Origin of the sequence: Halomonas sp. 3F2F (genome assembly GCF_014897805.1) — a bacterium.
Classification (GTDB): Bacteria; Pseudomonadota; Gammaproteobacteria; order Pseudomonadales; family Halomonadaceae; genus Vreelandella.
This window is the reverse complement of record NZ_JABUZE010000024.1, coordinates 1-44,858: the sequence shown is the minus strand read 5'-3', so window position 1 is coordinate 44,858 and position 44,858 is coordinate 1. Positions and strand designations below refer to the sequence as shown.

Here is a 44,858-nt window from a genome sequence, read left to right as displayed (position 1 = left end):
TGGTGTGAGAGGACAGGGGAGGCGACTCCCCTTCCTACTCGATCCAATGGCTTAATTGCTTCCGATAGGCAATTTGCGCTTGGCTGGCACTGACAGGGCTCAAACGCACCTCGGTTCCCGGTACGCATTGAGCAAGCAGCGCACAGGCCATCGGGGTAAGCGCACCAAGGCGAGGATAGCCACCAATGGTTTGGCGGTCATTCATTAACACAATCGGCTGGCCGTCGGGTGGGATTTGCACGGCGCCAAGGGGAATTCCTTCAGAAATAATGCCACCGAGCGTGCAATGCAGAGGCTGGCCGGTGAGACGAATACCCATGCGATCAGCGCGGTTATCTACTGTCCAAGGCTGGTTAAAAGCGTTGTACAGGCTGCGTCCGGCGAAACGTGAAGCCTGCGAGCCAAGCACCATGCTGAGTTGGCAGCTTTTTTCCGGCATGGCAGGGGCTGTTCCTTCAGGCAAGCTGCGCTCACCGGGTGAGCTACCTTGCCAGGTGAGCTGGTCGCCGGTTTGTAGCGGTCTGCCGTCGTCATGGAGCCCGCCAATTTGTTCGCGGGCAGTGCAGGCACGGCTGCCCAGAATCGTTGGTGCGTTTAATCCGCCAGGAAACGCGAGATAGGCCCGTAGGCCACGCCGGGGCTGGCTGAAAATGAGTGTTTGACCGGAACGCAGCAGAAAGCTGGTGTTGGTGGCTAATGGCTGTCCATCGATGGTAGCGCCAAGGTCGGCCCCAGTGAGTGCTAAGCGCACCTCGGCATTGGCAACCAAGCTGAGGTTGCCACCCATAACAATCTCCAGTGCCGCGCTATCAGGTGCGTTACCGAGGAGCCAGTTTGCCCAGCGAAATGAAATCCAGTCGGCGGCACCGCTCTGGGTGACTCCCAAATGACCCACGCCGAACCGCCCTAAGTCTTGAATCAGAGCCAGTGGTCCGGCCTGCTTAACCGTTAGCATTGCCTGGCTCATGGCCGCTCCTCCATTGGCGTTGTATCGCCGCCTGATGCTTCAAACTCTGCTTTGCCAATCGCTTTAAAGCGCACCTTATCGCCAGGGCGCAGCAGGGGCTCGCCCCGCTTAGCGTATTCAAATAGCGGTACGGCGGTGCGACCTAAAATATTCCATCCCCCTGGAGAAAGGAGCGGGTAGATAGCCGTTTGTCGATCGGCAATGCCCACACTGCCTGCCGCGACTTTGCGGCGGGGTGTTTTCAAGCGAGGCGTGGCGATGCCTTCGTCTACCAACCCCATAAAACCGTAGCCGGGGGCAAAGCCCAGCGCGAAAACGCAGTAATCATGGTCGCAGTGACGCTCGATCAGAGAGTCAACGCTGAGCCCTGCGCGTTTTGCCACCAGCGGAAGCTCAGGGCCAACGCTTTCGTCATACCACACGGGGATCTCATGCAACTGACCGTTCTGCGATTCGGCAGGCGTTAAGTGGCGCAACGCACTGCGAATCAGCGTAGCGACTTGGCCAAAGGTTAGTTGCTGGCTGTCGTAGTGCACCAGCAGCGTGGTATAGGAGGGAATCAGGTCAATGAGTGCCTCGCCCAGCGCATCGCGTAGGGTTTGATCGGCAGCTATGATCCACGCCATATTGGCTTCATCGATAGTGTCAAACAGTCGTACCGTTACGGCGTCCATGGCCGCCGTTTCTAAACGCAGTTTCACGCAGACTCCAGCGCCGTAAAGGCATCACGAATCGCGCGCACGGCAGCCACCGACTCAGGATTGTCGCCGTGCACGCACAGGGTGTCGCAGGGTAGATGCAGCGCGCTACCGTCGCGGGCGGTCAGCGCCTCGCCTTTGGCGAGCGCAACAGCTTGCGCAACGATAGTGGCTTGGTCGTGGTGGACAGCGCCTGCCAGGCGGCGAGAGGCGAGATGGCCGGTTGCTTCATAAGCGCGGTCAGCGAACGTTTCAAACCACAGGGTAACGCCCATTTGTTTCGCCAACTGACGATGAGGTTCTGGATCGGCAGTTGCCATGACCATTAGCGGAAGGTTGGCATCATAAGCACGTACCGCACGCATGGCGCCTTCCAATAACTCAAGATTCGCCGCCATGTCGTTATACATCGCTCCATGGGGCTTTATGTAGCTCAGCGTCACGCCTTCTGCTTGGCAAATTCCGGCCAGCGCACCGACCTGGTACAGCACCATATCCTCTACTTCTGCGGGCGAGCAGGCCATAGAGCGACGACCAAACCCCATTAAGTCAGGGTAGCCGGGGTGGGCGCCAATACGCACGCCATGCTGACTGGCCAAGGCGACCGTGCGGCGCATGACATGGGGGTCTGAGGCATGATAGCCACAGGCGATATTGGCACAATCGACGTAAGGCATTACGTCGGCATCTAAGCCAATCGACCAATTACCGAAGCTTTCGCCCATGTCGCAGTTGAGCAGTGGGAGTTTATTATCGATCATTGTGCACTCTCTTTATGAGTGAGCAGCTCAACCCTGCGTGCAAGGGAGCATCATAGACTGATAGCTGCGATAGGCGCTCATTACGGTCTCGTACTGCACTTGGTGCGCTATAATGAAGTCGTCATCGTAAATCGTCTCGTCTGGATACTCAGTAATCAGCTGTAGCGGGGTCAGCTGTTGGTCGTCAGGCGTTAGCAAGTAGGGGATATGGTGGCGCGTCAAGAACTCCAAGCTACCGGCATGAGCCTCGAAAACCTCGATTTGGCGTTGGTTATACTCAACCAATCCCGGTACGGTTGATAGGTGATCGGTAACCCCTTCTAGTAACGCTTGGGCCTGCGTTTCCCACTCTTGATGATAGCGGATGACGAGAAAGAAGCCCTTGGGGATTGACCATAGCTCAAAGTTACGTGGTATGTAGCCGGTTAAGGGGCGAGTCCATTCATGCGCAGGGTAGCCATGCAAATTGATATGCAGATTGGCGCCGCTTAACGCCTTGGCCCGTTCACGGATGGCAAGCTCGAACTCACCATTGGCCGCTTGTGCCTGTAAGTCGTTGCCAAAGGCCGTATAACGCGCCGCATGATGCATATGGGTTGGCTGCTCAGCGACTAGTCGTTGCTGTAGACGGTAGCCATCGGGGTTTTCTAAAGGTGAAAGCACAAAGTGTGTGCCCGCTTGCAGCGCTAGATCACGCCCAGCACGAAGGGCGCCAACGATGCCTGAAGGCTCATTAGCATGCTGCGCAGCGCTAATCATTACTGCACGGTCGCTTCCTTGACGATAACGTGCAGACAGTAAGCGCCCGCAGCGACTCTTGGCGTTGATAATGTCGCCGCCGAGAGCTTCCAACTGCTTGGTGATTTGTGGAACGCTGGGAGGATGCGGAGCCGTATCAAGCGCAATATCGCCTTGAGTAGGGGCTATAGATTTACATAGCGGCCGTAGACTGATCATCAGTGACATTGGCTTTTCAGGACAGTTACGAATTTCCGGCACAATCTGCCCAGGCTGAATCGAACGATCTCCTAGTGGTAAACCAGCATGGCACTGATAATACTCCAGTAGCGAAAAGTAGAGTTCCTCATGCATACCTTCGGTGAGGCTGATGTGCTCTCTACCAAAAGGTAGTGATGTGTCTTGGATCGGCAGGTTAACGCTGATATTCAGTTCTTCGAAAAAGGGCTGCTTGGTTGACCAGGGCGTTTGGATGATCGTCTCCATTGCCACTTCAAACAGACGCTCGTAATCGCAAGTGTAATACGTACTATCTCCCTCGCCATTCGCGGTGCGCCAAGCAATCCAGCCGCAAGGAGAGAGCTGCCAAGCATTTACATGGTCGAGGTGGCGCCGGTTGGGAGCAGCGACGCTGATTTGTTCGTGCTGGCCAGCGTCGTTGGTCAGCGTCAGTTCATAGTGATAGAGCGCAGTCTGGGTTGCGCAAGGCACTGCTTCCCAGGTCAGCGCCACCTGCTTATCGAGTAGCCCGGCCAGAGGATAAGCTTCCAGCAGAAAACGTTGGGGGGACTCTTCGGGCGCAGGATAGCGGATATGTATTGCGCGCAGTGGGCAATCGCCGAGAGTTTCGTTAATGCTTTCAATAAAGTAGTGAATTAGCGGCTTATAGGCGCTGTAAAAGCGTGCCTTGATACCGTGCTGAGCAAGTAACTGTTCGGCGTGTTGTCGAGTGGGTTGGTCATCGAAAACCCAGGCAGTCAGCTCATCACCGGGTGATAGCTGGCGCTGATACTGTGCCACGAGCGCATCGACGCTGCGCTCAAATGTGGTGTCTAGCAGTAATGTCATTGTGACGTCCGCCCCGTTGGATCTAAGGTATCGCGTAGCCAGTCGCCAAGCAGGTTAAGACCCAGTACGGTGAGCAGGATCGCTACACCAGGAAATACGCTGATCCACCAGGCAGTTTGGAGATAGGTACGGCCTTCAGCCAGCATGCCGCCCCAACTGGGGATCACTGGGTCGACGCCAAGTCCAAGGAAGGTGAGACTGCTTTCCAGTAGAATATTGTTCGCCACATTGAGCGTCATTAGCACAATCACCGGGCCAAGCAGGTTGGGAAGCAGGTGCTGGAAGAGAATACGCCAGTCGCGCACGCCAATCGCCTGGGCAGAAAGAATAAATTCGCGATCTTTAAGTGACAGTACCGACCCTCTGACTAGACGAGCGTACTGCACCCATTGAGAGACGATCAGCAGAATAATCATATTGGTCAGTCCGCCCCCGATGACCGCGATAAACGTGATGGCGAGCAGAATGAAAGGGAGCGCGAGCTGCACGTCGGCAAAACGCATGACGATCATATCAACAATACCGCCGTAGTAGCCCGAAAGCAGTCCCATGACGATACCCAGCACTACCGCTCCCAAAGCAGAGTAGAACCCCACCTTTAGTGAAATTTCACCACCGATAATGACCCGAGCGAGAATGTCGCGGCCCAGTGGGTCCGTACCGAGCGGGAAGCTGCCATCGGCGAGTGGCGGGGTTAACCGCATGGCGAGATTAACGTCGCTTCCGCCGCCTGGAAATAGCCAGCCTGAAAATAGCACTGCAAAGGTAATACCGCCGACTAGCAGGGCACCCATGATGAACTCGAAGCTTTTGAAACGCTCCAAATCAAGAGAATTTACCGACATAATGGCACCTAGCTCTTACGCACGCGCGGATCGACAAAGCCGTAAGCGATATCGACCAGCAGATTGATGGAGATAATCATCAGCGAGAGGATTGTGATAACGCCTTGTAGCACTGGATAGTCACGGGCGGCCACGGCATCGAAGGCCAATGTGCCAAGTCCTGGCCAATTGAACACTCGTTCAACCACGACGATACCGCCGAGTAACCCGCCGAACTGCAAGCCAAAATAGGTGATTAGGGGAATCGAGCAGTTGCGCAGAGCGTGCTTATAAAGCACGACGGAGTTGGAAAGGCCCTTAGCTCTTGCCACCATGATGTACTGTGAGCGGAGCGTTTCCAGCATCGTGGTTCTTACCAAACGCACGTTGGTTGCTGTCAAAATAATGCCCATCGTCGCTGCTGGCATGATAAAGCTTTGCCACCCTTCCATGCCGCTAGGAGGAAGCAAGTTAAAGGTAATCGAAAGCAGCAGCACCAGCATGATGGCGAGCCAGAAGTTCGGAAAAGAAAGCCCTACAAGCGATAGAATACGAATCAACTGATCGGGCCATTTGCCGCGCGAAACAGCAGCTTTAATACCCAGCGGAATCGAAACAACAATAGACACCACAAGTGATGCGAAGGCGAGAGCCAGCGTGGCAGGCAGAGCTCGGCCGACCAGCTCACTTACCGGCGTACCGCCCATAAAACTGCGCCCCAGGTCACCGGTAAACAACCCTTTAAGGAACTCTAGATACTGGACCAAAAACGGTTGATTCAGGCCCAGGGCTTCGCGAATGCGTTCTAGGTCCGCCTCGGTGATACTTCCAGCGCCTTGTGCCAGCATCACCGCCGGATCGCCTGTAAGGCGAATCGCAAACGAAACGATCAGCGTTACGGCTACTAGCACAAACAGTGCTTGTAGCAATCGGTAGAAAAGAAACTTGGCCACGTGGCCTCCCTCTCGATAAACAAATGGCCGCCGCCGTTCATGGCGGCGGCGAATTGGACTTATTCAGAGACGTCGACGTTGGTCAGGCGTATCCGGTTATCGGGCGCCGGTTCAAAATTTTCTACCCGCTCTCCCACGCCGTACAGAGCGTTCAAACTATAAAGTGGCATTTCAAGTGCGCGCTCCTGGGTATAGCGAGCGATATCCTGCAGTAGCGTTTCGCGCGCATCGCGGTCCAAAATACCGCGCTGTGCGTTGAGCATCTCGTCTAGTTGTTCATCGCTGTCGTAAGGGTTCCAGCGTTCGCCTGTGTGATACATCAGGTAAGCAGTGTTGTCGTAGTCAAACGTCCAGCCGCCCCACTTCTGCTGAAACATTGCACCGGTGCGTCCTGCTGGAATGATGTCATTGAGTAGCACATTGGTTTCATAAGGCTGAATGGAAGCATTGAGTCCTACACTTTGCAGATAGGCGGCAACCACCTGAGCAACTTCGGCAAAGGTTGAGTCATTGCCACGCACATCAATCTGGAGCGTAGCCCCTGGTTCTACGCCTGCTTCCCTGAGCAGCTCTTGGGCGCGCTGAGGGTCATAAGGATAAGGCTCTAGTTCCGAATCGAATCCAAACGATTGGCTGCCTTGGAAACTGGCGATAACGTTTCCTTCGCCAGCCAGAATGGAATCAACAATCGCCTGGCGATCCACTGCCATGATAATGGCTTGGCGCACACGCTCGTCAGCGGTGATACCAGACTGGGTATCAAAGCGGAGCGCTTCTACCGTCGGTGATGCGACGCTGACTACCTTAGTATTGGGATGATCGTTGATCGCGCCAATCATGCCGATAGGGATAGTTGGTGGAAGCACAATGTCGATTCGTCCTGCCTGCAGCTCGGCGACGGCCGTAGATGGCTCAGAGATGAAGCGATAGGTGACGCTATTGAGCTTGGGCGTGCCGCCCCAGTGATCGGTAAATGCTTCCAGTTGCACATCAGAACGTGGCGTGTAGTCGACTACTTTAAAGGGACCAGTGCCTACAGGGTGGGTATTAAAATAATCGTCGCCATGCTCCTCAATGTAACCGGGAGGCACGATCATGGCTCCGTAGCCAGCTAACTTCGTGAGCAATACGGGGTCGGGTTCATTTAAATAGAAGTCAACGGTGTAGTCATCAACAATATCGACACGTTCGATAGCGGTGTAGTTCGAGCGCTGTGGACCGCGTGCGCCCTCTTCGCCAAGTAGCCGATCAAAGGTGAACTTGACTGACTCGGCGTTGAACGGTTCTCCGTTATGAAAAACAACGCCTTCGCGTAGCGTGAAACGTAGGCGCGTACCGTTGTCCAGCTCTTCCCATGCTGTGGCTAGCCCAGGAACCAGCTCAAGATCAGGGCCACGGTAGGTTAGTCCATCAAAGATATTGGTGGCTACCGAGGCCCAGTTAACCAAAAAGGTGTCAATAGGATCCCAACTGCCTGGGTCTTGTGGCGAGGCTATCGTCAGCGAGCCTGCGTGGCTGGCAGTTGCTGTCGCCATGGCGGCCGCCAATGTGCAGGCTTGGAACAGTGTTGTCTTTTTCATTTTACAGTTCTCCAAAAGCTTATTGTTGATGTTTACTGCGGATGACTACAGGCAGTGCGAAGCGCCGCCACGTGAGACGAAATGACCAGCTTCTATTTCGTCTAAGGAGAACACCGTTGGCTCATCCCCTACCTTACGAATAGGACTTGGGATATCTCCCTCCAGCAGTAGGTGTTCGCGACGGTAGTGAGGGTCAGCCACTGGTACGGCAGAAAGTAGTTTCTGAGTGTAGGTGTGCTGAGGGGAGTCAAATACTCGCTGGCGTGGTCCCATCTCAACAATCTGTCCCAGATGCAGCACCGCGACGCGATGACTCATTTTTTCAACCACAGCCATGTCATGGCTGATGAAGAGGTACGCGAGTCCCTCTTCGCGCTGTAACTGCATCATCAGATGAATAATTTGCGCCTGAATCGAGACATCCAGTGCTGAAAGCGCTTCATCGGCAATAATCAACTTGGGTTTCGAGGCCAGAGCCCGAGCGATACAAACACGCTGCCGCTGGCCACCTGAAAACTCATGCGGGTAGCGATTAGCATGTTCTGGTTGAAGACCAACACGCTCTAACAGCTCGTTAACTCGCAGTTGGATGCGTTTTCGATCGCTCATCAATCGGTGGGTATGAATAGGCTCAGCAATAGAAAAACCTACGGTCTTACGCGGGTCTAGTGAAGCAAAGGGATCTTGGAAAATGTACTGCACCTGTTGGCGTAGCATCATTTTCTCGCTGCGTGACATTTCCGTAACAGCTTTGCCGGAAAAGACGATGTCGCCGCTGGTGCTCTCCTGCAACTGCTGAATGGTGCGGCCAATGGTAGATTTTCCGGAACCTGACTCTCCGACCAATGCCAGCGTTTCGCCAGGGAAAATATCAAAGCTCACGCTCTCTACTGCGTGGACGCGGTGGCTGACGCCGCCAAAAAAACCTTTGTTGATATCGAAACGCGTTACCAAGTTCTTGACGCTTACCACCGGCGTTTCCTGAGTGCGAACGGTATCCTGTACCGTCGGCTCGCCTTGAGTGATGATTTTATTGCCGTCAAAAATAACCAGTGGCTCGGCACGTGGCAGCGTTTGACCTTGCATGCTGCCCAATGTTGGAACAGCAGCCAGCAGTGCTTGAGTATAAGGAGCCTGGGGGGACGCAAAGAGGGTGCTGACGTCCGCTTCTTCGACCTTCTCACCATTACGCATCACGACAACGTGGTCGGCCACCTCTGCGACTACGCCCATATCATGGGTGATAAAGATAACCGCCATCCCCAGCTCCTTTTGGAGGTCGCGGATGATAGCCAGGATTTGAGCCTGGATGGTGACATCCAGCGCAGTGGTGGGTTCGTCAGCAACCAGTACCTTGGGCTTACAGGCAAGTGCCATCGCGATCATTACCCGCTGACGCATACCGCCGGAGAGTTGGTGAGGGTAGCGCTTGAGTAGGGACTCTGCATCAGCTAAACGCACAATGCGTAGCAGCCTTAATGCCTCTTCTCTGGCGGTGGCTCGGGTGTAATCGCCATGCAGCAGCAGTACCTCGGTGATTTGATCGCCAATGGTGTAGACCGGGTTCAGCGACGTCATCGGCTCCTGAAAGATCATTGAGATCTCTTTGCCACGAATTTTACGCATTTCCTTATCAGAAAGTTGCGTTAAATCAATCGGTTTACTGTCTGGGCTACGGCGAAACAGGATATTGCCCTTGGCGATGGTGGCATTCAAATAGTGAACTAAGCCCATCGTGGCCAGCGAGGTCATGGATTTTCCTGATCCCGACTCGCCTACAATTGCCAGCGTCTGGCCAGCGTATAGGTCAAACGAAAGGTCTTTGACGACACGGTTGGAACCAAAGGCAATATCCAGCGATTGAACGGACAGTAGGGGAGGATGATCATGATGAGGCACAGTAATATACCTATATTTTTTATATGATTTATCTGTAAATTATCTGCATAGTGTTCACGTGTCAATTGTACGATTTACCCTCTTTTCTTAATGGTAGAAGAACCTTTGATATCGAAAACGAGTTGCTAGCCGCCCCTAAAACCGCGGACTATGGTTCAATTAGCGGGCGTCCGCTCTGCTAATATGGATTAACAATGCAAAATAAATAGGTAGGTATTAATGATAGATGTAGACCAAATGGTAGCGGGTGGGCGTGGGCCGATTGTTTCGTCGGAGCACTTATCACACAAGGCGAAAGAGTTGTCTGAACTTGAATTCGGTTTGATCATCTCGAGCCATGCCTTCAATCGCTGGATGGTGCGTTGTATGACCGCTACTGGCTATCCAGAATTGGGGACGTTGGATGTGCTGGTTCTGCATAGTGTCAGCCATCGTGAACGTGCAAAGCGTCAAGCTGATATATGCCTCGTGCTAAATGTAGAAGACACTCATACTGTTACGTATGCGCTGAGAAAGTTAGTTAAACTCAATCTCGTTAAAGGTGAAAAACAAGGTAAGGAAACTTACTTTTGTACTACTGAACAAGGACGAAATGCCTGTAGCCGTTATGCCGAAATCCGTGAAGCCTGTCTAATTGATTCGCTTACATCGATGGGTATAGAACGTGCAGAAATCAGTAAAGTGGCGGGGATTTTACGTGCAATGTCTGGCCTGTATGACCAGGCAGCACGGGCAGCCGCTTCTCTTTAAAAAGTGTCAGCTTTGATGCAACGAGCGGCGCGTTAGCCTGTAAAAAGGATGCAGTGACTAAACGATTAAGGAGCCTATGCAATTCGAAGATCTCTAAGTTGTTTTGCAAGTTCTAATGTACAGCTTTAATTAGCACGATTTTTCAGTGACGTGATGCTTGAAACAAAAAAGCGGCTTCTATCTGCCTTGAACGCATATGAGCTATGTTGTGATGTGGCTTATAGAAAATATAGAAGTAATGCGCCATTACTTCTGCTAAATCTAAGTGAGCCTCCACGAATATTACAAATAAGAGGAATGCTCCTATGCGTAACTGCATCTTTACTCCCCTTGCCCTAGCCACTATCTGTAGCTTGGCTGCCACGGCCCATGCGGCTGAATGGACTATGGCAACGCCTTATGGTGATGCAAGCTTCCATACCCAGAACAATAAACAGTTTGCAGAGGATGTGGCTGAGGCCACAAACGGTGACTTAACCATTACGGTGCACAGCGGTGGTTCGCTGGTCTCACATGGTGAAATTAAGCCGTCGGTGCGCCGTGGCACGATTGATGCTGGCGAAGTGTTCCTCTCTGTTCTTTCCAATGATGACCCTATTTTCGAAGTTGATACGCTGCCGGGGGTAGCCGGTAGCTATGAAGATGCCTATGCCTTGTGGGAAGCCACTAAGCCGATGATTACTGAGCTGTTTGCCTATGAAGGAATGGTGCCTTTGTATGCTGTCGCTTGGCCAGCGCAGGGCATTTACACCTCTGCGCCGTTAACCGATCCCGATCAGTTCGATGGCTTGCGGGTGCGTGCGCCAAATATTAATACTCAGCGTTTCGTTGATAATTTAGGTGGCAGCCCGACGGAAACCGAAGAGTCTGATATTCCTACCGCGTTTAGCACCGGTCGTGTGGATGCCATGATTACGTCCAGTTCTACCGGTAACTCCATGGCAGCCTGGGACTATGTGACCGACTACACCGATGCCAACTTGTGGCTGCCTAAGAATATTGTGTTTATGAGTCAGCGCAGCTTTGATCGTTTAGATGAAGCTACCCAAGACGCGCTGATGGAAGCGGCTGCTAGGGCTGAAGAGCGTGGCTGGCAAATGAGCCGCGAGAACAATGAAACTAGCTTGGAGGCGCTGAAGGAAAATGGCATCTCAGTTTCTCAGCCTAACGAGACGGTGTCTGCTGCTCTGCAAGCGGCGGGCGATGAGCTGTTTGCCGACTGGGAATCCCGCGCTGACGATGACGCAAAACAAGCCTTAGAGAGCTATCGCGAACAACGCGGTAACTGAGTCTTAACAACTAATGTTGGCTTTAAGGGCGGCTGTTTGTGCCGCCCTTACCACCCACGCGCTCAATGAGACTGCGAACATGATGTTTAAATTCGACAAACTCTACCGCCTCGGTGCTTGGGGTGCAGCCGCGTGTATGGTGGCTATTTGTGCACTTATCGCACTGCAGGTCACGTTTCGGTTAGTAGATGCGTTGCTTGTTTTGGTTGGCCTTAGCCGGCTCGGCGTGAGCATCACCGGCGTTTCTGAGATGGCGTCTTATCTGTTAGTTGGGGCAACGTTTCTTGGGCTTGCCTACACCTTTGTTCACCATGCGCATATTCGGGTGACGCTGCTTATCTCGCGACTACCCTCAGCCATACGCGTCTGGTTTGAGGTGTTTGGGTTACTCATTGCGGTAGTGATCAGCCTGTTGCTGGCTTATGGCTTGATTGGGCTAGCAAGAGAGAGCCTTCAATATAACGATGTATCGTCGGGCTTTTTATCGATTCCCTTGTGGATACCGCAATCGGTATTAGTCGTTGGGGTAGGGCTCTTGGCATTGGCACTTCTGGAAGCCTTGTGGATAGCGCTGCGTATCGCTATCCACGACCCTGCGAGCTTCCGTGAAGCAACCGCCATCGACGACAACGAAGCGCATTAAGACGCTACCCAGGAGACACCCTCGTGCTATTACTTAGTTTGGCTACCATCTTTACCCTTGTGGTGCTGTTAGGCAGTGGCGTCTGGATTGCCTTTGCTCTGATTGGCACTGCTTGGATTGCGCTTCAGTTTTTTAGTCCCTTCGACCCCGGCCCTATTCTTGCCTCGGATTTTTGGGGAGCAAGCTATGGCTGGGATTTAACGGCGTTGCCGATGTTTATCTGGATGGGGGAGATTCTGTTTCGCTCAGGTCTTGCCGACAATATGTTTCGTGGCTTGTCGCCCTGGTTAAATCGCCTGCCAGGACGTTTACTTCACACCAATATCATTGGCAGCGGCATGTTTGCCGCCGTATGTGGCTCTTCAGCGGCGACCTGTGCAACGGTGGGGAAAATGACCCTGCCGGAACTCGAGCGCCGCGGCTATGACAGCAACATGGCGATTGGTACATTGGCCAGCGCTTCAACGCTAGGCTTGCTGATTCCGCCTTCTATCGTGCTGATTGTTTATGGCGTAGTGACTGAGCAGTCCATTACTCGGCTATTCATGGCAGGCATTGGGCCGGGGCTGATGATCTTAGCCATGTTTATGACTTATCTGGTGCTGTGGGCTCTATTGAAAGGTAACCGGAACGGCTTAACCGGTGCTGATGAGTCGGGCATGAGCTTTGTTGAGAAGCTACGCAATACCTGGTCGCTGGTGCCAATTCTGCTGCTGATTGGCGGTATTATCGTATCGATTTATGGCGGCCTAGCATCACCAACAGAAGCTGCCGCGGTAGGCGTTGTGCTGTCGATGGTCATTGCGCATTTTAATGGCCACTTTAATCGAGATATTTTTACCAGCTCGTTATTTGCCGCAGTACGTACCGCGTGCATGATCGCTTTTATTATTGCTGGCGCGTCATTTTTGACCTCTGCGATGGGCTTTACTCAGGTACCAATGCAGTTAGCTCGCACGATCGGTGAAATGGGGCTATCCCCCACGATGCTGCTAGTGGCCTTAACGGTGCTGCTGTTGATCATGGGCTGTTTTTTGGATGGTATTTCACTGATTCTGCTAGTCACGGCCATTATTATGCCCGTGGTTAGCGCCGCTGGATTTGATCTGATCTGGTTTGGTATCTATCTGGTGATTGTGGTTGAGATGTCGCAAATTACACCGCCAGTGGGTTTTAACCTATTTGTCATTCAAGGGCTCACCGGTAAAGATATTGTCACCATCACGAAAGCCACACTGCCATTCTTTTTGCTGATGCTGCTGGCGATTGCTTTTATGCATCTCTTCCCTGAAATCGCCTTGTACCTGCCCCAGGCACTGAACAGATAGTAGACGACTAACGGTTAATCTTGGCCATGAATGGAGATGCCCCGGCGGCCAGAGCGTTTGATGAAATACATGCTCTGGTCGGCGGCATCTATCAGCTCCCGCTCATTACTGAAGTTGCCATCGCTTAAACACGCAATACCCATAGAGGCAGTGATATACAGTGCTTCTTGGTCAATTTCCAACATCGGTTGCTCATTTAAATGCAGCGCAATGCGTTCGGCTAACTGTCTCGCAGTTTGAGCGGTCTCATCGGGCAATATAATTAAAAACTCTTCACCGCCATAGCGCCCAGCCAAGTCGCCTGAGCGAGTTAATGACGCGAGCGTTTTACCAAAACGTTCCAGAATTAAGTCGCCTGCCTGGTGGCCATATTGGTCGTTAAGCACTTTGAAATGATCTAAATCGATAAACACCACTGACATTGTGCGGCCTTGCTCATTGCAAAGCGCAAAACGTTCCTGGAGTTGCTGCTCTAACCACGCACGGTTAGCCAATTGAGTGAGTGGGTCAATACGGCTGCGCTCTTCTAATGCAGAATTATGTAGCTGTAGTGTATCCAACTGCTGTTGCTGAGCATCTAATCGTGCGGTGAGCGTCAAAGAGTGTTGATAGAGCAACTGTTGTGCGTCCGCCAGCAGTGTTTGGCTATCCACAGGCGCGGGTACGGTGAGATCCAAAATATCTGTTAATAAATCAATTTGTTCTGACAAGCGATGGAAAAGCGCTTCAATGACATTCGTAGGCAGTGTTTCTGTGACCGCTAACTGCCTAAGCAACATTGCTAAGGTGGTGCTTGGTTCAGGGCTGAGCCATGCATCGGCGATTGGGCCGGATAAGCGCAGGCAGAGTGTTGCCATGTCATCGGTTAAAAAACCGTCATGGCTTTGGTCAATAGCATGCACGATCGAGGACGGTAGCCCCCACTTGGCGGCTAACCAAGCACCAATCAGTGTATGGTCACTGCCAAAGTGGCGGCGTTCAGCGTTGACCAACTGTGCGTGAGACATTCTGCGTTCAGCGTATAGTGCCTCGGCCTCGTCTGGGTAGGTGGAGAGGATCGCCAAAATGCCTATATCTTGCAGTAGGGCAAGCGTGAATGCGCTGCCAACCTGTGCGGGGCAGAGTTGGTGAGCCAGCTTGCTTGCTACCACGGCGGCAACAATGGCGCGTCGCCATGTTTGCAGAGCCGCGTTCTCTGTAGGTGGCCAGGGAAACAGAGTGAAGCTCAATACGGTGGCGAGCGTTGCGTCTAATCCCAGTCGCTGGGTGGCTTCCAAACTGGTTTGTGCAGGATGAGCTGAACGCAGGTAGTGCACGCTATTCGCGGCCGCAATAAGGCGCGCCGTTAACCCTGGGTCGCGTTCAATAACGCGCGCATAGTCACTCAGAGAAGCTCGGGGGGAGCGTGCGATATCAAGCACTTGCATGGCGATAGCAGGAAGCGAAGGTAGGCTAGCCGAGCGTAATAAGGCATTACCAAGAAAACTGGGAAGCTCGCTAGTGAGCGAAGTATAAAGTGTTTCGTCTTCCGCTAAACGGCTCGTCATATTATCCCTCAACGTGCTGTCCAGCATAGCGAGCAGCCACTAAGTTATGTGCTAAATAATCAATTATAGCGTCTGCGTGTGTTAGCAGAGTCATAGATAGGCATGGTAAATCAGTAAAATAACTGTTTATGCTGTAGCCCGCTGCATTTTATTGCAACAGCTTATTATAACAGTGCTCTGTGGGCAGCTGCTCTACGATGACAAAAGTGAGTGCGCCAATGCACACCAGAAACGAAGCGTCGGAGATTTTCCGTCAGTTGGCGGAAGGTTTAGGACGTAGCGGAAGACCTGACTTTTATACGACGCTTGTCGAGCAACTTGCCCAACTGCTTGGGATTGATCATGCGTTGATCGCTGTGGTCACCGAGGCGCATATGGCTACAACATTGGCCGTTTGGTCAAATAACGATCATCAGGAAAATATCGCTTATCCTCTTATGGGAACGCCTTGTGAAACGGTTGTAGGTAGAGAACCTTGCTTGTATGCCTGCGATGTTCAGGCGCGCTTTCCTAAAGACGAGCTGCTCAGCCAACTGGGTGCAGAGAGTTACATGGGACTGCCTCTGTTTTCATCCGATGGCTCGGCCATTGGCATCTTGGCGGTGTTAAGCAATAAACCGATGCAGCTCGATGGGCTTGAAAACGAAATCTTGCGCATTGTGGCCGCTCAAGCGGGGGCAGAGCTTGGCCGCTGCCAAGCCGAGCAAGCGCTTCGTCAAAGTGAAGAATTGGCCCGAGAGAGTGAGCGGCGTTTAAACACATTGCTGAATCACCTTCCTGGCATGGCCTACCGTTGCCTAAATGATCAACACTGGACGATGCAGTTGGTCAGCCAAGGGGCTGAGGCGCTCACGGGCTATCATCCGGACGAATTACAAGATAATCGACTCATCAGTTTTGCCTCCCTCATACACGAAGCCGATCAAGACCGCGTTCATCTAGCAGCACAACAGGCAATCCAGCAGCGTCAGCCATATCGTGTGGTGTACCGATTGCGCCATCGGGATGGCAGTTACCGTTGGATGTGGGAGCAAGGGCAAGCTGTTATCGATGATGATGGCCATGTGGCCTATCTCGAGGGCTTTATCTCAGATGTGACCGACCAGCACGAATCACAACGCGTGCAGGATGCGGTGGTACAAGTAGCCTCTACAGTTACCTCACGCGTAGGAGACGATTACTTCCACCAGTTGATCATCACGTTAGCCACGTTATTAGAAGCAGATGCTGGGTTTATTGCGTTACTGGATCAACCTGTTCCACGGTCTTTGGGGACATCTAATAAGATAAACACGCTGCGGCCCGCAACAGCAGCCCAGACCGTTAGTTTAGTCGCGAATGGCCAGTTAATAGATAACCAAACGTTTATGCTGCAGGGAACGCCTGCTGAACGAGTCGTGTTTGAAGGCGAGAGCGTTGTTCAAAGTGGCCATGCGTTTACGCTGCCGGGAACCTCGTTAAGTACCCAGGCGTGGATAGGCCGCCGCTTGGATAATGCTAAGGGCGATGCCATTGGTGTGATGATGGTGTTTTATCAAACACCACTGACGACCAATGCGTTTGCAACTTCCGTGTTGAAAATTCTCTCTACGGGTGCTGCCGGTGAGCTAGAACGTCGCCGTGATCATCGTCACATGCAACGTCTTGCCTATACAGACAGCACAACAGGATTGCCTAATCGTGCGCGCTTTATGGAGCTATTGGCCAGTATGGGAAAAGAGGCATCTAGTCAGGGTGACTCTCTTTCGCTGCTGCTGCTGGATATCCGGCGCTTTAAAGAGGTGAATGATTTACATGGCCACGAGGTAGGAGATCAGTTACTCGCAACCGTGGCCGAGCGCTTACGGCAAGCTAGCCTATCTAAAAGCGCTGTCGCACGACTTTCCAGTGATGAATTTACCGTACTGTTGCCCAGCATTGAGGATGTTCGCCTTCAAGAAGTGGTGTTTCAGTTATGCGAACTTATCAAACTCCCTATCCAGCTGGGGCATCGTATTTTTAACCTCGATGTCAGTATCGGGATTGCTAGCTATCCAAGCGATGTAGCGGAGGCCGGTGAGCTGTTTAACGCAGCCAGTATCGCACTCCATCACGCAAAACGCCGTGATAATAGCGTATGCCCCTATACACAAGTGATGCGTCAGACGCTGGAGCGCCGCCAATGGATGACCGAGCGCCTGCATCAAGCCATTACTGAGCGGCGCTTACAGCTTTATTTTCAACCGCAGTTCAGTCTTACGAGCAAAACATTGACGGGGGCTGAAGCGCTGTGCCGCTGGTTTGACCCTGAGTGGGGATGGGTAAGCCCTAGCGAGTTTATTGCTTTGGCGGAAGAGCGTGGCTTGATCCGCATGCTGGGAGACTGGGTGCTAGAAGAAGCGGCACGTCAGTTAAGTGTTTGGCAGGCCGGTAATACGCCACTGCCAGGTAGGCTCTCAATCAATATTTCAGCGCAACAATTTGCCGACCCTCAGCTAACCGCACATGTGGCTAAGCTAACCGCCTGTGTACCTCCAGACACCATTGCGCTTGAACTCACTGAAAGTGATTTTATGCGTGATCCCGATCAGGCGGTCACAATTACTCAGGCTATGCGTCAGGCTGGCTACGCGCTGTTTATTGATGACTTCGGTACAGGCTACTCATCGCTCTCGTATTTACGGCGCTTTGCTGCGGACGCGTTAAAAATAGACATTTCGTTTGTGCGTGACATGCTCGATAACCACCATGATCGGGCGATTGTGCAAACCATTATCGCTATGGCTGACACGCTTGATATGAAAACCCTTGCAGAAGGCGTTGAAAGCCCTTCCCAGGCCGATTTGCTCGCACAAATGGGCTGCAGCGAAGCTCAGGGGTACTGGTTTGGTCGTCCGCTACCCGCCGATGAGTTTGCCTCAATGTGGTTAACCCCTTAAGCCATTTTATTGGCAGGTAGGGCGAGCAATTTCCATTCTCATCAATGGCGTCATCGTCCTGTCATCATCGTTGGCATACCCTACGCGCCGCCGAACTCGCGAAAAAAGGAGTGCCACATGCGCCTCGCTCTGTTTGATCTTGATGACACCCTCCTGGATGGAGACTGCAGCGACCGCTGGAATTTATGGATGATTGAGCAGGGGTGGATCAGTGATGCCGAGACCTTTATAGCCCGTGCCGAACAGATGCAGCAGGCTTATCACGCCGGTAAGTTAAAGCTAGAGGAGTACTTGGCAATGACCTTGGCGCCATTGCGGGGCCGCCGAGTAATCGATGTACAAAAAGAAGTTGAGCGCTTTGTCGCTACCCATTTGCAGCCCCGTATTTTTGATCAAGCCTGGCGCTGCCTGGACGCGCACCGTCAGTCAGGCGATATCCTCGTCCTTATTTCTGCGTCATCGCATCACCTGGTCGCGCCGATTGCGACGATGTTAGGGATTGAGCATGTGCTGGCGGTAGAGCTTAGTGTCGAACAAGCGGCAAGCGGGGCAAGCTACACCGGCCATAGCAAAGGCGTGCTCTCTTACCGTGGGGGGAAAGTAGTGCGTTTTCAGCAGTGGTTAATCGAGCAAAAAATTGCCCCCAGCCATACAACGTTCTACTCAGATTCCCGCAACGATATCCCGCTGCTGCAGTATGTCGACTGCCCAGTGGCGGTTAACCCTGATCCCGTGCTGGCGGAGGTGGCTAGTGTAGAAGGGTGGCAGCGCTTAGACTGGCGGATGGCAGCGTCGACAGACGCTTCATCGGCCAACGATCTATCAGGAAAATCGGCGCATGCCTGATGCCTACTATTTACAGTTAACGGAACAGCTTCGTTATTTAATTACCCAGCATGCCACGCAGTGGGAAGGCAAATTGCCCGCTGAGCGAGTGTTGGCGGAGCGCTTCTCTACGACCCGCGTTACGTTGCGCCAAGCCTTAGCGCAACTGGAGGGGGAAGGGCTCATTCACCGCAGCAATCGGCGTGGCTGGTTTATTTCACCGGCTAGGCTGGTGTATGACCCCACCCGGGACGCAGGCTTTAACGACTATGTGGGGGCTCAGGGGCGGCAACCACGAACGGCGGTTCTAAAGCTGGAAACCCGCTCACATCTGGTGGCTGCCCGTGCCTTGGGGCTGCCCGATGACCAGCCGTTTCACCATATTCGCCGTCGCCGTTATGTGGATGATCGTGCTGTGCTGGTGGAGTCGCTTTGGGTGGTGCCAGAGCGTGCGCCAGAGTTGCTAGACATCTACAGCGGACAATCACTCTGGGGGTTGTTAAGAGGGCGGTGGGGGCATCACTTGGCCAATCGCTCGATACGCATGGTGTCCGAAGCGCTGTCGCCATTAGATGCAGAAGAGTTACTCGTTGCCCCAGGCGCGGCCGGGCTAAACATTTGCCGTGCCATTTTTGATGATCAACAGCGTCCTATCGAATATGACGAAGAGCACTGGTTGCACGATTCGTTATGCATCAGTGTTGAGCTGTCGGGTCAGAAGTAACAGGGTTACGGAGACAAGGCGCTCATGAGGACCCTCACAAGATCCCATCCATACGCATACATAACAACTTAAAAAATCAGTCAAACAAGCGTCATCGCACTGTCATCTAGCGACGGCAAACTTCTGGTCTATACCAAAACGCTGGGAGCCTACCATGTCGAAACTTCGCCGTTTGTTCCAACCTACTCAGATTGCAACTGCTCTGCTCGCAACGACTGCCGTTGCCTTCACTTCGGCGGCTAGCGCCACTGAGCTAACGGTGTACACCGCCGTTGAGTCAGATGACCTGCAAAAATACGCCGAACGCTTCAATGCCGCTCACCCCGATATCACTATTAACTGGGTGCGAGATTCTACGGGCGTGATTACTGCGCGCTTGCTGGCGGAAAAAGATAATCCCCAGGCAGACGTCATCTGGGGCTTAGCCGCCACCAGTCTGCTGGTGCTTGAAGAAGAGGACATGCTGGAGCGCTATGCGCCCGCAGGCGTTGAAAACCTTGATCAAAAATTTATTGATGCTGCTTACCGTAACGGTGAAGACCCTGCGTGGGTAGGCATGGACGCCTGGGTAGCGGCCATTTGCTACAACACTATTGAAGGCGAGCGTCAGGGCGTGCCGATGCCGACCTCCTGGGAAGACCTGACCCAGCCTGAGTTTGAAGGGCATGTGATTATGCCTAACCCCAACTCCTCGGGTACCGGTTATCTGGATGTAGCCAGCTGGATGCAGCTATGGGGCGAAGAGCAGGGCTGGGATTACATGGACCGCCTGCATAACAATATTTCCCGTTACACCCACTCCGGCTCTGCTCCTTGCAGCCTGGCGGCCACCGGTGAAGCAGCAGTCGGTGTGTCGTTTGCCTTCCGTGGTGCACGGTTAAAATCCCAAGGCGCACCGATTGAAGTGATCTTCCCGGAAGAGGGGCTTGGCTGGGATATGGAAGCTGCCGCCATCGTTGCGGGCACCGCCAAACAGGAAGCTGCACAAACGCTGATGGATTGGGCCGTTTCCCGCGAGGCTAACGAACTCTATAACGAAGGCTACGCCGTGGTGGCCTATCCCGGTGTGGCACAGCCGATTGAAAACTATCCCACTGACATTGCCGATCGCATGATTGATGCCGACTTCCAGTGGGCCGCGGTTAACCGCGAACGCGTGCTGGCAGAGTGGCAGCGCCGCTACGACGGTAAAACCGAACTGTAAGCACGAACAGCTGCCCCGGCCAAGGCCGGGGCTTGGAGATGTTATGCAGACCACACTGACATCGCCGCTGACGGCCCACTCGGCGGCGAAACCCCTCTCACCCTCTGCGCACCTAAGCATAGATGGTGTCACCAAGCGTTTCGGTAGCTTTACCGCGCTGGACAACATTGCGCTACAGATTCAGGAAGGCGAGTTTGTATGCTTTTTAGGGCCTTCTGGCTGTGGCAAAACAACCCTGTTGCGCACTATTGCAGGCCTAGCTCAACAAACAGCAGGTAGCTTAATTCAGCGCGGCAAGGATATTTCCACGCTGCCCCCGCAGGCGCGGGATTTTGGCATCGTGTTCCAATCTTATGCGCTGTTTCCCAATCTGACGGTGTTCGACAACGTTGCCTACGGGTTACGCAACCGTCGCAGTAATCGAGCGACGATTGATGCCCGCGTGGCGGAGTTACTTGCGCTGGTTGATCTTAGTGGCAGCGAACATAAATATCCTGCCGCGCTTTCTGGTGGGCAACAGCAGCGGGTTGCGTTGGCACGAGCGCTGGCTACTGAGCCCGGCCTGTTACTGCTTGATGAACCGCTCTCAGCGCTGGATGCGAGGGTGCGCGGCCATTTGCGACATCAGATCAAAGCGCTACAGGCGCGCCTTGGCGTGACCACCATTATGGTGACCCACGATCAAGAAGAAGCACTCACCATGGCTGATCGTATCGTAGTGATGAACCACGGGGTGATCGAACAAGTGGGTACGCCTGCCGAGATCTACCACCAGCCCGCTAGCGCTTTTGTGGCGTCATTTATCGGCACCATGAACTTTTTAGAGGTGACCGCACAGGCGAATAACCACGCGTTGCTAGGCACTATTTCCTGCCCTTGTTTGCCGCACGCCTACCCGCAAGGCCAAGCAGCTCAACTGGCCATTCGCCCCGAAGCAGTCGCGCTTAGTGCCAGCACCACTGGGCTGAGCGGTGATGTTATGGGCATTGAGTTTTTAGGTGCGTTTCAGCGGGTATCGCTGCGTCTTAACAATACCGAACAATGGTTGCTAGCTGATGTTCCCAGCCGTGATAGCGCCACACTAGGATTACGGCTAGGGCAAACCTTGGGTGTCCATTTGCCTGCCGATGCTGCCCGCTTATATCCGGCAGGGAGCAACCAGTCATGAGGGCGAGTATATTTTCAGCGCCTGCAGCAACGCCTTCGCTGGAAGCATTGATACGCCTGATCGTGCTGCTAGCGGCTGTGGCGCTGTTAGTGTTCGGCCTGCTGTTTCCGCTATTTGCAATGTTGGTGAAAAGCCTGCAAGACCGCAGCGGCGACTTTATTGGGCTAGCTAACTTTGTGCAGTATTTTCAAACGCCAGCACTGGTCAATTCGATCGCCAATTCATTGCGCGTTGCGTTCACTACGACGGTGGTTGTCGCAGGGCTCGCCTTTTTATGCGCCTACGGCATTACCCGTACCTGCATGCCGGGCAAACGGCTGTTTCGAATGTTGGCGATTTTGCCCATTTTGGCCCCTTCGTTGCTACCCGCAATTAGCTTGGTTTATCTGTTTGGTAACCAGGGGTTTTTGAGCGACGTGCTGGCAGGTCATTCGATTTATGGGCCGATTGGCATTGTGATGGGCATGAGTTTCTGGATTTTTCCCCATGCGCTAATGCTGCTAACCACTGCGCTGACCAATAGCGATGCACGCCTCTATGAAGCAGCAGAAGCATTGGGCACGCCAAAGTGGCGTACGTTTTTGACGATTACGCTGCCCGGGGTGCGTTACGGGCTGATTTCATGCCTGTTCGTTGTCTTTACGCTGGCCATTACCGACTTTGGTGTGCCGAAAATTATTGGCGGCCAATTCAGCGTGCTCGCCACCGATGTGTATCGCCAAGTGGTGGGGCAGCAGAACTTCCAAATGGGCGCGGTGGTTAGCGTTATTCTACTGATGCCAGCAGTGCTATCGTTCATCGTCGACCGCTGGATACAGAAACGCCAAGTGGCTCAGCTTTCGGCTCGGGCAGTACCGTGGCAGCCAACGCCTAGCCCGCTGCGAGACTGGACGTTTGCGCTGCTGTGTTATTCGGTCGCGGGCATTATTCTGCTGGTCATTGGTACCGCGGTGTATGCGTCGCTCATACAGTTTTGGCCCTATAACCTGTCGTTTACGCTGCAGCATTACACCTTTCAAGGCTTAGCCGGCGGTGGCTGGGGGGCGTGGTTTAACTCCCTCAAACTGGCCTTTAGCGTCGCGTTAGTGGGTACACTGGTGATTTTCTTTAATGCGTGGCTGATTGAAAAGAGCGAAGGCTATCGCCCGCTGCGCCAGGGCCTGCATTTTATGGCCATGCTACCCATGGCGGTGCCGGGTATGGTGCTGGGCCTGGCTTATATCTTCTTTTTCAACCAGGCAGGGAATCCCCTTAACTGGCTGTACAGCACCATGGCGATTCTGGTGCTCAACACGCTAGTGCACTTCTATACGGTGTGTCACCTCACCTCTGTCACCGCGCTGAAACAGCTCGATCCGGAGTTTGAAGCCGTGGGAGCCTCGTTAAAAGTACCGTTCTGGACCACGTTTAGCCGCGTGACATTGCCGGTATCGCTGCCTGCCGTGCTGGATATTTCTGTCTACCTGTTCGTCAATGCGATGACGACAGTGTCTGCGGTAGTGTTCCTCTATAACAGCGATACGCGGCTTGCTTCAGTGGCGGTACTGCATCTGGACGAAGCGGGCTATTTTGCTAGCGCCGCGGCCATGGCTGTGCTGATTTTCCTTACCTCGCTGGTGGTTAAACTGCTCCACACTGCGCTTACCCACGTTCTCTTAAACAACGCTCAGCGTTGGCGTCAGGCGGGCTAAACAGCCCACTACGACAGCGGCTAATATGTGCTTATAATCTGGTATAGACCAAAATGATGAGTCATTCACAAGCGCCTTACCTCTTAACCCCAGGGCCACTAACCACCTCCCAGGCGACCAAAGCAGCCATGTTGCGTGACTGGGGCTCCTGGGATGATGACTTTAACCGTGTGACTGCCGATGTGCGTGCGCAACTGCTTGCCATGGCCGAGGCGACAAGCGACGTCTATGCCTGCGTGCCGATGCAAGGCAGCGGCACGTTCGCCGTTGAAAGTGCGCTGGCCTGCGCAATCAACCCCAACGGCAAGGTGTTGGTATTAATGAACGGCGCTTACGGCAAGCGGGCTGCTCAACTGCTCGATATGATGGGCCGCCGTTATGTGACGCTGGACAAAGGTGACTACCTACCACCGCAACCCGACGAAGTGGCGGCACTGCTACAGCAAGATGCTGACATTACAGCAGTGTTTCTAGTTCACTGCGAAACCAGCTCCGGCATTTTGAACCCGCTGGAAGCCATCGCTGAGGTGGTACGCGCCCACGGAAAAACGCTGATCGTTGACGCCATGAGCTCGTTTGGAGGCGTACCGATCAGTCTGACAACAACCCCTATTGATGTGCTGATTTCCTCAGCCAATAAGTGCATCGAAGGCGTACCGGGCTTTGGTTTTGTGATCATTCGCCAGACGCTACTTGCTGCTGGTCAGGGGCAAGCCCACTCGCTGAGTCTGGATTTACACGCCCAGTGGGATTACATGGAACGCACTGGCCAGTGGCGCTTTACTCCGCCCACGCATACGGTGGTGGCCTTTCAAGCGGCGCTTGCCCAGCACCGGGAAGAGGGCGGCGTGATGGGGCGCTGCACACGTTATACCCATAACCGTAATGTGCTGGTAAAAGGCATGCGAGCGTTAGGCTTCAGCACGCTTTTAGAAGATGAGTGGCTATCGCCGATTATCACCACTTTTTTGAGCCCTACCGACCCTGCGTTTGAATTTAAGACGTTCTATGCAGCGTTGAAGGCGCGTGGCTTTTTGATCTACCCGGGCAAGTTAACTGACGTCGAAAGTTTTCGCATCGGCTGCATTGGCCAATTGGATGCGGCGGTGATTGAACAGTTACTCAGCGTTATTCAAGACGCCCTAACGAATATGGGTGTTTCTCTCTTCACTGAATCAAGGAGTGCCTGATGCACTATCAATCTCCTCAATGTCTGCAGGCGGTGATTTGTGACTGGGCGGGTACGCTGGTCGATTTTGGCTCCTTCGCCCCGACCCAGATATTTGTCGAAGCCTTTGCCGAACTGGGTGTGGCGATCAGCCTAGAAGAAGCACGCGGCCCGATGGGCATGGGCAAATGGGATCATATCCACACGCTGTGCAATCAGCCTGAGATAGCCGAGCGCTTTCTCCAGGCAGTCGGCCACCTGCCGACTGATACCGATGTGACGGCGCTTTATGAACGCTTTATGCCGCTGCAGATCGCCAAAATTGCCGATCACTCGGCGGTGATTCCTGGGGCGCTTGATACGCTAACTTGGTTGCGAGGGCAGGGGCTGAAAATAGGTTCGTGCTCTGGCTATCCGGCCGTGGTGATGGAAAAGGTGGTGGCGCTAGCCGCCGGTAATGGCCTGAAGGTGGATCATGTGGTGGCCACCGATGAGGTGCCCAACGGTCGCCCACACCCCGCCCAGGCGCTGGCCAATGTCATTGCGTTAGGCATCAGTGATGTTGCTGCCTGTATCAAGGTGGACGATACCGCCCCCGGCATCCTTGAAGGGCGCCATGCAGGAATGTGGGCGGTCGCACTCACTTGTTCAGGCAACGCCTTGGGGCTGAGTTATGGCCAGTATCAAGCGCTAAGCGATAGCGAACGCCGTGCAGCCCATGAGCGCGTGGCCGCTCAATTTGCTCCATCAAAACCGCACTACAGCATTGCCACTATCGCCGAGCTGCCAAGCGTTGTAGATGCCATTAATGCCCGTTTACAGCGAGGAGAGCGGCCTTGAGTCCAGCCGCACTGGCGTTAGTGCTGTTTTCGGTGTGTATGCATGCTGGGTGGAACGTGTTGGGTAAGCGCAATGCACCATCGCTGGCTTTTTTTGCCTTGGCTTACGGGGCAGGCGGTGCATTGTTGCTGCCGCTAGTGTGGCTTGGGCCATCGTTGGCGGCGCTACCCAACGCATTTTGGGGATGGCTGGCGCTTTCAGGGCTATGCCAAATGCTCTATATGGCTGGCTTAGCCTGGGCCTATGCACGTGGGGAAGTCAGTGTGCTTTATCCCATCGCTCGGGCGCTGCCAGTGGTGCTTGTGCCGCTCGTATCCATTGCGCTGCTCGGCAACCGCACGCTGGATGTGGCGGATGGCATTGGCATGGCATTGGTGGTGGCGGGGGCGCTGTGCCTGCCACTAAGCCACCCAGAGGCGCGCAGGCTATCGACCTATTTAACACCAGCCATGGGGTTTGCACTGTTGGCAGCCGCCGGCACGGTGGGCTATTCGCTGATAGATAAACAGGCACTGGCGTTGATGCAGCTAGCAGGCCATAGCAGTTTAACCGCCGGCGCGGTGTTTATGGTGTTACAAGCAGTGATGACCTTAACCTGGGCGATTCCGCTGCTGATGCTGCTACCCACGGAGCGTCGCCGGTTGCCCGCCATCCGCCAGCAAGGGCTAGTGATGCTGGTCGTCACAGGGCTGATGATGACCTGCACTTATGGCCTGGTACTCATGGCCCTGGCACTAACCGACGAAGTGAGTTACGTCGTGGCGCTGCGCCAGCTCTCCATTCCGGTGGGGGTATTAATGGGCGTGCTGTGGCTAAAAGAGCCTGCATCGATGGCAAAAGCCGCTGGTACATTGGTAATGCTTTTGGGGCTGGTGCTTGTAGCGCTGTAAAGCCATGTCTTGAAACGCTGCGAAATGCTAGTGGAGCGGCAGGGGGGCGAAGGTCCGCCCCCAAGAATTATGGCGCGGGGCAGGGAGCGCCGACATGAAACGCGGCGGCAGACATGTTTGGGATGTTTAGCGTGAGCTGTCCGTCTTCAACGGCAACACATTGATCATCACCCACGATATTTTGGTAGTGGCCATCGGCCATGTCGGTGTCGAACGTGCGTGTTAAATCGTTGTGTTCACGGTTAATGGCAAGAAAGCCTTGAGTGTCTCGGCTAAACGCTATTTGGTTATTACCGTTATCCCACCAGTGGGTAACGCCTGCGCCTTCAGTGTGTTGGCGGAACGTGACCATGTTGGCAATTTCGGGCCAGCGGTGCTCGCATACCCAGGCTTCTCCACACTGAACCTCTCCTTGCTGGTATACCGCCGTTTGCGGTGGGCCTTGGTCGCTGTCAGTAAATGTGTAGCTCGACATGATTTTGGGATAGCCATAAGGCCAAGCAAGCATAAACATATTGGCTAGGCGGTAAAGGCTACCGTCTTGGTGTGTCAAAATATTATCGCCGCCGGCACCATGACCACGTTGATTGTCGTGATTATCGGTAAACACAACGGCCATTTCACTGGGTAAAAAGTCACTCTCTTCGCCTAACCGATGAAGGTTGGCCAGTGGCTGATGATTAAAAATATCGCCTAGGTGCGTGCTATAGCGAAACTCGGTAATGTCGGCAATGCCCTGGTACTCGGCGGCGCTGATTGCTTCGCCTCCTAGGTCAATAACTTCCTGAAAGGCATAAAGCGAGGATTCTAGCCGTTCTAGAATGTGCGCAATGTCATTAGGTTCCATGTGCTTAGCGGCATCAATTCGAATGCCCTTAACGCCTAGTTCGGCTAGCCTATCCAGGTATTCGGCAATGCTGTTTTGCACGGCAGGGTTGCCGGTTTTGAGGTCGGGAAGGCCAACCAACTGGCAACGGCGAACACGCTCTGCGTTATGGGCATAGTCGTCTTGTTCGATCCCGCAAGGTTCGTGAAAATCTTGAGGCTGATAATGAGGGTAACTCAGGGTCTCGTGGTCATAGTGGGACCCTGCGGTGCCTTGGCCCTTGCCATGGGCTAGGTGATTAATCACGGCGTCGACGTACACATCGACTCCCGCCGCTTCACAGCGTTGGACCATGTGGGTAAACGCTGTACTGGAGCCGCTTCGACTTTCCAATTGGTAGCTAACAGGCTGATAGCGCGTCCACCAAGCATCGCCCTGGATATGCTCTTGCGGTGGTGATACTTGCACAGCCTTATAACCTTTGGGGCCTAACCAGTTCTCGCACTCTTGCGCGATATCGTCCCATTGCCACTCAAATAAATGCACAAACGTGTTGGCGTTAGCCGATTGGGCGGTTAGCCCTATTCCCAATGATGCGCTTGCGGCAAGAATGAAAGCATATTTGGAAAACATAAGTACCACCTGTGTTGTCATTGTTAATAACAACATGACGATATCGAGGGTGATCCAAACCCTCCTTATGAAGGAGTAAAGGGGCGTAGATGAGGGGAGGAGAGCTAAGTTTTGTGCCCCGATAATTGAGGTACTGTAAATTTACGCTAGCCTACCGCTTGCCAGACTAGGTTGATTCCCACCAGGAACATGGCCAGGATCACGAGGCGGTAAAATAGTGCTTCGTTGACGCGGCTTTGTAGCCACAGCCCGTTGCGCACGCCGATCCAAGCGACGGGTACCAACAGCAACGATGCCCAGGCGCTGGTGACATTGATTTCACCCAGCCACATATACGGCGCTAGCTTGATCGCGTTGACTACGGCAAAGGTCACCGCACAAGTGGCAATAAAGCTCTCTTTCGATAGTTTGCGCGGCAGGAGATAAACGTTTAACGGCGGCGCGCCCGCATGGGCCATAAAGCTAGTAAAGCCGCAGACGCTTGCCGCTGGCAATGCCCAACGAGTGGAGATTGGTTTTTTAGAAACGGGCTTGAGCAGCATATAGGCGGCGAACAGCAAGGTGATAACGCCGAGGGTCAGGCGTAAGCCCTGTTCGCTTAAGCTGCCAAACAGCAGCGTCCCCACCGTCACGCCGATAAACAGCCCCGGCACAAAGCGCCAGACCTCAGTAGCATCCTGCTTGCCCCACCATGCCTTCACCGCAAATACATCCATCACCAGCAGTAGCGGTAGCAGCAGGCCTGCCGCTTGGGTGGGGCTGATCGCCAGTGCCATTAGCGGCACCGAGAGCGTGCCGAAACCGCCCGCGAAACCACCTTTTGAAACGCCAGTCAGGTAAACAGAAAATACAATCAACACCCAAGCGATGGTGGAGTAATCGGGAAGCATGGCAAGTCCTTGGGAACCAGTCGTTGAAAAGCCTAAGAAACCTCTGATTAACTATTACGCTTGGCCATACTGCGTTAAAAATCGCCTCAAAATGCTCATTTACAACCCGTAAACTCCGCTTTTTCGTTAATTTTTGCCTTGTCTGGCCTGCGCTCATTACATTAATCAGAGGCTCCCTAGCGCGAAAAACCCCGCATTAGCGGGGCTATACAGCATAGCATTGGATAAATGTTAGCAGGCAAATTGTGCCGCCCGTTAGGCTTTCATTAACCACTCATGGTCGGGGTCGTTGTGAAATTTCCACGCCCGCTTGGGCCCCGCCATGACATTTAAGTAGTAGAGCGAGTAGCCATGGGAAGCGCCTACAGGGTGGTAGCCCTTGGGTACAAGCACGCAGCAACCGTTCTCTACCGCCATGGTTTCATCAAGGCTGCGGTCATCGGTGTAAACGCGCTGAAAGGCGAACCCTTGTTCAGGGTTAATACGGTGGTAGTAGGTCTCTTCCAGGTATGATTCGTGGGGTAAGTTATCCACATCGTGTTTATGTGGCGGGTAGCTAGACCAGTTGCCCGCAGGTGTGAATACTTCAACCACCAGTAGGCTATCGGCGGGCTCGGTTTCCGGCAGAATATCGTGTACGTGGCGGGTATTAGTGCCCTGGCCACGGGTGCTCTGCTTGATGTTGTCGGGGGAAATCAGCCTTGGGGCGTGATTGCCATCCCCAGGGGCAGCGCACACCGCAAGCTCTAAGTCCGTGGTCGCTTCCACCGCGTAGCTAACATGGTCAGGCAGATAAACCGCGTAGGGAGGGATCTGCTCAAAGATATCCATGCGCTTGCCGATGTCTTCAAAGCGGTGCTCGCCGCAGGTCACTGTGGCCCGCCCGGTGAGCAGCACCAGACAGACTTCCTGGTCATCGCTGCTGGCCTCCAGGCGCTGGCCCTTGGCGAGTTTATGCACCCGAAAGCCAACGTGCGTCCAGCCAGCCGATTCAGGGGTAACGTCAATCACGGTGCCTTGGGCATCTGGGGCGGTGGGGCGTACCAGTAGTGAAGCCATATATCGCTCCTTCTGATGGCTAGCTGCTCGGTTGGCAGCTAGTCGTTGTCGATATGAAGGGTCTCCACAGACCCGTCTGCGTCGGTTTAAACCGGGGCGTCGAGCAGTATTTTGCGACCTTCACGCAATGAAAGCTCCGCTGCATCGGCTAAGCGCAACGCCTCTAGGCCATCTTGGGCACCGGCGAGTGGCGCACGCTTCTCTTGCCAGGCGGCGACAAAGTCGCCAATTTCAAGTTGGTAGGCTTGGGCGTAGCGCTCCAGGAAGAACCACTTGGGTTTGTCTTCCACTTGGCCTGCTTCCCCCGTAAAACGTAGCCGAGTGTCGCTCTCGTTCTGGGCTTGCAGCATGCCTTGGCTGCCAAAGGCTTCGATACGCTGATCGTAGCCGTAGCTAGCGCGCCGCGAGTTGCTGATTTGGCACAGCTTGCCACTGGCGGTGGTAAGGGTGACCATGGCGGTATCTACATCACCTGCTTCACCAATCGCTGGGTCAATGATGCTACTACCGACGGCAAAGACACTTTCAATCGGCTCATCCAGCAACCAGCGAGCCATATCAAGATCATGAATCATCATGTCGCGGAACAGACCGCCGGACTCAGCCACATACTCGGCAGGCGGGGGAGAGGGGTCGCGGCTAATAATCGTCAGCGTTTCAAGTGCGCCAATACGCCCTTCGGTAATCGCTTTTTTTAATGCTGCAAACTGAGGATCGTGGCGGCGGTTAAAGCCTAACGCGCAGGTCACCGGGTGTTCGCTAAGTACCTGTAGGGCATCGCGCGTGCGCGCTAAATCCAGGGCGATAGGTTTTTCGCACAGAACCGCCTTGCCTGCGCGGGCGGCACGCTCGAGATACTCCGCATGCGTAGGTGTGCTTGAAGCAATCAGTACGGCATCAATTTCATCATCTGCGAAGATTTCATCCACAGAGGCCGCTCGGCTAGCGTACTGCTCGGCTAGGGCTTCTGCGGCAGGCTGATGAAAATCAGCCACGGCAACCAGCGTCACGTTGGGGTGTGAATAAATGGCCTGGGCATGCACCTTGCCGATGCGCCCAGCGCCGATAAGCGCGAGTTTCATAAGCACTCCTGTTTTGTTGTTGCTGTTGGCTTGGTGTTTATGTCTTACGTTTTTTAGTTGAGGCTTTTTCCAGGGCTTTGTCTTGCCGTACGCCCAGGGCAATTGCCAAGGCTTGGGTTAAGCAGAGCGATGCGGTCAAGCCGCGAAAACTTTTCACTTCAGCTTCGTTAACCACGAAAGCAACATCCGCGAAACGCGCCAGTGGGCTAAGGCTCGAATCGGTAATCACCACAATGGGTAGGCCGCGCTGATGGGCGTCTTCGCAGGCTTTTTGGCTCTCTTTGGCATAGGGAGAGAAGCTAATGGTCAGTAGCGCGTCATGTTGGCTCATCGCGCGCAGTTGCTCGCCGTACATTCCCCCCAAACCGCTGACCAGCAGCGCAGGTTTATCCACATGCGCCAGGGCATAGGTCATGTAGCTGGCGACCATGAAGCTGCGTCGTGCGCCCATCACATGAATCGCATGGGCCTTTTCAAAAATATCCAGCGCCTTCTCTAGGCTCTCTGGATCAATACGGCTGGGTAGTTGCTCAAGCACGGCGCGGTTGGCGTCAGCGAACTCCCATAATAGTTGGGTGCTATCGGGTGTTTCTCCGGTGGCGCTGCGTACCGCGCGAATGCGTTCGGTGTAGTTAGGCAACTCATCGACCAGACGGCTGCGAAACAGCTGCTGCATTTCGGAAAAGCCCTTAAAGCCCAAGCTATTGGCTAAGCGAATTAAGGTGGATGGCGTGACATCCGCTTGTTCGGCAATTTTGGCCACGGTCGCTAAAGCAACTTCCTGAGGGTGATCAAGCATAAAGCGCGCGGTTTGCTGTAAGCGTTTGCTCAGTGTGGCGTACTCGGCGGTGATCAGCGTTTCCAACTCACGGTAGCTCTGTGGTGGTTGTGGCATACAAATTCCTTCGCGTTGGCCCATCTAGCAGCCTTCTGCTTATGTGCTAGTGGATATGCAGTACTGAGCAAAGTGACTCGTTGCTGTGCAGTCTAGTTGATTGGAATAAATATTCCATTTATACCAAAGTATAGAATAAATAATTTGCTATAACTGATGTTTGGAATCTATATTTCATAACGCCAAGGCATTTAATGCCACTTCCCTACCAACAACGATAACGTTATGAGGAATTATTTATGGCACGTCTATCTCAATGGCTTCTAGCCTCTGCCGCTACCACGGCATTAATGGCAGGTGTCGTTCAAGCACAGGAACCAGAGCAAGAAGAGAGCCGTTTCGTCATGGTGACCCATGGCGTTCCCTCTGATCCTTTCTGGTCGGTGGTTAAAAACGGTGCAGAAGCCGCCGCTGAAACCGTTGGGGCTAGCTTGGAGTATCGCGCGCCCTCCACCTTTGATATGGCCAAGATGCAGCAACTTGTAGAAGCAGCAGTGGCATCTGGTCCTGATGGTTTGATTCTCTCTTTTACCGACGAAAATGCCCTGGGTGGCGCTGTGCAAAATGCTGTCGATAACGGCATACCCGTCATCACTATTAACTCCGGTGGCGACGTGGCAAGGGATTATGGTGCCCGGTTACACGTTGGGCAGAGTGAATATGAGGCAGGTAAACAAGCTGCTGAACGCATGCAGGAGATGGGCGTCGAGAAAGGCGTCTGCGTTAACCATGAACAAGGCAACCAAGGACTTGACCAGCGCTGTGATGGTTTTGTCGACGGCTTCGATGGCAATGCTGAGCAGCTAGCGACCACTTACGACCCCACCAATATTCGCAATGCTATTGTCGCTTACCTCAACGAAAACAGTGATGTGCGTGGTGTGCTGACCTTGGGAGCATTGGCCGCTGATCCGATGATCCGGGCCATGCGTGAACAGGGAGCAACCGATATGTTCACTCTCGGCACCTTTGACCTTTCACCCGGTATTTTGGAAGCCTTGGATGCGGGTGAGCTGGACTTTGCGATCGACCAACAGCAGTACATGCAGGGCTATTTACCTGTCATGTTCCTAGATCAGTTCGTCAAGAACGGTCTGCTGCCCGCAGGGGATGTTGCCACCGGCCCTGGATTTGTTACTCAAGAAAACGCTGCTCAGGTCATTGAGCTGAGTAGTCAGGGCATCCGCTGATAACTACCTAATCGGAAAAGGCTCGGCGGTGTCGAGCCTTGGGAGTCGATCGCTATGAATTCCACTGAAACGAAATCATCGGTTGCGCCAGCAGCGGCTGATCAAGATGAGCGTATCCAGAGAGTCTCTTTCTGGAAGAAAGCGCTTAATCGCCCGGAGTTGGGGGCGCTGGCCGGTGCCGTGTTGGTGCTTGCCTTCTTTATCGCTGCTTCCAGCGGCACCGGGATGTTTACCCCCGCGGGTATTATTAATTTTCTTGAAGTCGCCGCTCAGCTCGGCATTATCGCCACGGCGGCTGCGTTATTGATGATTGGCGGAGAGTTTGATCTGTCGATTGGCTCGATGATTGGCTTGGCAGGCATCCTGATTGCCATCCCCGCGGTGGAGTATGGCTGGCCGCTATGGGCCGCAATTTTATTGGCGTTCGCCTGTGCGGGCTTGGTGGGCTGGATTAACGGTAATCTGGTCAATAAAACAGGCTTGCCGTCATTTATCGTTACCCTGGGCTTCCTGTTCATTCTGCGTGGCCTGGCTATCGGAACCAGTCGGTTGTTGACGGGACGTACTCAGGTAGGAGGAGTGCAGGATCATATCCCCGGAGATTGGTTTTCGGCGCTTTTCTCTGGAGAAGTCGCTACGGGCCTATTTAGCTGGATGGCAGCCAATGGCTGGATGGCGACCAACTTTGCGGGCAACCCCACGGTTACCGGTATTCCTGTCTCGATTGTCTGGTGGCTGGGCTTAACCGCTGTAGCGACTTGGGTGCTGCTGTGCACGCCTTACGGCAACTGGATATTCGCTAGCGGTGGCGATGCCAATGCGGCGCGCAACTCAGGCGTTCCCGTCCAGCGCGTCAAGATTTCACTGTTCATGTTCACCGCTTTCTCCGCCACCATCTTTGCCTGCATCCAGGTGATGGATACCGGCTCGGCGGACACCATTCGCGGCCTATTAAAAGAACTGGAAGCCATCATTGCCGTTGTCATTGGCGGTGCTTTGCTGACCGGTGGCTATGGGTCTGCCATTGGTGCGGCGCTGGGGGCACTGATCTTTGGCATGGTGCAAATGGGCATCTTTTACACCGGCGTTAATACCGACTGGTTCCAGGTTTTCCTGGGCGTGATGTTGCTGGTGGCGGTGCTATTCAACAATTACATGCGCAAAAAGGCGATGGAGGCCAAATAACATGACCACACGTACGCCAATGATTGAAATGCGCAGTGTCAGCAAACACTTCGGCAGTGTTATCGCCTTAAGTGATATCTCGATGCAGGTCTACTCCGGTGAGGTTATGTGCCTGCTAGGGGATAACGGTGCTGGCAAGTCAACGTTGATTAAAACCCTTTCCGGTGTTCACCAGCCCACCCACGGCGAAATGCTACTGGATGGCAAACCCGCTCGTTTCAAGTCCCCAGCTTATGCATTAGACGCTGGTATCGCGACCGTTTTCCAGGATCTGGCGATGGTGCCGTTGATGTCGATTACCCGTAACTTTTTTATGGGGCGCGAACCGACGGTGGGCTGGGGGCCTTTAAAGCGCATTGATTGGAAATATGCCGACCGGGTTGCCAAAGAGGAAATGTCCAAAATCGGTATTGATGTACGCGACCCAAGCCAGCCGGTAGGCACGCTTTCTGGCGGGGAGCGCCAGTGTGTGGCGATTGCTCGTGCCGTCTACTTTGGTGCCAAAGTGCTGATTCTGGATGAGCCCACGTCCGCGCTTGGGGTCAAGCAGGCGTCTGTTGTACTGCGCTACATTGCCAAAGCCCGCGCAGATGGCCTTGCAGTCATCTTTATTACCCACAATGTCCACCATGCTTACCCAGTGGCCGATGCGTTCACCCTATTGTCACGCGGCGGTAGTTTGGGCTCCTTCCGCAAAGAGGAAGTCAGCCGCGAAGAAGTGCTCAACATGATGGCGGGTGGCGCTGAGCTTGAAAGCCTGGATGCAGAGCTTGCGGAATTCCAGCGGGAGGATAAAGCCAAGAAGGCCAGCTTAGCCGATCAAGACACTCAGCCTGCCGATGCAAGCAGCGCCGAGCAAACTTCACCGCGAGCGGCAAGCGGCTATTAAGGAAGCATGATGAATAAGTTGACCCCATCATCGCCGTTCACGCTGGCTGTCTGTGCTGAAATGATCTTCTGCGATTTGCCGATATTGGAACGCGTTAAGCGTATTTCTGAACTGGGCTTTCAAGTCGAAATCTGGGACTGGACGAAGCACGACATTGACGCACTGGCCAATAGCGGGGCGACGTTTTCATCCATGACCGGCTATGTCACCGGCACCCTGGCAGATGCCGCCGGGGCAGATGAACTGCTACGCACCGCCGCTGAGTCGGTTGAGGTAGCAAAGCGTCTTGGCATTCCGCGCCTTAACCTGCATGGCACCGGGCTAGATGGTAATGGGTTGCCCGTTCAACCTTGCCAGCAGATGACGGGCGCTATGTGGCTCAAAGCCCGCGACACGCTCAATCGGCTGGCAGATCTTGGCGAGAAGAATGACGTCATCTTCGTGCTTGAAAACCTCAATACCGAGGTTGATCACCCCGGCGTGCCGTTTGCTCGCTTGGAAGATGTTCTAGCACTGGTGGAGAGTGTTGATCGGCCTAGCTTGCGCATCATGCTAGATGTTTATCACGCCCAAATTGGCGAAGGTAATCTGATTGAATTGATTCGCCGCTGCGGGCCGTACATTGGTGAAGTGCAGGTAGCCGATGTGCCTGGGCGCTGCGAACCGGGGACTGGCGAGATTAACTACCCGGCCATTGCTCAAGCGCTGAACGACATAGGTTATCGCGGCACGGTGGGGTTAGAAGGTTGGGCCTCTGGCGATGACGGCCTCGCCCTTGATCGATTCCGTGCTGCCTTCTCATTTTAGGTAAGCCTCATCGATAGCCACCCAAGACGCTTTTATGCCCAGTGCCCTCTTTTGCCCGATACCACGAATTTGTGACGTGGGGAGACATTTATGCTGAATAACAATAGTCAACACCGGCCGCTTGACCTGATTTGCCTGGGACGTGTGGCGGTCGACCTGTACGCCGAACAGATTGGCAGCCGTTTAGAAGACGTGGCGAGCTTTGCCAAGTACCTAGGTGGCAGCTCGGGCAATATGGCTTACGGTACCGCTCGTTTGGGATTGAAGTCTGCCATGCTCTCGCGGGTCGGCGATGAACAAATGGGCAACTTTGTTCGCGAGGAATTAGCACGAGTGGGGGTGGATACCTCCGCGCTACAAACCGACCCCGAGCGCCACACCGGCTTGGTGCTGCTGGCGTTAAAAGATCGCGAAAGCTTCCCGCTGCTATTTTACCGCCGCGACTGTGCCGATATGGCCATCGACGCCGATGCCATCGACCCTGAATTTATCGCTCGGGCCAAGGCGCTGGCGATTACCGGCACCCATCTTTCTACCGATACCACTCGCCGGGCGTGCCGCAAAGCACTGGACGCCGCCGCCCATCATGGCGTGAAGCGAGTGCTGGACATCGACTATCGCCCCGTACTGTGGGGGCTGACCAACCCTGGTGATGGTGAAACCCGCTTTATCGCCGATGAAAAAGTCACTACAGATCTGCAACGCTGGTTGCCAGATTTTGACCTGATTGTAGGCACCGAAGAGGAGTTTCATATTGCCGGCGGCAGCACCGACACCTTAACGGCACTGCGCGCGGTACGTGAGGTTAGTGAAGCCACTCTGGTATGCAAGCTGGGCCCCATGGGCTGTGTCGTGTTTGAAGGCGCTATTCCTGACCGCATTGAAGACGGCATTCTAGTCAAGGGCGTTCAGGTCGAGGTGCTCAATGTGCTGGGCGCTGGCGATGCCTTTATGAGTGGCTTGCTACGCGGCTGGCTGCGCAATGAACCCTGGCAAACCAGTGCCAGCTATGCCAATGCCTGTGGCGCGCTGGTGGTCTCCCGCCACGGCTGTGCTCCCGCCATGCCCACTGAAGACGAGTTATTTGATTACTTGGCGCGCCGGGATGAGGTACCCCGTCCGGATATCGATCAACGCCTGAATCATCTGCACCGCGTCACTACCCGGGTGCCCGTTCAATGGCCCGAAGTGTTGGGGTTAGCATTTGACCACCGTCGCCAGCTTACCGATATGGCCCGCGAAGAGCATGCCGATAGTGCGCGCCTTCCTAAGCTTAAAAAACTCCTGGTCAGCGCCGCTGAAGAGGGCGCCAAGCTGGGTGGCATTTCCACTCCCGCAATCCTGGTTGATGACGTGCTGGGTCAAGACGCACTCAATCAAGCCAGTGGAAAAGGCTGGTGGATTGGTCGGCCGGTGGAGCTGCCAGGCTCACGCCCGCTGCGTTTCCAGCATGGCGATGACTTAGGTGCCTGCCTACGCAACTGGCCTAGAGAACAGATCATTAAATGCTTGGTGTTCTACCACCCTGACGATGAACTCTCATTGCGCCTAGAGCAGGAGGAGCGTCTGCGCCAGCTCTATCAGGCGGCCTGTGCTTATGGGCTGGAGTTGCTGATTGAGATAATCCCTCCCGCTGATATGCAAAGCGATAACACGACGCTACCGCGCAGCCTTCAGCGGCTCTACAACCTAGGCATTCGCCCAGACTGGTGGAAGCTACCCTCAATGACGGATGTTGCCTGGCAGGCGGTGGGCGAGACCATTGAGCGCGAGGATGCTTACTGCCGCGGGGTCGTACTGCTCGGGCTCGACGCCCCTATGGACGACATGAAACGCGGCTTTGAAGCAGCCGCCAATCATGCCTGCTGTAAGGGTTTCACCGTTGGTCGCACGCTATTTGCTAGTGCGAGTCGTGATTGGCTGGCTGGGCGTATCGATGACGCTAGCTTGGTAGCGCGAGTCGCCCAGAACTATGCCGAGCTGATAACGGCGTGGCGGCAATTAAGGCAGGCGCAGCCGCAAACGCTGGCCCACACCGAGGAGACGTAAGATGAGCACCATTCGACTCACCATGGCCCAGGCGCTGGTTAAGTATCTCGCCGCCCAGCGTATTGAGATCAATGGCCAAGAAGTGGCGCTGTTTGAAGGCGTGTTTGCGATTTTTGGTCATGGCAACGTGGCGGGGTTAGGCGAAGCGCTTTACCACGTGCAAGACGAATTGCCGACCTTTCGTGCCCATAACGAACAGTCCATGGCCCACGCGGCGATCGCCTTTGCCAAGGCCAATGGCCGCCAGCGCCTAATGGCGGCGACCAGCTCCATCGGCCCGGGGGCGACCAATATGGTCACCGCCGCGGCGCTTGCTCATGCCAACCGGTTGCCGATCCTGCTGCTGCCGGGGGACACCTTTGCCACCCGCGAACCCGATCCGGTGCTGCAACAAGTGGAACATTTCGGTGACCCGACGATTAGCGTCAATGACTGTTTTCGCCCGGTATCGCGCTACTTCGACCGCATTAACCGCCCCGAGCAGCTGCTGACCAGCCTGCCCCAGGCGATTGCCACCCTGCTTGACCCTGAACACTGCGGTCCCGCGACCCTGGCGCTGCCCCAAGATGTGCAAACCTTTGCCTACGATTATCCGGAGGCATTTTTTGCCCCCAAAGTGCATCGCATTCGCCGCTCGCCGCCGGATGCTTTCGAACTTCGCCAAGCCATCGCCGCACTGCAACAGGCCAAACGCCCGCTGATCATTGCTGGCGGCGGCGTACATTACGCGGTTGCCTGCGACGCCTTAGCCGAATTTGCCAAAAAGCGCGCTATTCCGGTGGCTGAAACTCAGGCGGGGAAGGGCGCGCTGGCCGATAGCCACGCTTGCGCTGTGGGTGCCATTGGGGTGACCGGTAGTGCAGCTGCCAACCAGTTAGCGGAACAGGCAGATGTAATTTTGGCGGTGGGCACACGGCTGCAGGACTTTACCACTGGCTCTCGGGCGCTGTTTGAAGACAACGATAAAACACTGATTGCCCTTAACGTTGGCCGTTTCGATAGCTTGAAGCATCAAGCGTTGCCGCTTAGCTGCGATGCTTTGATCGGGCTGGGGCAACTCGACGCAGCGCTGGGCGAGTGGCGCGGTAGCGATGAATGGCGCGAACAAACTGGCACGCTCAAACGCGAATGGGCCGACATAGTGCGCCGTGTAACCGCAGATCAAGGGCTGGCGCTGCCCACCGATGCCCAGGTGATCGGTGCGGTCAATCGTCAGGCAGGCAACGATACCACCGTGGTATGTGCTGCCGGTGGTTTGCCCGGCGAGTTGCACAAACTCTGGCAATGTTCGGGCCCTGGCAGCTACCACGTTGAGTACGGTTTCTCCTGCATGGGCTATGAAATTGCCGGCGGGCTGGGCGTCAAGATGGCCAAACCTGACAACGAGGTAGTGGTGATGGTCGGCGATGGCAGCTACCTGATGCACAACTCGGAGCTGGCGACGTCGGTGATGCTGGGCCACAAGCTGACGGTAGTGGTGTTGGATAACCGCGGTTATGGCTGTATCAACCGCTTGCAGCACGCCACCGGCGGCGCGGGGTTCAACAACCTGCTGCAAGATTGCCGCACCGTCGAGGCTGGTGCACCGAAAACCGATTTTGCCGCCCACGCTAAAGCGTTGGGCTGTGAGTCTGAATCAGTGAGCGGCATTGCGGAACTGGAGCAGGCGTTGGTGCGCGCTCGCAGCGCCTCCTCGACCTATGTGATTGCCCTGGATACTGACCCACTGCCCAGCACCCAAGAAGGCGGTGCCTGGTGGGAAGTGGCCGTGCCCGAGGTTTCCGAGCGCGAAGCCGTCAATAAAGCCTATCAAGGTTACCGCGAGGCTAAGCAGCGTCAGGCCCGCTAATCGAATACAAAACATCAGAGAGTCGGCGATAGGGTAAAGCGCCCTAACGCCAAAAATACTCAGACAAAAATGACAAGGAATACGCTATGCCGACGGTTACTTTAGGCATCAATCCGCTCACCTGGACCAACGATGACTTGCCCAGCCTGGGTGGCGCAACACCGCTGGAAACCTGTTTGAAAGAGGGGCGCGAGGCAGGCTTTAGTGGTTTTGAATTAGGTAACAAGTTTCCCCGCACGCCCGACGCCTTGAATCAGGTGCTAAGCGCCCACGACTTGGCGCTTGTGTCGGGCTGGTACTCTGCGCAGCTGTTGGAGCGCACGCCTGAAGAAGAGATTGAGGCTATTCAGGATCACATGAACCTGCTCAAGCTGTGCGGCGCTAAGGTAATGGTGCTATGTGAAGTTACCCACTGTGTACACGGCGATCAGGAGCGCCCGCTCTCCCAGCGTCCGCATCTTTCCGGGCAACAGTGGCAGCGCCTGCTGCATGGTCTTGAGGTGGTGGGTGATTACCTGAAATCCCAGGGCATTCAACTGGTATATCACCACCACCTGGGCACGGTGATCGAAAGCCAGGCCGACGTTGAACGCTTAATGGATTACACCGGCGAAGGCGTGGGGCTACTGCTTGATTTTGGTCATCTGCGCGGTGCAGGCGGCGACCCGCTCGCCATCGCCAAACGCTACAGCCAACGTATCCACCATGTGCACTGCAAAGACCTGCGCTTTCCGGTGCTGGACGCAGTGCGCAACCGCGACAAAAGCTTTTTAAACGGCGTGCTAGACGGCCTGTTTACGGTGCCGGGGGATGGCAATGTGGATTTTCTGCCCGCCTTAACCCACCTGTGCGAACAGGGCTACCAGGGTTGGTTAGTGGTTGAAGCCGAACAAGACCCCGAAGTCGCCCATCCGTTGACCTATGCTCGCCTGGGGTATCGCAACTTGCGCCAACTTGCCGAGCAGGCAGGTTTCGACATTGCCAGCTAAACGGTGCCAGTCGCCGCCTTTTAATCAGGAGCTTGTATGAAGACGTTATCCCATTATCTTAATGGTGAGTTCTCCACCGGTCAGAGCCAGCGCACTGCGCCGGTTTATAATCCGGCCACCGGCGAACAAAGCGCCCAGGTAGCGCTAGCCACCGCCGATGAAACTCGTGAAGCCGTGCGCATCGCCGACGAAGCCTTTGCCGGCTGGTCAAAAGTCTCGCCGCTAAAGCGCTCGCGCATCTTGTTTAAATTTAAAGCGCTGGTCGAGGAGCACACCGATGAGCTGGCGCGACTTATCTCCAGCGAACACGGCAAGGTGTTTTCAGACGCCAAAGGCGAAGTGACCCGCGGCCTGGAAGTGGTTGAGTTTGCCTGCGGCATTCCCCACCTGCAGAAGGGCGAGCACTCCATGAACGTCGGCACCGGCGTTGATAGTTACTCGATGATGCAGCCGCTGGGCGTGTGCGCCGGTATCTCGCCGTTCAACTTCCCCGCCATGGTGCCCATGTGGATGTTCCCCATCGCTTTGGCCTGCGGCAACACTTTCGTCATGAAGCCTTCGGAAAAAGATCCCTCCACGCCGCTGCGCTTAGCCGAGCTGCTTAAAGAGGCGGGCCTTCCGGGTGGTGTCTTTAACGTCGTCAATGGTGATAAAGAAGCCGTCGATGTGCTGCTCACCGATGAGCGTGTTCAGGCGGTAAGTTTTGTGGGTTCCACACCCATCGCCGAGTACATCTACGCTACGGCATCGGCACATGGCAAGCGCGTTCAGGCGCTGGGCGGGGCTAAAAACCATATGGTGATTATGCCTGATGCGGATCTCGATCAAGCCGTGGGTGCCCTGATGGGCGCGGCTTATGGCTCAGCAGGCGAGCGCTGCATGGCGATTTCCGTTGCTGTACCCGTGGGCGAAGATACCGCCAACCGCCTGCGTGAAAAGCTGGTAGCTGAACTGGATAAGCTGACGGTTGGGCCTGGCCTGGTTGATGGCCCTGATAACGATATGGGGCCGCTCATCACCCGCGAGCATCGCGACAAGGTGGCGGACTATATTCAGGTTGGTGTGGATGAAGGCGCAGAGCTTGTGGTCGACGGTCGCCAGACAACGGTTGATGGCGCAGGTGATGGCTACTTTATTGGCGGCACTCTGTTCGATCATGTGACGCCAAAAATGCGTATTCACTCCGAGGAGATCTTTGGCCCGGTGTTGGCGATTGCTCGCGTGGCCAGCTTCGACGAAGCGGTCAGCATGATCAACGCTCATGAATACGGCAACGGCACGGCAATCTTTACCCGCGATGGCGATGCGGCGCGTCAGTACTGCGAGCAGATCCAGGTCGGTATGGTCGGCGTTAACGTACCTATCCCGGTACCCATGGCATTCCATAGCTTTGGCGGTTGGAAGCGCTCGCTGTTTGGTCCGCTGCATATGCACGGCCCCGACGGTGTGCGTTTCTACACCCGTATGAAAACCATCACCCAACGCTGGCCCAGCGGCATTCGTGAAGAGACCAACCACTTCACCATGCCGACCATGTAAGCAGTCTATGGGGCACGACATCATTCAACGCCGGGCCCAGCCCGGCGTTATTGTTTTAAAACCGGCCAGTGTATCAGGTGATGAGGGCAGGTTTCCGCGAGGGCGCTGTGAACCCGTCCATGGGCGCTACTTTCGCCATCCATGGCGAAAGACCCTCGCTTCAACCTGCCCTCACACCCCTTCATCGAGTGTTTGTAAAAGCAATTATTTTTTTACCGGCAATTAACTTGTTAACAGGGATAACCACAATGAAAACCCTCAAGATTGGCCTGATCGGCACTGGTTTTATGGGTAAAGCCCACGCCATTGCCTTTAATGCAGCATCCAGTGTTTTTGAACTGCCTGCCAAGCCCGTTTGCGAACTGCTGGCGGATGTCGACCTTGCCACTGCGGAGAGCCGAGCACGCGCCTGGGGATTTGCTCGCGCCACCGATGACTGGCGCGCCCTGGTGGCCGACAGTGACGTGGACGTGGTGGATATCTGCGCGCCTAACTTTCTGCATAAAGAGATGGCGCTGGCCGCCATTGCCGCTGGTAAGCATGTTTACGCCGAAAAACCGCTGGCGTTGAGCACGGCAGACGCCGACGAGATGGTCGCCGCGGCTGAAAAAGCGGGCGTCAAAACTCTGGTGGGCTTTAACTATATTCGCAATTCCGCCACCCAGTTGGCTCGTCAGATTGTCGCCAGCGGTGAAATTGGTGAGCTGATTCACTTTCGTGGGCGGCACAACGAGGATTACCTGCTCGACCCGGAAAAGCCCCACGACTGGCATACCAAGCGGGCGACCGCAGGGGCCGGTGCGTTAGGTGATGTGGGCTCGCATATCCTCAATATGGCCGAATTTTTAACCGGGCAGCGGATTAGCGAGGTTTGCGGCCAGCTACAGACTGTCATCCCCTCTCGGCCCAATGCCGACGGCAGCGGTATGGCCGCGGTGGAAAACGACGATCAGGCCCAGGCCATGCTGCGGTTTGATAAAGGGTTAATCGGCAATATCGAAACGTCTCGGGTGGCGGCTGGTCGAAAAATGGGCTTGGCCTACACGCTAACGGGCACTAAAGGTGCCATTGTGTTTGATCAGGAGCGCATGAGCGAGCTGCAGCTGTATCGCCACGGCGATGCCCACGGCAGGCGTGGGTTCACTACGCTGTTAGCCGGCCCGGAACACCCCGACTATGCGGCCTTTAGCCCCGCACCGGGCCATGGTTTGGGCTATAACGACCAGAAAATTATCGAGGTGCGTGATCTGGTCGAAGGTATCATTAACGATCTTCCCCTCTATCCAGACTTCCGCGAAGCGGCGCGGGTGAATCGTTTGATAGATGCCATCGAAACGTCAGATCAGACGGGGCAGTGGGTGCAAGTCTAATATCAGCAGCCCCGTGCCTGATGATGCCGATGGATAAAGGCGTACTTCACTTCAGGTTTTTCGCACAGTACACCGCGGCGGCCCCTCCAGTTGCAACGCTACAAATAACAACTAACAGGACAAGGCCGCTAAGGATCTGTCAGGAAAACGGAGCCAGCATCGCGCCAATGTCTTTGTCCTCATAGGGCGGATAGACATCGACGGTCTTGTCGGCGGGCGAGATCAAAAGCGACTTAGTGTTGCTGAGTGCATCGAACCCCGTCTTGCCGTAATACTTCCCTATCCCTGAATTGCCGACCCCACCGAAGGGCAGCGAGCCGACCCAGCAATGCAGATTGGTCAGGTTTACGCAGCCGCCGCCGAAGGACACTGACTGAAGAAAGTGCTCGATCGTCGCTTCATCGCGGCTGAAGATATAGGCGGCCAGCGGTTTGTCTCTTGTCTTCAGCATTTCGATCAGCGTGGCCATGTCGCCGTAGCGCAGGATTGGCAGCACCGGACCAAACACCTCCTGCTGCATCGCTGGGTCCGACCAATCGGAAGGATAAAGCAGGGTGGGCTCGACGTAGCGGGCAGGCACATCGAAGCGCCCCCCGAGTACGGTTTTGTCCGGCAGGATATAGGGGGCAACGTGCTGCGCATCTTTCTCGCTGATCATGCGCGCGAAGTCAGGGCTTTGCGACGGATCGGCCCCGTACATGCGCGTGATCGCCGCTTTCAGTTTCTCGACAAAAATGTCTGCGACACTATCATGTACGCAGACGAAACCGGGTGCGATGCACCATTGACCCGAGATCGCGTTATGCCCCCAGGCGATGGCGCCAGCGGCGCGATCAAGGTCTGCGGTCTCGTCGACGATGGTCGGGTTCTGTCCTCCCAGTTCCAGAATCACAGGTGTTAGGTGCTCGGCAGCCGCCCGCATGACGACTTTGCCCACCGCCGAACTGCCGGTGAAGAAGATAAAGTCGAAGGGCAATTCCAGCAGCGCTGAGATCTCCTCGCGTCCACCAGTGACCACGGAAACGTCTTCGGGCTCGAAATACTGAGGCACCAGTTCCGCGAAGAGCGCAGCCGTTGCTGGCGTGGTATTGCAGGGCAAACGCATGAAAGATTTCATCCAGCCAATATCGTCG

General features: G+C 54.7%; 37 protein-coding genes. 22 read left to right on the top strand and 15 right to left on the bottom strand.

The genetic code is table 11. The annotated features are described in order from the left end of the window. Positions 1–34: 34 nt before the first annotated feature. Genes INT21_RS02370 through INT21_RS02335 form a run of 8 tightly spaced genes read right to left on the bottom strand, consistent with a single transcriptional unit; the run spans position 35 to position 9,488 of the window. Entirely contained in the window at positions 35–967 is a 933-nt protein-coding gene (locus tag INT21_RS02370) for a 5-oxoprolinase subunit C family protein (protein WP_193059519.1), read from the bottom strand. After that, positions 964–1,668 carry a 5-oxoprolinase subunit PxpB gene (gene pxpB / locus INT21_RS02365; protein ID WP_193059520.1) on the bottom strand — a complete coding sequence of 235 codons (705 nt, stop codon included), beginning with the start codon at positions 1,666–1,668 and terminating at the stop codon, positions 964–966. The genes INT21_RS02370 and pxpB overlap by 4 nt, the downstream gene beginning before the upstream one ends. Then, a complete protein-coding gene (locus INT21_RS02360) occupies positions 1,665–2,426 on the bottom strand; it encodes a 5-oxoprolinase subunit PxpA (RefSeq protein ID WP_193059521.1) in 762 nt (253 codons plus the stop codon). Before INT21_RS02360 ends, pxpB begins: the two co-directional genes overlap by 4 nt. Positions 2,427–2,453: 27 nt before the next feature. Next, positions 2,454–4,232 carry a peptidase M14 gene (locus INT21_RS02355; RefSeq protein WP_193067919.1) on the bottom strand — a complete coding sequence of 593 codons (1,779 nt, stop codon included), beginning with the start codon at positions 4,230–4,232 and terminating at the stop codon, positions 2,454–2,456. Then, positions 4,229–5,077: an ABC transporter permease gene (locus tag INT21_RS02350; RefSeq protein WP_193059523.1), complete on the bottom strand. Its 849-nt coding sequence runs from the start codon at positions 5,075–5,077 to the stop codon at positions 4,229–4,231. Before INT21_RS02350 ends, INT21_RS02355 begins: the two co-directional genes overlap by 4 nt. A gap of 8 nt (positions 5,078–5,085) precedes the next feature. Then, entirely contained in the window at positions 5,086–6,009 is a 924-nt protein-coding gene (locus INT21_RS02345; protein ID WP_120386226.1) for an ABC transporter permease, read from the bottom strand. Between the two features lie 59 nt (positions 6,010–6,068). Continuing rightward, a complete protein-coding gene (locus INT21_RS02340; protein WP_193059524.1) occupies positions 6,069–7,589 on the bottom strand; it encodes an ABC transporter substrate-binding protein in 1,521 nt (506 codons plus the stop codon). Positions 7,590–7,634: 45 nt separating this feature from the next. Next, a complete protein-coding gene (locus tag INT21_RS02335) occupies positions 7,635–9,488 on the bottom strand; it encodes an ABC transporter ATP-binding protein (protein WP_120386228.1) in 1,854 nt (617 codons plus the stop codon). A 300-nt stretch (positions 9,489–9,788) separates the two neighbouring features. On the opposite strand from INT21_RS02335, the gene INT21_RS02330 reads away from it, so the two are divergent. From INT21_RS02330 to INT21_RS02315, 4 genes are all read left to right on the top strand, one after another. Further along, on the top strand, positions 9,789–10,238 hold the full coding sequence (locus INT21_RS02330; RefSeq protein WP_319022050.1) for a winged helix DNA-binding protein: 450 nt from the start codon (positions 9,789–9,791) through the stop codon (positions 10,236–10,238). A gap of 305 nt (positions 10,239–10,543) precedes the next feature. Then, on the top strand, positions 10,544–11,527 hold the full coding sequence (locus tag INT21_RS02325; RefSeq protein ID WP_193059526.1) for a TRAP transporter substrate-binding protein: 984 nt from the start codon (positions 10,544–10,546) through the stop codon (positions 11,525–11,527). 79 nt (positions 11,528–11,606) lie between these two features. After that, positions 11,607–12,170, top strand: a complete 564-nt coding sequence (locus INT21_RS02320) for a TRAP transporter small permease (RefSeq protein WP_120386230.1) — start codon at positions 11,607–11,609, stop codon at positions 12,168–12,170. A gap of 23 nt (positions 12,171–12,193) precedes the next feature. Continuing rightward, positions 12,194–13,498, top strand: a complete 1,305-nt coding sequence (locus INT21_RS02315) for a TRAP transporter large permease (protein WP_193059527.1) — start codon at positions 12,194–12,196, stop codon at positions 13,496–13,498. Positions 13,499–13,512: 14 nt separating this feature from the next. Here INT21_RS02315 and INT21_RS02310 read toward each other — a convergent pair whose 3' ends face one another. Then, positions 13,513–15,045: a GGDEF domain-containing protein gene (locus tag INT21_RS02310; RefSeq protein WP_193067918.1), complete on the bottom strand. Its 1,533-nt coding sequence runs from the start codon at positions 15,043–15,045 to the stop codon at positions 13,513–13,515. Positions 15,046–15,263: 218 nt separating this feature from the next. On the opposite strand from INT21_RS02310, the gene INT21_RS02305 reads away from it, so the two are divergent. The 9 genes from INT21_RS02305 to INT21_RS02265 all read left to right on the top strand — a co-directional run bounded on the left by INT21_RS02305 (position 15,264) and on the right by INT21_RS02265 (position 26,473). Beyond that, the gene (locus INT21_RS02305) at positions 15,264–17,963 is read left to right on the top strand and encodes a sensor domain-containing phosphodiesterase (RefSeq protein WP_193059528.1); all 2,700 of its coding nucleotides are present in this window, start codon (positions 15,264–15,266) and stop codon (positions 17,961–17,963) included. Positions 17,964–18,080: 117 nt separating this feature from the next. Next, positions 18,081–18,809, top strand: a complete 729-nt coding sequence (locus tag INT21_RS02300) for an HAD family hydrolase (RefSeq protein WP_193059529.1) — start codon at positions 18,081–18,083, stop codon at positions 18,807–18,809. Then, positions 18,802–19,512, top strand: coding sequence for a UTRA domain-containing protein (locus INT21_RS02295; protein WP_193059530.1), 711 nt, complete (start codon positions 18,802–18,804; stop codon positions 19,510–19,512). The genes INT21_RS02300 and INT21_RS02295 overlap by 8 nt, the downstream gene beginning before the upstream one ends. A gap of 154 nt (positions 19,513–19,666) precedes the next feature. Next, entirely contained in the window at positions 19,667–20,716 is a 1,050-nt protein-coding gene (locus INT21_RS02290; RefSeq protein ID WP_193067917.1) for a putative 2-aminoethylphosphonate ABC transporter substrate-binding protein, read from the top strand. Between the two features lie 43 nt (positions 20,717–20,759). Beyond that, complete coding sequence (locus tag INT21_RS02285) at positions 20,760–21,884, top strand: putative 2-aminoethylphosphonate ABC transporter ATP-binding protein (RefSeq protein WP_193059532.1); 1,125 nt, start codon at positions 20,760–20,762, stop codon at positions 21,882–21,884. Next, the gene (locus tag INT21_RS02280; RefSeq protein ID WP_193067916.1) at positions 21,881–23,575 is read left to right on the top strand and encodes a putative 2-aminoethylphosphonate ABC transporter permease subunit; all 1,695 of its coding nucleotides are present in this window, start codon (positions 21,881–21,883) and stop codon (positions 23,573–23,575) included. Before INT21_RS02285 ends, INT21_RS02280 begins: the two co-directional genes overlap by 4 nt. 53 nt (positions 23,576–23,628) lie before the next feature. Then, on the top strand, positions 23,629–24,765 hold the full coding sequence (locus INT21_RS02275) for a 2-aminoethylphosphonate--pyruvate transaminase (protein ID WP_120386235.1): 1,137 nt from the start codon (positions 23,629–23,631) through the stop codon (positions 24,763–24,765). After that, a complete protein-coding gene (phnX, locus tag INT21_RS02270) occupies positions 24,765–25,583 on the top strand; it encodes a phosphonoacetaldehyde hydrolase (RefSeq protein ID WP_193059534.1) in 819 nt (272 codons plus the stop codon). The genes INT21_RS02275 and phnX overlap by 1 nt, the downstream gene beginning before the upstream one ends. Further along, positions 25,580–26,473: an EamA family transporter gene (locus INT21_RS02265; protein ID WP_193059535.1), complete on the top strand. Its 894-nt coding sequence runs from the start codon at positions 25,580–25,582 to the stop codon at positions 26,471–26,473. The genes phnX and INT21_RS02265 overlap by 4 nt, the downstream gene beginning before the upstream one ends. Before the next feature lie 67 nt (positions 26,474–26,540). Here INT21_RS02265 and INT21_RS02260 read toward each other — a convergent pair whose 3' ends face one another. The 5 genes from INT21_RS02260 to INT21_RS02240 all read right to left on the bottom strand — a co-directional run bounded on the left by INT21_RS02260 (position 26,541) and on the right by INT21_RS02240 (position 31,858). After that, complete coding sequence (locus INT21_RS02260) at positions 26,541–27,932, bottom strand: alpha-amylase (protein WP_193059536.1); 1,392 nt, start codon at positions 27,930–27,932, stop codon at positions 26,541–26,543. Between the two features lie 146 nt (positions 27,933–28,078). Then, positions 28,079–28,822: a sulfite exporter TauE/SafE family protein gene (locus tag INT21_RS02255; RefSeq protein WP_193059537.1), complete on the bottom strand. Its 744-nt coding sequence runs from the start codon at positions 28,820–28,822 to the stop codon at positions 28,079–28,081. 255 nt (positions 28,823–29,077) lie between these two features. After that, positions 29,078–29,881, bottom strand: coding sequence for a 5-deoxy-glucuronate isomerase (gene iolB / locus INT21_RS02250; protein ID WP_193059538.1), 804 nt, complete (start codon positions 29,879–29,881; stop codon positions 29,078–29,080). A gap of 86 nt (positions 29,882–29,967) precedes the next feature. Next, the gene (gene iolG / locus INT21_RS02245; protein WP_193059539.1) at positions 29,968–30,963 is read right to left on the bottom strand and encodes an inositol 2-dehydrogenase; all 996 of its coding nucleotides are present in this window, start codon (positions 30,961–30,963) and stop codon (positions 29,968–29,970) included. A 37-nt stretch (positions 30,964–31,000) separates the two neighbouring features. Then, positions 31,001–31,858: a MurR/RpiR family transcriptional regulator gene (locus INT21_RS02240; RefSeq protein WP_193067913.1), complete on the bottom strand. Its 858-nt coding sequence runs from the start codon at positions 31,856–31,858 to the stop codon at positions 31,001–31,003. A 239-nt stretch (positions 31,859–32,097) separates the two neighbouring features. Between INT21_RS02240 and INT21_RS02235 the strand changes: the two genes are divergently transcribed. The 9 genes from INT21_RS02235 to INT21_RS02195 all read left to right on the top strand — a co-directional run bounded on the left by INT21_RS02235 (position 32,098) and on the right by INT21_RS02195 (position 43,725). Beyond that, complete coding sequence (locus INT21_RS02235; RefSeq protein ID WP_089040562.1) at positions 32,098–33,048, top strand: sugar ABC transporter substrate-binding protein; 951 nt, start codon at positions 32,098–32,100, stop codon at positions 33,046–33,048. Positions 33,049–33,102: 54 nt separating this feature from the next. Then, a complete protein-coding gene (locus INT21_RS02230) occupies positions 33,103–34,233 on the top strand; it encodes an ABC transporter permease (protein ID WP_193059541.1) in 1,131 nt (376 codons plus the stop codon). Between the two features lies 1 nt (position 34,234). Then, a complete protein-coding gene (locus INT21_RS02225) occupies positions 34,235–35,122 on the top strand; it encodes an ATP-binding cassette domain-containing protein (RefSeq protein ID WP_089040564.1) in 888 nt (295 codons plus the stop codon). A gap of 9 nt (positions 35,123–35,131) precedes the next feature. After that, positions 35,132–35,929, top strand: coding sequence for a TIM barrel protein (locus INT21_RS02220; RefSeq protein ID WP_193059542.1), 798 nt, complete (start codon positions 35,132–35,134; stop codon positions 35,927–35,929). Positions 35,930–36,019: 90 nt separating this feature from the next. Next, positions 36,020–37,978 (top strand): bifunctional 5-dehydro-2-deoxygluconokinase/5-dehydro-2-deoxyphosphogluconate aldolase, encoded by a 1,959-nt coding sequence (locus tag INT21_RS02215; RefSeq protein ID WP_193059543.1) that lies wholly within the window; start codon positions 36,020–36,022, stop codon positions 37,976–37,978. A gap of 1 nt (position 37,979) precedes the next feature. After that, positions 37,980–39,827 (top strand): 3D-(3,5/4)-trihydroxycyclohexane-1,2-dione acylhydrolase (decyclizing), encoded by a 1,848-nt coding sequence (gene iolD, locus INT21_RS02210; RefSeq protein WP_193084806.1) that lies wholly within the window; start codon positions 37,980–37,982, stop codon positions 39,825–39,827. 86 nt (positions 39,828–39,913) lie between these two features. Next, complete coding sequence (iolE, locus tag INT21_RS02205; protein ID WP_193067912.1) at positions 39,914–40,816, top strand: myo-inosose-2 dehydratase; 903 nt, start codon at positions 39,914–39,916, stop codon at positions 40,814–40,816. Between the two features lie 36 nt (positions 40,817–40,852). Next, positions 40,853–42,355, top strand: a complete 1,503-nt coding sequence (locus INT21_RS02200) for a CoA-acylating methylmalonate-semialdehyde dehydrogenase (protein WP_193059546.1) — start codon at positions 40,853–40,855, stop codon at positions 42,353–42,355. A 248-nt stretch (positions 42,356–42,603) separates the two neighbouring features. Beyond that, positions 42,604–43,725: a Gfo/Idh/MocA family protein gene (locus INT21_RS02195; protein ID WP_193059547.1), complete on the top strand. Its 1,122-nt coding sequence runs from the start codon at positions 42,604–42,606 to the stop codon at positions 43,723–43,725. A 139-nt stretch (positions 43,726–43,864) separates the two neighbouring features. Here INT21_RS02195 and INT21_RS02190 read toward each other — a convergent pair. Next, positions 43,865–44,858: aldehyde dehydrogenase family protein (locus tag INT21_RS02190; RefSeq protein ID WP_193084805.1), on the bottom strand; the 994-nt coding region annotated here is incomplete at its 5' end.

Coding starts and splice junctions, on each gene's coding strand:
- INT21_RS02370 (WP_193059519.1), bottom strand. CDS start 967: ATGAGCCAGGCAATGCTAACGGTTAAGCAGGCCGGACCACTGGCTCTG.
- INT21_RS02360 (WP_193059521.1), bottom strand. CDS start 2,426: ATGATCGATAATAAACTCCCACTGCTCAACTGCGACATGGGCGAAAGC.
- INT21_RS02355 (WP_193067919.1), bottom strand. CDS start 4,232: ATGACATTACTGCTAGACACCACATTTGAGCGCAGCGTCGATGCGCTC.
- INT21_RS02350 (WP_193059523.1), bottom strand. CDS start 5,077: ATGTCGGTAAATTCTCTTGATTTGGAGCGTTTCAAAAGCTTCGAGTTC.
- INT21_RS02340 (WP_193059524.1), bottom strand. CDS start 7,589: ATGAAAAAGACAACACTGTTCCAAGCCTGCACATTGGCGGCCGCCATG.
- INT21_RS02325 (WP_193059526.1), top strand. CDS start 10,544: ATGCGTAACTGCATCTTTACTCCCCTTGCCCTAGCCACTATCTGTAGC.
- INT21_RS02320 (WP_120386230.1), top strand. CDS start 11,607: ATGATGTTTAAATTCGACAAACTCTACCGCCTCGGTGCTTGGGGTGCA.
- INT21_RS02310 (WP_193067918.1), bottom strand. CDS start 15,045: ATGACGAGCCGTTTAGCGGAAGACGAAACACTTTATACTTCGCTCACT.
- INT21_RS02305 (WP_193059528.1), top strand. CDS start 15,264: ATGCACACCAGAAACGAAGCGTCGGAGATTTTCCGTCAGTTGGCGGAA.
- INT21_RS02300 (WP_193059529.1), top strand. CDS start 18,081: ATGCGCCTCGCTCTGTTTGATCTTGATGACACCCTCCTGGATGGAGAC.
- INT21_RS02295 (WP_193059530.1), top strand. CDS start 18,802: ATGCCTGATGCCTACTATTTACAGTTAACGGAACAGCTTCGTTATTTA.
- INT21_RS02290 (WP_193067917.1), top strand. CDS start 19,667: ATGTCGAAACTTCGCCGTTTGTTCCAACCTACTCAGATTGCAACTGCT.
- INT21_RS02285 (WP_193059532.1), top strand. CDS start 20,760: ATGCAGACCACACTGACATCGCCGCTGACGGCCCACTCGGCGGCGAAA.
- INT21_RS02280 (WP_193067916.1), top strand. CDS start 21,881: ATGAGGGCGAGTATATTTTCAGCGCCTGCAGCAACGCCTTCGCTGGAA.
- INT21_RS02275 (WP_120386235.1), top strand. CDS start 23,629: ATGATGAGTCATTCACAAGCGCCTTACCTCTTAACCCCAGGGCCACTA.
- phnX (WP_193059534.1), top strand. CDS start 24,765: ATGCACTATCAATCTCCTCAATGTCTGCAGGCGGTGATTTGTGACTGG.
- INT21_RS02260 (WP_193059536.1), bottom strand. CDS start 27,932: ATGTTTTCCAAATATGCTTTCATTCTTGCCGCAAGCGCATCATTGGGA.
- INT21_RS02255 (WP_193059537.1), bottom strand. CDS start 28,822: ATGCTTCCCGATTACTCCACCATCGCTTGGGTGTTGATTGTATTTTCT.
- iolB (WP_193059538.1), bottom strand. CDS start 29,881: ATGGCTTCACTACTGGTACGCCCCACCGCCCCAGATGCCCAAGGCACC.
- iolG (WP_193059539.1), bottom strand. CDS start 30,963: ATGAAACTCGCGCTTATCGGCGCTGGGCGCATCGGCAAGGTGCATGCC.
- INT21_RS02240 (WP_193067913.1), bottom strand. CDS start 31,858: ATGCCACAACCACCACAGAGCTACCGTGAGTTGGAAACGCTGATCACC.
- INT21_RS02235 (WP_089040562.1), top strand. CDS start 32,098: ATGGCACGTCTATCTCAATGGCTTCTAGCCTCTGCCGCTACCACGGCA.
- INT21_RS02230 (WP_193059541.1), top strand. CDS start 33,103: ATGAATTCCACTGAAACGAAATCATCGGTTGCGCCAGCAGCGGCTGAT.
- INT21_RS02225 (WP_089040564.1), top strand. CDS start 34,235: ATGACCACACGTACGCCAATGATTGAAATGCGCAGTGTCAGCAAACAC.
- INT21_RS02220 (WP_193059542.1), top strand. CDS start 35,132: ATGAATAAGTTGACCCCATCATCGCCGTTCACGCTGGCTGTCTGTGCT.
- INT21_RS02215 (WP_193059543.1), top strand. CDS start 36,020: ATGCTGAATAACAATAGTCAACACCGGCCGCTTGACCTGATTTGCCTG.
- iolD (WP_193084806.1), top strand. CDS start 37,980: ATGAGCACCATTCGACTCACCATGGCCCAGGCGCTGGTTAAGTATCTC.
- iolE (WP_193067912.1), top strand. CDS start 39,914: ATGCCGACGGTTACTTTAGGCATCAATCCGCTCACCTGGACCAACGAT.
- INT21_RS02200 (WP_193059546.1), top strand. CDS start 40,853: ATGAAGACGTTATCCCATTATCTTAATGGTGAGTTCTCCACCGGTCAG.
- INT21_RS02195 (WP_193059547.1), top strand. CDS start 42,604: ATGAAAACCCTCAAGATTGGCCTGATCGGCACTGGTTTTATGGGTAAA.